The organism is Ruminiclostridium papyrosolvens C7, assembly GCF_000421965.1.
GTDB lineage: Bacteria > Bacillota > Clostridia > Acetivibrionales > DSM-1351 > Ruminiclostridium > Ruminiclostridium papyrosolvens_A.
Genome location: NZ_ATAY01000063.1, coordinates 173014 through 230684, shown reverse-complemented (window position 1 = coordinate 230684; position 57671 = coordinate 173014). Strand labels below are relative to the sequence as shown.

The window sequence follows — 57671 nt, the reverse complement described above, 5'->3', positions numbered from 1 at the left end:
GACGTTATTGGGTTTCAACAGATACAGGGAGTATTGTTTATGAAGAAAATATATACACATATGAGTTAACTCGAATTCTTTAATGATACTGTAAAAACATTGAGTATTAAGTTTATTTAGGTAAATTCGTAAATAGTAATCAAATAATTTTATTGGAGGTAATAAGATGTTTAATGAAAGTATGAGTGTGTATCAAACACAAGTAGCGTGTCACAAAAATAGACTAATAAAGAGATTAATTCCCGTTGTCCTCTCAGTTCTTGTTTTGGCAATGTCTGTTTTACCTATATTTGCAGCATCTCCGTCTAAAACTGTAAGCGCTTCTGCAACACTTGCATATAATATCAAAGGTCTTAAACACAACTTGGCAGTTCAAAAGTTCTATATTGCTTCAACGTATCTTTACGTAACTCAAAGATCTGGGGGAACAGTCTATCTATCAAGATGCCTTATGAATGGAAGTGATGCTACATATGTTGATGAAATGACACTCAACAATTGCGGTCATGGGCAAACCTTAGATATGTATACATACAATAATATAAATTATCTTTATGTCAGTTCAAAAGCTGACTCATCAACAACATATTACTGGTCGCTTCAGGTAGCAAGACTTCAATATGAGGCCGGTGCAACATATGATTATACGGATCTTCATCGGTTAACATACATGAATTACGCTAATAAGACTGGTTCGAGTTTAGGTACAACATACCGTGTTGATGGCGGTGGCAATAGTACCTACACTGTCTTCCGAGTACAAACTACAGCAGGAACAGTTACCTACTCAATTTATAACACGGTAGCATTGAACCAGCTACTTGACAGCAACGAACAGGTTCAAATGAATAGTGCAGCGGCGGTAAGTGCCTGCGTTACCAGCTTTACACAATCAGGCGACTCTATTGTCAGACCAAACTCATCCTTCCAAGGTATTGATATGATTGATAATACAAAAATATATGTAGTAGGAGGTGGGGAAGGTCAAACTCCACAAATTGCTTTGATGTCAAACACAGGAGCATATAACACCCTTGTAAAAATTACAAACGTAGGCACCCATGAAATAGAGGGTGTACAAACCAAAGACAGCAACGTTTATTTTAATATAGTTTCAGACCCAACTAATAAAACAGATACACAAAAAATTTATTATGTTTCTGATAGTATTTTTTAAATATTTTCTAAATATAACTTTAGAAACTGTAACGTAGAATATTTTAATTATTATACCAACTCTATAGCTTTGCAATTTCCCTTATTTCGGAAATGCAAGGCTTTTTATTTTGAATTTAAAAACGTAAACAGTAAAGCATCGTAGAGCCAGTTTCAAGGTTGGGGGGATAATCATTTTGAATTGTTGCTGACCATCCTAGGCTTGACCCCGCGATTAATAATCTATGATTCTGTTATATTTTTCAGGTATTTTGCAAAATGCTATATGATTTTATGAATAAAAGCTTTTCGAGAATCCAATTAACTATAAATTGACATATATACCATAATATGGTATTGTGATATAGTAAAGTCTTTACGCAACGATGGTATTTTATTTGTAGGACAATATCCCGAGAAGCCATTAATTTAGAGAAAGTATATAGTGGTTTTTTAGTATTTTAATAAAGCAAGCTCAGTTTTATGCTAAACAAGATACATATAGGTGCTGTATATCAATTATAAAACACTTGGAGGATAAAATTATGAAAAGATCAATTAATTTATTAATGGTTTTGGCAATAGTATTTTCAATTTTTACTATGCCTACATATGCGAAAGATATTAAAGCTGACGATGGTACTGTTACTGTTCAATGGATGGATCAGTTTGAAGTTACAGCATCGTCCCTAAATGTCAGAAGTGGACCAGGCACCAGTTATTCAAAGGTAGGCTCCTTGTTTAACGGAGATACTGGATACTTATATGACACAAGTGAAGTAAGTGCAAATGGGTATACATGGGTTCCTATATCAAAAAGTGACGGTTCTTTTTGGGGCTGGATTGCATTGGAGTACATACAAATAATAGGTTAACACCTACTCACAAAATGTATTAAATATACAGCGCTTATTTGTATATATTTAAATGTAGCACAGTCATTCAGAGAGGTCTGCTTCTTCGGTATAGAGTAACCTTTTTTTCGTCTTTTTTCAAGGATTCTTGAGTCTTATGTAAAAGGGTTCTATGTTGTATTTCTGTCGGATTGATCTTACCCCTCCAGCTGATACAAGAACTCCATTATGTTCTTAATTCATTATTTGCTCTGAATTGCCCATATTCAGGTTTTTCATATGCAATTTCAGAAGCAACTTGTTTTTTATACAAAATTTTATTTTTGTACTGTCTTTTAACCCTTCAAGACTATTTTACATGTTAGTTTTTTAACATCATAGAAATGCTGTCTACTTACTTAATGAAACTTACACGATTCACACACGTTCTGAGGATATTCAGCCAATTCAATCAGGCTCATCTCGTATTTAAATATACGGTCTTGTATTGTCTAAATCGAAATCTCCTTCTTACAACATAATTAAGTGCAATATTACATATCAATTTAACAAAATTCGTACAAAACAACGGAAGGACATAGATTTATTTTCTCCATTGGCGAGAGATACAGCGAAAATAAAGAGAATAATATATACACAAATTGGAAAGGTATAAGTAAATATATTTGTTGTAATATTGATTGAAAAGGAATACAATAATATAATTATAACCAGGTAATAATTATATTATCTTCTTTCAGGAGGGCATATGGCCAAAAAGGGAATCTCCATAACTAGCGAAAAGGACAAAAGAATTGTAAAGGGGCTTGGGTATTATGAAATCAGTCCCGTGGAAAACATTAAGGAACTACTTAAAACAAGTATAGATACATTTGGAGATAAAACTGCATTTATATATAAATCAGGGGCAGATACCATCACAAAATCATATAACAGCTTTGGTGAGGAAGTAGCGGCCGTAGGAACTGCACTGCACAAACTTGGCTTAAAGGACAAAAGGATAGCAGTGATTGGTGAAAACAGATATGAATGGGCAGTGAGCTTTTTTTCTATTGTATGCGGCACAGGAATAGCGGTTCCTCTTGATAAACACCTTCCTGAAGTTGAAATTGAAAAACTAATTATCAGAGGCGAAGTAGATGCAATATTCTACAGCAGCCACTTTGATACTCAGATGCGTAGTCTGGCAGAACGAATGAAAGGCATTAAATATTTTATATGTATGGATGAAATAGGTGAGGGTTACCCTTCTTCCTTTACTACTATAGACCGACTTGTTGCACAGGGTGAAAGCCATTTAAAAAATGGTGACAGAAGCTTTACAGATGCATCGGTAGATTCAGAAAAGCTGTCTGTTCTGCTTTTTACATCAGGTACAACCAGTATGTCAAAGGGGGTAATGCTTAACCATCGTAATATTTGTACAGACGTAAGTGCCATATCTTCCGCAATAAAAGTTTTGCCCAATGACGTGCATCTCTCAGTACTACCGTTGCATCATACTTTTGAATTATCAATAGGAATGCTTTTTATGATAAAAAATGGTATATGTATTGCATACAGTGAGGGCATAAAGCACATTGCCAAAAATTTAAAGGAATTTAATGTAACTATTCTTGTGGTAGTCCCTGCAATACTGGAAGCAATGTATAAAAAAATGACCGAGGGCATAAAAAAGTCGGGCAAGTCCAATCAGGTTGCAGTGCTCGCCAAGGTTTCAAAAGCACTTAACTGCGTTAATATAGATTTAAGGAGAAAGTTTTTCAAAAGAATTCTGGAACAATTAGGGCCTGGTCTGAGGCTGGCCGTGTCAGGTGCCGCACCAATAGGCAAGGAGATAATTGAAGGTTTTGATATGATTGGATTAAAGGTTATACAAGGCTATGGTTTGACTGAAACTTCGCCGGTTGTTGCAGCAAACAATGACTTTTATAATAAGGCGGGAACCGTAGGACAGCCATTGTATGGTATAGAGGCGGCAATATATAATCCTGATGAAAACGGCATGGGTGAAATTATCACAAGAGGCCGGAATGTAATGATGGGCTACTACGATGACGAAGCAGGAACGAAAGAAGCTATTGATGAAGAAGGCTGGTTTCATACAGGAGACTTGGGACATATTGATAATGAAGGGTTTATAACAATTACAGGTAGGGCCAAATCTATGATTGTCCTCACTAATGGTAAAAAAGCCTTTCCGGAAGAGTATGAAACACTTCTGAATAATATTGAAGGTATAAAAGAATCCTTTGTATGGGGTAATGAAGCCCCAGATGGAGATATACAGGTATGTGCAAAGCTGGTGCTTAATGAAGCTGTTTTAAAAGACAAATATGGAAGACTACCATCTGAAAGTGAATTAGCAGACATTATTCAGCAGGAGATAAAAAGGATAAACAAGGACATACCTCAGTATAAAATTATAAGATATTTTATTATGAGCTACGATGAATTAATTAAAACAACTACTCTTAAAATTAAAAGGCCCGTCGAGCACAAGAAAGTAATGGAGGTGCTTGATGAAGCAGGATTAAATATGAGGAAGGCGAATGGAAAGCTGTTTTAGAAATACAAGCCTATTAAAGAGCAAAAGCCGTAGCGTACAAGGTTTTTGCTTTTTTTTTGCGGGTGTAGTATAATCACGTGAGGATAATTATGGGTATTCAAACTAATTGTACTTTTCGTTAAAGCATATCAGGGGGATAAATGCAAAGGTTACTAGGTAAAAACAAGGAATTTTATTTGAAGCTTCTTACACTGGCACTACCAATAACTATTCAGAACTTAATTTCTTCATCTCTTGGCGTCGTTGATTCTGTAATGGTCGGTTCTTTGGGGAATCAGGCATTGGCAGCTGTTGGTGTTGCCAACCAGTATGGTTTGATAGTATTTTTACTTTATAATGCTATCCACAGCGGATGCAGTATTTATGTTGCACAGTTCTGGGGTAAAAAGGACCATGAAAATATAGGCAGAGTGGTAAATATGGATATTGCAATAGCTGCAGGTGTTACTCTTTTGTTGGCAGCCATAGGGCTATTGCTGCCCGAACAGATTATATCCATTTTCAATACAGACCCTGTGGTTATTAGTCAGGGTGCCGGTTTTTTAAGAATACTCAGTGTGAGTTTTGTATTTGCATCAATAAGTTTTGGATTCAGTGTGGCTCTCAGAAGTATTGGAAAATCGGCCATGCCCATGATAATAAGTGCGTCGGCGCTGGGGTTAAATACGCTTCTTAATTATGTACTGATATACGGAAGGTTTGGTATGCCGGCAATGGGCGTGAGAGGTGCCGCAACAGGTACATTAATAGCAAGAGTAGTTGAATTGATTATATTTTTAATTGTTGTGTCTAAATACTTTCCGCTCCTTAGATTTAGAATCAGTGAGCTTAGAAAGGTTACAAAAGATTTGCTTAGCAGAGTAACCAGGACTATGATACCTGTAATTCTTAATGAAATGTGCTGGGGTCTGGGTGTTGCGGTATATTCAATTGCGTATGGCAGAATAAGTACTGAGGCATTTGATGCAGTGCAGATTACAAACAACGTAGTAAACCTGTTTATGGTTGCTGCTTTTGGTATGGCCAGTGCTGCAGCGGTTATGACGGGACATGTTATAGGTGCAGGAGAGGAAAAGAAGGGCAGGCAATATGCCTGGAGCTTTGTCCGGCTTTGCATAATCGGCGGATTCATTCTGGGCGGACTTTTATATCTGTTCTCTCCGTTTATTGTAAGTTTGTTCAAGGTAAGCAGTGATGTTATTGAAACGTCTATAATTCTTATGGCAATGAACTCTATTATTTTGCCCATAAGATTTACAAATATAGTTGCCATTGTGGGAGTTTTACGTGGAGGGGGAGATGCAGGATTTGCTTTTGTTGCAGAAGGCTTAACTATGTGGCTTATTGGTGTTCCCCTTTCTTTTATCGGGGCTTTGGTTTTGAGACTCGATGTGCAGTGGGTTGTCCTCATGGTAATGGCTGAAGAAATTGTTAAAATGATTTGCGGTGTTGCCAGATTAAGGTCCAATAAGTGGATAAAAAATGTTGTCAGAGAAATTTAATTTTGTTCAGATGAATTATTGGGCATTATAATAATAAAATTGTGAAATATCGGAGGTTTTATGAATATTAAGAATGCTTCACACGAAATTACGGCTGTAAAGCCTAATCAATACCCTGTTACGGGCTTTCCGGAGATTGCTTTTGCAGGAAGGTCAAATGTAGGCAAGTCTTCAATAATTAACACTTTGGTTAACAGAAAAAGTCTTGCAAGAGTGGGTTCAACTCCGGGTAAGACCAGACAGATAAATTTCTTTAGTGTCAATGAGAATTTTTATCTTGTGGACTTGCCTGGTTACGGCTTTGCTAGTGTATCAAAAGAGATGAAGGCATCCTGGTCGAATATTATCGAAACATATCTGTATTCAAGGAAGGAAAATTTCCTAAAAATGGTTGTATTACTTGTAGATATCAGACATTCTCCAAGTAAGGACGATATTGTGATGTATCAATGGCTTAAAGGTTTTGGACTCAATACACTTATAATTGCCAACAAAGCTGATAAAATATCCAGAGGACAGATAAATCCTCGCATAAATGATATACGCAAGGTGTTGCAGCTGGATGGAGCCGAAAAGGTTATACCATTTTCAACGTCAAACCGTTTAGGTCTTGAAAAGGTCTGGGCGGAGTTTGACAATGTATTGAATGTAACGGGTGAAGAACAGAAGGTTTAAGGTAGGGATTTTGATATGGAAAAGTATACTTATACAGATGAAAATGAAAAGCTTAGAAAAAAATTAAGATTGATGAAAATTATTGCAACGTCTCTATTAGTGTTTATGACCATTGTGTTTATTATTTTCAGAAGATTAGAGGGACGAGGACTTCTGTATTCGTCTATAGCGGCCTTTGCAGAAGCCTCAATGGTAGGTGCCCTTGCGGACTGGTTTGCCGTAGTGGCACTTTTCAAGCACCCCTTAGGACTTAGGATTATTCCTCATACAGCTATTATTGCAAACAACAAATCCAGAATAGCAAAGGCCTTGTCAAACTTCGTTGTCTCCAATTTTTTTACACCTGAGATTATTAAGGCAAAGCTGGACAAGGTAAGTATTTCAAAAACTGTTTCAGGCTATGTTGAAAAAAACAGAGACATGATTGTAAAAGCAATAGTTGTGAGACTTCCTTCTTTGGCTGATTCCTTTATAAATGATGAAAAAGTGAGTAATTTTTTAAAAGCACAGCTCCATACCAAAGTTGAGGATATAAGTCTTTATCCTCTGCTTGGAAAAAGCTTAACCCCGCTTGTTGAGTCGGGATACCATAAGCCACTTGTAAAGGGGCTTCTTAACGCTACATATAAATTTATCAGTGAGAACAAGGACAAGACAATCCTTGTTCTTGGGGGAATAAATAAAACTCTTGCGCTGCCTTTTATTGGGGATTTGGTTTACCGAAAGATACTTGAATTCTTAATCAGGCAGACTGAAGAGATAGATACAAATGACGAGGCTGAAATAAACAAACTTTTGATGTCTGTTATTCCTAAGCTTATTGATGATATGAAAAATTCTCAGGAGCTTATTGAAAAAGGGGAGACACTCAAGGGTCAGATATTGAATTCTGATGTTTATAATAAAGCTGTAAATATGCTGACAGAAGTAATAGTTGATTACAAAAATTCATATTTTGAAAATGAAGCTAAACTCACGGAAAAAGTCAGCTTGATGATTGATATGGTTATCAATGGAATAAATAAGAATGATACACTGCGTGAAACAATTGATAATTCCGTAATCGGCGGTATTGAAAGTATAGTTTCCCAATACGGTGATAGAGTGGGTTCTCTTATATACGATACTATGGAAGGCTGGGAGACAAAAGACATGGTGGATAAGCTGGAGGTTCAGGTTGGAGCCGACCTGCAGTATATAAGGATTAACGGAACTGTTATAGGTGGCTTGGCAGGTCTTGTTATACATCTTCTATCCCAGCTGTTTTAATATTTTTTAAAAGAGGTTATTTTATGGATAGGTTTAAAATTACCCGGCTTGTTGCGATACTTGGTATTGCAGCAAATATTTTTCTTCTTTGCATAAAGCTTGCAGCTGGCTTCCTAAGCCGGAGCCAGGCTATGATTGCTGACGGCTTTAACAGTGCCGGGGACGTTTTTGCCTCGGTTATGACACTTGTGGGAAACAGTATTGCCAGCAAGCCTGAAGATAGTGACCATCCCTATGGACATGGCAAGGCAGAATACATTTTTTCCATGATTATAAGCATTTCACTTATGTTTGTTTCCTTTACGATCTTTAAAAGTTCTCTGTCCTCAATAATAGACAGGTCTTCGTTTACTGTATCCTGGTTTCTGATAGCAGCTGCAATAATTACTATAGCAGTTAAGCTTGTATTATTTATTTATACCAGACGAGTAGGAAAGTTAATGGATAATCTTCTTGTTATTGCAAATTCGGAAGATCACAGAAACGATGTTTTTGTTACCTCCGGAACTATCTTCGGTATTATTATGGGATACGTGGGCTTTGGATGGGTAGACGGTGCTGTGGGTATACTTATTTCTTTGTGGATTTTCTATACCGGAATTAAAATTTTTATCTCGGCATTTAAGGTTCTCATGGATACCAACATGGACCCTACCTTCAAGGAAAACACACTTAATATGATTCAAAGCATCAGTGGAGTTGACCACATCGATTCTATCAATGCAAAACCAGTCGGAGAGGGCTTTATATTAATTATAAAAGTGTCTGTAGACGGAGAAATGTCTGTAAACGAGAGCCACAAAATTGCCGGTACAATTAAAGCAAAAGTGAAGGATATAAAAGGAATAAAGGATGCGGTGGTTCATATTAATCCATGTTGAAAACAGCCAAGGGAGTTTACAACTTTAACCTTGGCTGTTTTGTAAATACCCTGTCATTCTTAATCACTTATTACAATGTCGGAGCCAGAAACATTAACAGTTTTCATGCCAAGAACATCTTTGAAAAAACTTAGCGGAACAAAAGTCTTTCCATCTACAATTTCAGGGGCTGTTCCCAATTGTAGCGGGGTAGTTTTCATAAAAATGTAGATATCTTTGCCTATTGTCAAAGAAATATCTTTACCTAGCATTACAGTTTTCGTCTTGCCTTCCCAGTTTACATTAAATCCTAAATTTTCAGCAATTGCACGTAGAGGAACCATAAAAGTACCCTTCTTATTAGTATATGCTGAAGGGGCTTCAATTGCCTTGCTGTTAACAACTATGTCCATAGAAGTAACATTACCGCTTAGTATAGCTTTTTCCTCATCTGTAGGTTCAACTGCTTTCTCAAACAATACAACTATTTTATCCGGATTTGTCTGGGCAGGAATGCTTCTGGTTGATATGCCGTAAAGCACTACAAGATTTCTGTTTGCAAGTTCACCTTCAAAAGCTTTTCCATCCTGTGATATTATTTCTGTTTCCTTAGAAATATTCAATTTTAACATATTATCAGAACTGATTAAATCTTTACCGAACCTGTCAATTTTTATGCACTGAACTTTACTACTGGCAACATTAACAACTTCTATGTTATATTGCGGAGGGTAAATCATCAACATTGGTGCATTCGCATCATAAAATCCGGTTATAACAGACCCTGTATCGATTTTTTCATTATTAACAACGTATGTACTATTTGATATTATCAGGTTTGCTTGCTGTCCGTCCTGATTTTCTACCAGAACAAACTTTGAGCCTTCAACACCTTTAAAATCAGTTATTTCCTTAACTTTACCCGTGAAAGAGCTAAAGGAAGATTGGTTCTCTGTAGAGTCAATTTGCTCAGAAATATTGACTGCCTTGAGATTTTCTGTGTAGTTTGCTAAAGATGGAACAGATGAGAGTGATAAAATGGTGACTGCTAATAATCCTGCTACTATTCTTTTGTTTTTCATAGTACTAAGCTCCCTTCAATGTGTATTACATATTTAGACGTTAAAATATCATAAATGTTCCCATAAAAAGATTGAAAAGATTTTTGTTTTAAGTTATCCTCACTGGGTACATATATAATTGTCGTTAAGATTTCAAATAAAATAAAAAATAATATAAAAGTATATTGGGAGGATTTTTGAGTATGAAGAAATTTGTTTGTTCAGTTTGCGGATATGTACATGTTGGTAATGAGGCGCCGGACGCTTGTCCTCAGTGTAAAGCACCAAAGGCAAAATTTATTGAGCAGTCAGAAACATCAGAACAGTGGGCTGATGAACATAGAATTGGTGTGGCACAGGGTGTTGATGCCGAGATACTTGAAGGCCTGAGAGCAAACTTCATGGGAGAATGTACAGAGGTTGGCATGTACCTTGCTATGGCAAGACAGGCTGAGCGTGAAGGTTATCCCGAAATCGGTGCTTTTTACAAGCTTGCTGCATGGGAAGAAGCTGAACACGCTGCAAAGTTTGCAGAATTGCTTGGTGAAGTAGTTCATGCTGATACTAAGAAAAACCTTGAGTTGAGAGCAGAAGCCGAAGCAGGAGCATGCAAGGGCAAGAAGGATCTTGCAACACGTGCAAAACAGCTTAACCTTGACGCAATTCATGATACAGTTCATGAAATGTGTAAGGACGAAGCAAGACACGGAGCAGGGTTTAAGGGCTTGCTGAACAGATATTTTAAATAAAAATTAATACAATATGATATAAAAAAATACAATTCTCAGTCATGGGGGTTGTATTTTTTTTGTGGGAATACCGTCGTATTTTCCAACAAATAGGTTTAAGAGCAGAAAGGAGTGCGGGTGCAAGAGTTGTAGTAGCCTAAGTAAAAATAAAAACTTTGATATTAATATAATTGTAAATAATCATAGAGCAAGGCAGAGGGAATATTAATCCCGGCTGATGAGGATATGGTATTTGAGGCATTTAGATATGTATAGTATATGTCTTATGGATATCTGCCCAAAAATTGGTTGACTTAAAAGAGAGAATGATATATATTACTGTTAATGTAAATAATTTACAAATAAATTAAAATATGGAGGAAAACATGACAAAGAAAAAGCTTTTATGTGTAGTAATGTCATTTGTAACAATTTTAGGTTTTTGCTTAACGGCATATGCTGCAACAAGTACCGGTTTTGCGGTTTTTTCAAGTAATACGGCATTTGTACAAAGTTCAACTTATACAAATTATTCTACAAGTTCAACCGATGCATTATATGGCCGTTATAACTCTACTAGAACTTATGCAATACCTGGATTATTGTCTACAGATTATATTAATAGTAGTAATACCACAAAACAGCATATAAAGTATGTACCACAGGGCTTATGTATTTATGATTCAGATTACATGCTGGTTACGGGCTACGATTTCACAAACACTACAGATGATACCAGTGACAATGGCACTGACACTGAAACCGGTAACTCTGTTATTTATGTAATGAAAGACAACGGAACCACATGGGTATATCAGAAGACATTGGTCATAAGCGGCTCAAAGGCTCATGTAGGTGGGATTGCATATGATAGTGCACATGGTTACATATATGTAAGTAAAGGAAGTGCCGTTGGCATTATCAAAAAAGCGGATATAGATAAGGCAATCAGTAGTACCGGCAACCCTGTCACTATCGCATACAGTTCTACATCTACAGTTAATAATGATGCATCTTATATGGCTTATAATAGCGGTGATGGGAAATTATATGTAGGAAACTTTGATAATGGAATTATGTATAGTTATACAATTAACAGTACTACCGGAGCATTAACAGTAAGCAAAAGCTATACATTCCCGACAGGCGTTTCCCAAGTTCAAGGTATAGGAATCAGGAATAACAAAATATACATCAGCTGTTCGTATGGTAGAAATAATGCTGCTAAACTGTACATTTATAATTTCGCATCTGGTTCGTTCGGATCACAAGTCAGTGATTTAAGATTGCCGCCAATGTCGGAAGGGATTGCGATAGGAAGCACATATTCGTATGTATTGTTTGAGTCAGCTGCTTGGCCTTATTATGGCGGAGCAACACAATTGGGTGGAACTAAGTGCCCTTATCCTTGTGATCGAGTAATAGCGTTAAATGGTCTAGTGTAGAATAATGTAAACGCTTAATTGCGAAATGAATTTAAAAGACAGATAAGGCCTACTTAACGGTAGGCTTTTTCCTTTACTAAAACATAGGCCAACTTTTTTTTCTTATTTACTATAGAATAAATTACAGTTACTAAGTTGTGCTAAAATATGAACAAAGTAAAATTAACGATACTATGGGGAATAATAACAAGTACACTCTTTGTAAACTAACTATGTAGCCGGGGATGGTTATGATAATACTAATTCATCGTTCATTATCTGCATCCACATGGTGCGCATTGGACATCAGTACAATGGCAAATTGTGTTAGTTCAAGGGGCATGGTATGGATAGACTAAGTGAATAAAAAGCAATTATCAGTAAAGCCGAACAATTATCTTTCTGAAAGGCTAAATTAAATGAAAAGAAAAATTTTAGTTTTATTTATATTACTGTGTTTCATAATTTCCAGTACAGGTTGTTTCAATAAGAAGAGCCAGGCAAAGGTATCAAGCTATCATACCAAGGATACTAAGCTAATGCCATCTATTAATGGATCATATTTAATTTGGCAAGACAATATTAGGGCAAAAATAGTGGTCTATAATTGTAAAAGTAATAAAATGTATAGTTTAGCCCAAAAAGTTGGTAATGACGATACTGTCAGTTGTATAGGAATATATAATAACGTACTCTTTTGGTATGAAAATTATAAGAAAAATACTATATATAAATATGCAGTTTTGAAATAGCTTGGCTTTTAATCTATAGATGATTGGAATTATTCTCGCTACAACATTCCTTATTTATTATATAACTCATATAAAAGGGTCTAGAGTTGTATTTGCACTTAAAAATCACTATTTATCCTACTTTTATTATATCATAAAAATTTGAGAATTATCAGTCTTATATTTATCGTTTATTGTGTGTATCATAGGAGCAGATTTAAGCATTATCCAAGGAGGAGATAAAATGATTCCTGAAGCAAAACAGAGCGTTGTTAAAGATGCATTACAGTCTACATTTGGTGTAAGTGAATACGAAGATATCAGAATGTTAACCGCAGGTCTCTCATCTGCCCTTGTTTTTCGCATTGTTGTACAGAAGACCCCATACTTGCTGCGTATTATTACCCGTACTGATGCCGCAAGTGACCCTACACGCCAGTTTGATTGCATGCAGATGGCTGCCAAGGCAGAGATTGCTCCGCGCATATGGTACACGAATATAGAAGACAGAATTTCAATTACAGATTATGTCGAAGCTCAACCATTACCCATTGAGGAAGCAAAAACTAAACTGCCTAAGCTACTTAGACAGCTACATTCACTACCTCCTTTTCCAAAGGTGATGAATTTCCAAGATACTGCCGATATTTTCATTCGAAAATTTCAGGAAGCCAAAATTCTTCCGGAGAATATGACGGAAGAACTCATTAAGCAATACAGTCGCATCGTAGCTGTTTATCCTCGCAACGATGAGGATTTAGTTTCTTGCCATAACGATCTTAAACCAGAAAATATTCTGTTTGACGGAGAGCGGGTTTGGCTTGTGGATTGGGAAGCAGCTTTTTTAAATGACCGCTATGCGGATCTTGCAGTTGTTGCGAATTTTCTAGTAAAAGACGAAGAAGATGAAGCTGATTATCTAGGAAGCTATTTTGGAGAACCAGCGGATGAATACAGGCGTGCCCGATTCTTATTAGCGCGACAAATAACCCACATGTCCTATTTTACTGTTTTCATGCTGTTCGGTGCTAAAGGTAAACCAATTGATGTTAGTATTGAAAAACTGGATTTAGATTTTCGAAGCTTCCATGACCGTATATGGGCAGGTGAAATCAGTTTAATTAGCGATGATGTAAAAATTCAGTATGCTTTGGTTCATATGGAACAAATGTTACGCAATATGCGAACAAAGAGATTTGAGGATGCACTGAATATTGTATCGAGGCACCAAATGAACGATTTGTAGAATTGAAATTATCAATTACTTTTTATTATAAAATAGAAAGATTTAATGAGAAAGTAAAAGGATTTCGCAGGGAAAAAGGAAAGGCAATATATAGAAATAAATTAACAGTAATTACAAATATTTACAATATAAAAATAATAATGTAAAATATTTATATGGACAAGACTTATGTCGTTATTCTTGATACTTCTTCGCAATTAGTTACATCTCCAAAAACCTAAATTACAAGGGAAAATTAAAAAATCCAAAATTGACAAGTAGGTTATGTCAAAGAAGCTCAATTTATAGGGGGAGGGGTATATTTTGAAAAAGAAAACCTTTTTTATTGTTTTGGCAATATGCTTGATGTTTACTATCAATGTTGCTTACGCTGAAGTCTTGCAAGGACCGGTTTGGGAAAACACAGAAGTAACAAATCTTGGGACGTTAGGTGATGGTTCCACAATGGTCTTTGGTATGAACGATTTAGGTCAGGTTGTGGGTGCGGCGACAATAGATTCGGCAAATATGAAGCTTCATCCATTTTTATGGGAGAATGGGCAATTGAAAGATATGTCTGGTGTCACAGGTGAATTTAGTATGTTTTTTGATATTAATAATAATGGTCAGATTGTGGGTACTGACGGGAATTCACAGGTGTTTTTATTAAAAGATGGTCAAATGACAAATTTGGGGAATCTTGGTACTTTAGCTGCAGCTCCTGATGCTATAAATGATAATGGTCAAATAGTTGGCGAGGCTAAGGTATCAGTAGGAGCGGGAAAAACTGAGTATCACGCATTTTTGTGGGATAATGGCCAGATTGTAGACTTGGGTACGCTAGGTGGGAATTATTCTCATGCAACAGATATAAATAACAGAGGGCAGATTGTAGGTTACTCGTATATGCATGACGGGCAAAGACATGCGTTTTTGTGGGAAAATGGTCAGATGAGTGACTTAGGGACACTCGGCGGCTCGTCTTCTATAGCAAATGCGATAAATGACAAAGGACAGATTATTGGGAATGCTACAATGCCGAATGGTAAGTCCATCGCATTTTTACGGGATAATGGTGAAACGACAGTGCTAGACGTACCGGGAAGCAGTTCGACAAGAGTATCGGACATTAATAATTTAGGCCAGATTATTGGAACGTCAAACTATAATGGTAATCGTGTTATTTTATGGGAAAACGGTCAAATGAGGGATTTGGGAAGTGAGTCAGGGGGATTTGATATTTTAGGAGAAATAAATGATCAAGGCCAAATAACTTACGATATTATGAAAATAAGAGCCGGAAATACAATAGAAAATTCTTTTTTAATTAAACTATTACCGGTTGAATATTAATTATAATTAAAACGTAATTGTACCGTCAGTAAAAAGGAGCCGTTGCAAAACAAAATTGTTTTGTAGCGGCTTATTGCCATTTGTTTAAGATACAAGTTTATAAGATTTTAGTCAAATCCGATAAGTAAATTATCGGTGTTTTTGTAGAATAATCAACTTTTGACTTCATTTAGCTATTATTTTATTGTAATAAAGTGCATTGTTTGCTATTATTTATATAGTTGCAAAAAACATTAAATTAGGTGGCATACGTAAAGCTTGTGCCGTAATATCTCCCAAAACTTCCAATAAACTATGAGTTTCGTTAAGGAGTGATGCTGTGAAAATTAGATGGCATCTATCTGGAACGCAATGGGGCGGTGAATATGAAATTGTGTCTATTCTTGTGGCAATTGCTGTAAATCAGGAGGGATACAGAGGTTATTGGAGCCAGAGGGAGTAATATATAAGGAGGACAAAACATTGGGAAGGATTTATAATTTTTCTGCAGGACCGGCGATGTTGCCGGTAGAGGTACTAAAGGAAGCAGCAGACGAGATGCTGGATTATAGAGGTACCGGGATGTCTGTCATGGAGATGAGCCACAGATCCAAGGCCTACGAAGTAATCATAAAGGAAGCTGAGAAGGATTTACGGGAATTAATGAATATTCCTGATAATTATAAAGTGCTTTTCTTACAGGGCGGCGCGTCACTGCAGTTTGCCATGATTCCGATGAATTTGATGAAGAATAAAGTAGCTGACCATATAATAACCGGTCAATGGGCAAAGAAAGCGTATCAGGAAGCTAAAATCTATGGAACAGCAAATGTAATTGCTTCTTCTGAGGATAAGACATTTTCCTATATTCCGGATTGCTCCGACCTTCCGATTTCTGAAAACGCAGATTACGTATACATTTGTGAAAACAACACTATATACGGAACAAAGTTTAAAAAATTACCGAATACTAAGGGTAAAATATTAGTATCCGACGTTTCTTCCTGTTTCTTGTCAGAACCTGTTGATGTAACAAAATATGGCGTAATCTATGGCGGCGTTCAGAAGAACATCGGACCTGCAGGTGTTGTAATTGTTATCATCCGTGAAGATCTCATCACCGAAGATACGCTTCCCGGCACTCCTACCATGATGAAATATAAAATTCATGATAAAGAGGGTTCTATGTATAATACCCCTCCTGCTTATGGTATTTATATTTGTGGTAAGGTATTTAAATGGATTAAGAATCAAGGCGGCTTAGAGGCTATGAAGGCTCATAATGAGAAAAAAGCAGCGATACTATATGATTTCTTAGACCAGAGCAAGATGTTCCATGGAACTGTTGTTAAAGAAGACCGTTCCTTAATGAATGTTCCTTTTGTTACTGGGAATGAAGAGCTTGATGCAAAGTTCATTAAAGAATCCAAGGCTGCAGGTTTTGAAAATCTAAAGGGCCACAGGACCGTAGGCGGTATGAGAGCTTCTATCTATAATGCTATGCCCATCGAAGGTGTTGAGGCGTTAGTTGAGTTTATGAAGAAGTTTGAAGCTGAGAACCTGTAATAAGACGTCGAAAGGGGTATAGTCATGAAATATAGTTGTCTTAATCCGATAGCAAATATTGGTTTAGATATTTTTAGCGAGGAACATAAAAAGGTTGAAAATGTCAATGAAGCAGATGCGATTTTAGTTAGAAGTGCAGCGATGCATGAAATTGAATTTAGCAGTAATCTAAAGGCGATTGCAAGAGCAGGTGCGGGTGTCAATAATATTCCCCTAGAAAAATGTGCCGAGCATGGGATTGTCGTATTTAATACACCAGGAGCAAATGCAAACGGTGTAAAGGAATTAGTAATTGCAGGACTTATGTTAGCTTCTCGTGATATCATCGGAGGAGTTAACTGGGTGCAGACTATAAAAGAAGAGCCTGCTATTTCTAAGGCTGTAGAAAAAGGAAAAGGTAAGTTTGCGGGGAAGGAAATAAAGGGCAAGAAGTTAGGCGTTATCGGTCTTGGAGCAATTGGTGTTCTAGTAGCAAATGCAGCTAACCGCCTAGGAATGAAAGTTTATGGATATGACCCGTTCATTTCCGTAGACAGTGCATGGAATTTATCCCGCGATATTGTACACGTTAAAACCAGAGACGAAATTTATAAAGAGTGCGATTGTATCACTCTTCATACTCCTTTGATAGAGAATTCGGATCCTAATGTTAATACCAAGGAAATGATTAACGAAGATACGATTTGCAAGATGAAGGATGGTGTTATCATCCTTAATTTTGCAAGGGATCTGTTAGTAAGTGATAACGATATTGAAGTAGCTCTGAAAAATGGTAAGGTTGCTAAGTATGTGACGGATTTCCCTAATGATAAGACTGCTAAGATGGATGGAGTTATAGCAATTCCCCACCTCGGAGCATCCACTGAAGAATCAGAAGATAACTGTGCAGTAATGGCTGTAAAACAATTGATTGATTTTATTGAGAATGGTAATATTAAAAATTCTGTAAACTATCCAAACTGTGATGCAGGTATCTGCATGACAGACGGACGTATTGCTATCTGCCACAGAAATATTCCGAATATGCTGGCTCAGTTCGCCGGAGCGGTTTCTTCCATGAATCTGAATATTTTAGACATGGTTAGTAAATCAAGAGGTGAATATGCATATACCGTACTTGATATTGAAAATGAGACCAATGACGAGGTTGCAGCAAAGATTGCAGCTATTAAAGGTGTATTGAAAGTAAGAATTGTAAAATAATTAAGGTTTATTATAAACCAATAGACCGGGATATAAGTACAATGTTTAAACTGATATTGTACTTATATCCCGGTTTTTATTAGTTTGTTTATGCCGAATAAAGATGAATCAAGCAAAAAAATATTGACACACGTCTCAGTAATGATATAATAAAAAACGGAAGTTTTAGTAAATAAGTGTAGATTTGCGACTAAAGTCCAAAACAAGTCATTGAAAAAATCACATCTTAGAGAACATTCGGTAATATTTTATATATTTTCATATTTGTTCAACAATGCTATAGCTATTAGCATCTAAAAGTTGTATCAGTTTTCATCACCCTGTAAGCTATGGAGTACACATAAAAGATTACACCTATTTATCTTATGTACTTGTCAAAATGGAACAGTCCAAATTTGTATAAAAACAATTCAAAAATAAACATTCCAAACAAAATTTTATGTTAATTTAAAAAGGAGAATAGTAAGCATGTTGAAAAAACTTTTATGTGCGATAACAGTTTCAGCAATTTTATTATCAGCACTTTTGCCGGTAACAGCTGAAAATGCAAGTACATCAGGTAGTACAACAACAGCAATGCGGATGCAGCCACTTTTTGACAAATACAACGGTCTGACACAATTAAATATTGATATTGAGCGGGCTAAATACCCGGATATTAAAAATCACTGGGGGAGCAATTATATAGCAAAAATATCGGCACTTGAAATAATAGCAGGATATACTGATGGCAGGTTTGGCCCCAACGATAAGCTTCTGGGAGGACAATATATCTTAATGCTTATGAGGGCAATAGGATATAGCCCTGAGGTACCACAGGGAGTGCCTTATTACAAGCCGTTTACGGATTTAGCCCTAAAAGAAGGTATTTTGACAAAAGGCGAGATATCAGATTATACAAAGCCTATTACACGTGAATTGGCAGCAAGTTTGGCAAGAAGGACTATAGGAAAGTACGAAAATGTTCCCCATGATTACTTTGTAAAGGGAAGTGACCCGTATCCGTCCAAGGGAAACAAAGGCTTTTTTGATAACGTATATACAGGTTACCAGAAGCTTAAAATGACAGATTATCCTACTATCACAAGTAAATATCTTCAGGATGTAATCGACTGCTATCGTATTGGGCTTTTGACAGGCAGTAACAACAAATTCAATCCCAAGGGTACTCTTACAAGGGCCGAAGCCTCCGTCATAATAATAAAGTTGTTGGATAAGAAGGCAAGGGTTGAAAGTATCCCGTCGGCAAGCGAAAGCTTTAAATGGAAAAACAGTAATACCAACAATGGTGAATATGATAATGAGGCAGCAGGCTTCTATGAAAACAAGGAATATACCTTGTATAAAGGGTTGTTCCCAATGATGGAGATATGGGAAACAGCACAAACAATGTACAAGAACCGTAGCCTTATAACAGGTGGGAAAATAGATTTTACTTACAGTGAAAAAAATAAAAGTTTTGCAATTAATTACTTTAATAGTCAGGATCACTTCAATCAATACATGAATGATATTTATGGACTGATTTTACCTTTAAACGGAATTGGTATAGCTACTCAAAGGAGCCAAATAAAAAAAGGGCAGAAAGAAAGCTTGTATGACAACGGTAATGGATGGCTATATGAAATATCAAGCTATGAGGTTGATAAGTACAACAAGGACTTGAAAAATTACAGTTATGAATTATTAAAACTCTGGTTTGGGAAGGACTACGAACAGGCGAAGAATATCCATGACCAGTATTTAGGGTATGCATTGAATGATATTGATTGGAAACATCAAATTTATTTGCTCAATGGTAGACAAATCTCTGTTGTTGGTGGAAATGGTGACAGTGGTAATGTTTTTTCATTTCAGGTTTGGGCAAAGGGGTTTATAACAAAGGATACAATGCTTAATTTAAATTAATGAGAAGGTGTTTAATTGAATAAATATATAAAAGTAACTTCATTTATTCTTTGCCTTATAATATTTATAACTGGCTTTTCGGATATAATTGTACAGGCTGCAGATAACTATGCTCTACTAAAATACGAAAATGGTGGCATAGAGTTTTTCAACCAGTCCACATACGATAACTATAAAAGGAATAACCTGCTACCGACCCAAATCAATGGAAGTGTCGTCCCGTTGTCAATAAAAAAGGATACTAACACTTACTATTTGAACTACAGGCTGTTTACACAGAAGAATCTTATAGTATACGGTAGCTACAGGAGTATGGCAGGGAACTATTTCAAATGTGGATATCAGATACATAATGATTTGGATATTAAAGACCCGGAAATTAAATATGATGGAGGTTACTTCTTAAAGCCTGAAGGAATTTCTTGCAAAGGTAAGGAGCAGAACCCTAAAACCCATATAGAAAAATGCCAGACTACCCGTGGAGAGTGGAAGTACCTTGGCTTTGATATAAATGGGGAAGTATTCAGTAATATGTGGATGATTAACGTAGCAACTGTAACTACCTTCAGGGAGAGGAACTGGATTAAAGAGCCTTGGAGTGATACAAATGAAGTAAAAAAAAGGCTTACAGCTAATACAAGTACTTATAATGAAGCAGCATACAATTCTTCAAATCGTTATAAACAGCAAACAGTTCAAAGGCTAAAGGATTGGATGTACAAAACCTTTAATTCCGTAGATAAGTTTTCAGGCATACCTGACGGTAATGGCCATTATGATGCAAATGTTTACCAATATCTTTATATCCAATCAGCACCGACAATTCAGAAAGCCGGCAGTGGAAAGATGTGGCACGTAAGACCTGACGGCTCTATCTGGTATCAGACGTTTTCCGTACCAAATCTGGGACAAATAAAAACATTATCTGATAGTGGTAAAAGAGACCTGCCCTTACAGTGCTTCGTAACTACAGTATCACCTATGCCCGACATTCCTAAAGGCAACGAGGTGGACAAACAGAAGGTTAAACTGGAATTTCAGGTTAAAGGTGAACTAAAGGATTATGTTATCCTCAAAGAAAAGGAGCCGGCACCGGAAGGCTGGATTCCATATTATAAGGATTCGGTGTCCAGAACCGTATATTATACAAGACAGGATATAGAAAGCTGGGATTTAAATATCGATAAGATTTCCGGAATAGAACTTACCGCTACTGAAAAGGAATCAAGAAAGGTGGTACCCAAAAGTACAGCAGATAATACAGTTACTGCAACCTTTAGTATTGAAACCACCATAGAAGAAATCAAAAAGCTTCCCAAGCAAGGGGGCAATTACATAGTATGGGTAGAAGCAACAGCAAAAGTAAACTATCTGGATGGACATAATAATTCCAAAAGCGGAAGTAATCAATTTTTAACAGGCACAATTCCAACCCCTCCCGAGCCTGATATCGAACCTCTGGTTATAGACATTCCAACACTAAAAATAAATAATCACATCAGAGAAACCGCATTTGACGGAGTTCAATTCAACGATGTTTCTGATAGCACAGATATGTCGATAGTTAAAAGTACTCAACTATACGTTAATGGGGAACAGGTTGACTATAACGAATTTTTTTCAGGGTCATACAGATTTCCGGCCACAACCAGTAAAAACGGGTACTTTGCAGAGGTCATCTGTAAATACAACCTTGATAAAAGCAAGATTGTACTGACGGGGATACCGGAAGATAAAAAGCAAGAGATACTTGGTGCTGCCGTGGTTGAATATGTTTCAACAGATTATGTATACGTATATCCTACAAAACCTGTTTCACAGTTCAAACTTTCATCAAGCTCTTGGAAACAGAACAGAATTATAAATGTTGAGAACAATTCAACTGATGGTAATATACAACTTGTTATTGATAAATATCCAATAGTAGAATACAGATGGTCTTACGGCGGCGACACTTCACAACTGTATAAAGGTACCGATACCGACTTAAAAAAGCAATTGCAGTACAAAGAGCCGGGTTCATATTCCTTAATTTTGGAGTGCAAAAACACTCTGGGTATATTGTCTGACCCATATACCATAGAATACCGTGTGCTAGAGGATATTACCCCAAATATAGAATTGAACCTGTCTGACAGTGTAGTAACAAGAAATGATGAAATAAGTGCATGGCACTATGTTGTTAGCAGTACTGACGGTGACAAAATAAAGGTTGCAAAAATAGAATTGTGGTATGACAGTGACAATAACGGGGATGTTGAAACGATGATTCAGTCATGGAACGGCCTCGGAGATAACGGCATGTGTGAATTGACGGACTTCCCTGCTTACACTCCCACAGAACTTGGTTACTATAAATTCTTTATATATGCCCAAGATGAGTTTGTTGATGTAAAAGGACAGGATACCCTAACTCAATTTGTTACCGATTCTGATAAAAAGTCTGCAAGTCTGGACTGTGATTTTTGGGTAGACAACTACCAACCCATTTCAGATATATACGTTGATGCCCCCATTGAAAGACCTAATGTGGATTTATATATCATGCGTGATAAGGGTTTGGCACAGAACAAATATGAATATATCTCAAACAATAGGGTTTCAATAGAGAATTCATTACTGGGCAGAAACATGATTCCTAATGTCAATATATGGGACCTGAAAACTTACGAATATTCTACCTCTGCAAGTACATCAAGCAATACCGGAACAAGTTACCCTGATGAAGAGATCCAATATACCGGTGCGGGATATTCAGGCAAGTTGAAGAGAACCAGCGTTACGGACAACGGAGGTTATCACGACTTTGGCCATTATGAAACAAAAACCGAGACTAAAACCGCCAGTGCAGGTGGCCAATTAACCAGCGGACATGGGTACAGCGGAAGTTACCCTCCCTCATCCGTATCCTACTCTGATAGTCAGGGATATAGGGGTATATTATCAGGATATGGCTATGTATATACCTCAACAGCATGTTCCGACAAAGCAGGAGACTTTGACTGGACAAGAAGCTATGCAGGTTACTCAGGTACAGTTTCCAGAACCATATCCTACTGGGTTCCCAATATGCAGTGGATTTCAAACTATACCGGCTACTACAACGGTACTATTTACAAATATGTACGTCAGCCTTACACCGATACGTGGAGGGCAAACAGCAGTAAATATATTCTTTATGTAAGTGATGGTAATATTTCAGAACTTTCCGATTTTAATGCAGCCACATCAAAGACCGATGCAAAGATAATTCTGGCAGGAACACCCGAAATACAAAAGCAATACCCGGATTGTACGAAATTTATAGATGTAACAGACAAGACAGTTCAGGAAATTTTGAATGAAGCTCTGGAATACATTTCAGAGAAAACACCGGCTATTGAGCAGATATATGTACTTCGTAATCAACAGTTTACTCTTAATGTCGGCGAAGATGACCTTGAAAATGATGAAATAGTTTTAAGAGAGATGCAATATGTACATGATAAAGACTATTTTGATAACCCCACCGGTCAGGAACCTGGAACACAAACTGATTTCAACTCTGATTCAGGATGGAAAGCCGAAATAAAAAATTCATTTAACAATGTAGGAAAGTACCAGATATACAGAAGGGTAAAAGACAAGCCGGCCGGAGCATATGGAGATTATTACTCATATTACAGCGGAGCCACAGAGGTTGACATATTTGTACACAGAAAGCCAATTGCCAAGGCAACACTGGATTGGGATTTCGATGGGGTTACAAACACCTATAAGACAACCTGGGAGGATCTTAGCTATGATCTGGATCATAATATTACCAGAGCCAAGTCTGACAAAGGCATATCAGACCGGAAAATCATGTGGAAAAAGGAAGGAGGGGAATGGAACTACACAATCCCCGACGAACTGAGCCCCGGTACATATAGAATCAGATATTATGTAAAAGACATAGAAAACACTTGGTCAGATGTTTTTACAATGGATATAAACGGAACAACCTATAAGGACGTCCCGGAGGTTACATTTACTTTAACAGATACCCCACCAATGCAGTTTGAAGCTGAACTCCGAGGAATGAAAACTACCTTCAGAGATCCAACCTCTCCAGTCACTCTACCTGCCAGTGAAGACTTGGAGGTCTTTAATCTATGGACAAGATATCCGTCAAATCCGTATTTGACAATGGCCCTGTACAATTTAAGCGGAACTCAGGTGTCAGGTACTAAAACTGTCAGATACAGTACGGCCACTGGCAGTAAAAGCGGAAATGACATCAGCTGGAACATTGTACCTTATAATGTACCCGATACCCTTATAGACGGTAATTACATATTTAAGATAACGGCAAATGCAGAACAGAACAAGACAATATCCTTCCCTGTCACGGTACAAACCCCTATAAACCTGAAAGGATATATAAACGGCAGAGAAACCGCAGCACAGATTAATACCGGGGATACAACTCTGTTTAAATTTACAACTTCTCAATATGTATCCAAAACCCGATTAATCTTTGAAGGACATACATACACTTCGGATTCCGGAAATATCAAGCTAGTCTCCAATGCGGGATTGGTAAAAATCTGGGAATTAAAACTTGATATTTCGGATGGAGCATATCCGGACGGTAAGCTCGGAAGTGCTGAGTTTAAAGCATGGCTTCCATCCGGAATGAGTGAAACAGTTAATGTAGAGTATAAATTCGTAGGAATAAGGGCATACAGCTTTGCAATCACAATGATGCAGGACCCCGGGTGGAGAACCTATTATTTTGATACAAGCAAGGGTGTGGATGACAATCGGGACGGAAAAATCGACAGGTATCCACGAAGAAGCAACACAGATATCCCTGCGATAAATATGCCAATAAACTATTTCTCAAAGATAGGACACAGCAGGACGTATATCAAAGCCGGTTACAGGGTAAAAGGAAAGACTGATATTCAGGGTGAACCGGATTATGCGGCATTCAGAATACACTATATTATCAAAGGGAAAACATACACTGATACCGTTATATTAACAAGAACCTCAGGAAACACATATACATTTGAATGGATTATCCCATTGGAGACGGATGATAAAACCTTTATAAGCTTTGACCTGGTAACAAAGAAGGGTACTTCTACTTATGGTAGTGAGAAATGGATTGACACTTGGGACAGCCGCAATCCATCAAGGCAGGTTTTTTATGTCAGGGGTAAAGCTACAGAGGATTTAATTTATGTCCAAAGTCAATAAATAATATAACAGCCTGAAAATGGGCTGTTTTTTATTTTTACAATTAGGAGTAAGTTGAAGCTAATTTGAAATTAATATAGTATATTAATATGAGTCGAGAAGAAAGGTAAAAATAAATGTTTAATATATTAGTAGTTGAAGATGATCAGTCTCTGAGCAAGTTGTTTTGTACTGTTTTAGCCAAACAAGGTTATTCTTATTATGTGGCAAATGATGGCCTTGAAGCTTGGGACATTATTGAAAAACAATATATTGACCTGGTTATATCAGATATTATGATGCCAAATATGGATGGATACGAATTGGTGAAAAGTTTAAGAGATAGTGGATATAATATGCCGGTACTTATGATTACGGCTAAAGATACATTTGAAGACATGAAGACTGGGTTTCGCGTAGGCACTGATGATTACATGATAAAGCCTGTAAATGTAAACGAAATGATTCTGCGTGTTAATGCTCTGCTTAGAAGAGCACAGATTGTAAATGAAAGAAAACTAATTTTTGGAGATATGGAATTAACTTATGACGAATTAACTGTATTTATTAATGGGGAATATATGCTTATACCTCAAAAGGAATTTTATATCCTTTATAAGTTGCTCTCCAACCCTAACAAGGCTTTTACAAAGCAGCAACTCATGGACGAAATCTGGGGAATGGATACTGAAAGCGATCCACATACACTGGATGTCCATATTAGCAGATTAAGAGAACGTTTTAAAGACAATACTCAATTTGAAATTAAAACCATTCGCGGTTTGGGATATAAGGCGGTAAAGCCATGATATTCAATAACAAGGAAAATTTCACCATATCCCGTATATTTGCACTTATTATGGCTATAATTATGACTGCATCCATGGCACTTACATTTGTAATTATATATATACTATTGAAGTTCAGTTTTGATCCGATTACAGGAGCACTTACATCTTCTTCATTTATTGCACTTGTGTGTATCGCTGTTGGAACTATCATTTCTTCATATGTTTCCAGTAAGATGCTTCGTCCCATACTAAAAATCAATGATGCAGCTAAAAAAGTGGCTATGGGAGATTTTTCTGTAAGACTGGAAGAAAAAAGTATAGCCAAAGAAGTGAAACAAATAGCTGAAAATTTCAATATAATGGTTAAAGAACTGTCAAATACCGAAACTTTAAGGAACGATTTTGTAAATAACGTTTCACATGAATTTAAAACCCCCCTTTCTGCAATTGAGGGTTATGCAACTTTATTGCAGGATGAAACCTTACCAAGGGAGGAAGAACAAAAATATATTAAATATATATTAGACAACACAGCAAGGTTAGCAAAACTTACCCAAAACATTCTTTCATTATCACGGCTTGATAATCAGGAAATTGTTTTACAAAAGGAGCATTTTCTACTGGATGAACAGATAAGACGTATTCTTTTAAGCTATGAGAGTAAATGGGAGGAAAAGAACCTTACAATTGATTTAAATTTAGAAAGGGTTATGTTTTATGGAAATCCGTCTCTTCTTGCACAGGTTTGGAGTAATATCATCGAAAATGCTATTAAATTTTCAAATTATAATGGAGTACTGACTATTGATTGTCTGACAACTAATAATATAGTATCCATTACTGTAAAAGATAACGGTATTGGAATGGATGACGAAGTAAGAAGACATGCTTTTGATAAATTTTATCAAGGAGAACGTTCACACCATGTAAATGGGAATGGACTCGGTCTTGCTCTGGTAAAGCGAATTGTAGAATTATGTGGAGGTACTGTTTCAATAGAAAGTAAAAAAGGCATCGGAACAGTTGTAATGATTTCATTTCAAATGTTTTAATTTTTTTAATAAATATAGAAAGTTGATAATTAGTTGAATTTATATTGATAATATTAAATATAGAGCAATGCACTTATATCATAGTTACCAAATTACTCAAAGGGGAATTCTAAATGGAAGAATTTTATAAGGTTCGTAAAATTAATGATCTAAAGGATTTATTGACACAAAGCTGCACTTTATATAGCGATAAGCCAGCTTTTTTAATTAAAAACAAAGGTGATGTATATAGCCAAATAAGCTATAAACAATTTGGTAACGATGTAGAGTATTTTGGTACTGCATTATTGAAACTTGGTCTTTGCGGCTCTTCTATTGCAGTTTTGGGAGAGAACCGGTATGAATGGTGTGTTTCATATTTATCAACAGTCAACGGAGTGGGAACTATTGTACCTTTAGATAAGGAACTACCTGCAAATGAAATTACTAATCTTCTTGAAAGATCTGAAGCTACCGCTATAATCTTTTCTGGAAAATACAGAGAACAAATAAAAATGCTAAAATCAACTATTACAACTGTTAAGATTTATATAGATATGGACGCTCAAACTAATGAGGATGGAATACTTTCATTTCACGATTTAATAAAATCAGGAAAACAACTTGTTGAAGCTGGTGACAAAAGCTTTGCTTCCGTAAAAATTGATTCGGATGCTGCAAGGATTTTGATTTTTACTTCAGGTACCACAGATATAGCAAAAGGGGTTATGCTTTCACATCAAAATATTTGTGCAGATATAATGGGAGTATGCTCTACTGTTCAAGTTAACAGTGATGACAAAACTTTATCTATATTGCCATTGCATCACACATATGAATGTTCGCTAGGGTTTTTAGCATTTATATATAACGGGGCTGCTATATCCTTCAATGACGGACTCAGAAATATAACAAAAAACTTTAAAAATATTAAACCTACTGTAATGATTACAGTACCTTTGCTGATAGAAAATATATATAAAAAAATACAAGATAAACTTCGAAAAAGCAGGACAGTTAAAATCAAATTTAATTTTGCTTTATTTTTAACAACCATTTTATCAATTTTTAAGATAGACCTAAGCAGAAAATTATTTAAAGAAATACATGATAGCTTTGGTGGAGAAATGAGGCTAATTATTGTTGGGGCAGCCCCGATAAAACCGGAAGTTTCAAGATTTTTCAGAAGAATTGGGATTAAGGTTCTGCAAGGTTATGGATTAACAGAATGCTCACCTCTGGTAGCCGGTAACAGAGATAAAAGCTTTAGAGATAAATCTTGTGGAAAAGCTATTCCTGGTGTTGAAATTAAAATTCTAAAACCAGATAATAATGGAATTGGGGAGATTTTAGTCAAAGGGAAAAATGTAATGCTGGGTTATTTCCGAAACGAAAAAGCTACTCAAAAATGTTTGGATAATGGTTGGTTTTACACAGGAGATCTTGGGTATATGGACCGTAAAGGCTTCTTATATATAACGGGTAGGCTTAAAAATGTTATTGTAACCAAAAACGGTAAAAAGATTTTTCCTGAAGAAGTTGAAAACTATATAAATTCAGACCCATTTGTACGAGAATCTTATGTTTGGGGCAAGTATGACGAAAATTCCGGTGATACTGTTGTATGTGCTCAGATTCTACCCAATGTAGAAGCAATCTCCGACAAGTTAAATGCTATGAATATGTCTAAAGATGAGCTGACGAAAATTTTTAAGAACATTGTTAAAACAGTAAATGGCAAAATGCCGCTCTACAAACATATAAAGGAGTTCTCCCTAAGAGAAAATGAATTTCTTAGAACAACTACACATAAAATCAAGAGGTATGTGGAAGAACAGAAAGAAGGTCTTGCTCAAGTAGAATAATAAAACAACCCCCTTACTTATGCCAGTTAAAGCTATTTGGCTGGCATAGGTAATTACATATTATCCTTATAATTCAAATACTTACCAATAACGGGGTATTACTTTTTACAGATTAATAAACAATGATTACTCATTCCTAAGATACTTTTCTCTCTGCAACTGGCTAAACTATAATTAAGCCAAGTAGAATATTCTACATCGTTCATATTATCTATAAAATTACTTAATAGCGGACTTATTCCATCACATGCTATATGGTCAATAATTTCCATGCCAAACTTTGAAATAAAGGTTTCCATTTCTAGGGGAGTCGTAAAAAAGTTATCTGTCCAAAAACACTCTTTTTCTCCTTCTTTAATAACTCCTGTATTCATTACTTTTTCTACAAAGCTATTCGTAAGAAATTTTTTGTATCTTGGCATAATAAAATTCAAGACAAAGTGCTTATTTATATATGCAGTTGCTAATATACCACCTTTTTTTAATACCCTTAAAGACTCTTTAATACATTTTCTTCTATCGGATTCATTTGTAAGATGATACATAGGTCCAAGATTTAGTACTATATCAAATTTTTCAGATTCATAATTACATAGATTAGTAGCATCTGCTAATTCAGTAGATAAATTAATTCTTTTATCTCTTTGGCTTAATTTTTGATTTATTATATCAACATGTTTTGGCGTTATGTCTGTAGCAAATACATTATTTCCTTTATCAGCATAATAAAAAGAATACACCCCTGTACCGGCACCTAATTCAAGAATATTATTCTGAATTTTTATATGTTGATTTAAAATAGCAGTCGTAACCTCAAATTCAATCTTTCGGGCACTATTAGTTGTAAGTCTGCTTTCCTCGTCGGACTGTTCATAAAAGCTTACAATGTTATTCATATAACATATCCTCCGGATTTACTGTTAAATATATCCAATTTTTTACTCTGGATTATTATAAATTATTCAACTTGTATTGTAAATAGCGAAGTCAGTCGTAACCACTTACCTTATGGCAATCATTTAATTCTGATTTCTGTTGATTCAACAATTCAAATAAATCTCCCTTAGAATCCTTATTTATTTTTTAAAAAGCACATAAGTACCCAAATTAATGTTATAATGAAATGATTACAAAAACAGGAAATAAAGTAATTGAATTTTGAATTATAGATTCGCTGCAACTAATATAACATTTAGTGAATACTATTGTAAGAACTAAAAAATTTGTGGAGGTGTTTTTTATTAGGAAAAACCAAGTACCAATTAATGAAGAGATAAGGGATCCTGAGGTCAGGCTAATTGATGCGGATGGTGCCATGCTGGGAGTTATGTCATCAAAGGATGCACAAAATATGGCTGTAACAAAAAATCTTGATCTTGTAAAGATTGTATCGAACTCGGAACCACCGGTTTGTAAGATTATGGATTACGGTAAATTTTTGTTTGAGCAGGGTAAAAAAGAAAAGGAAGCCAAGAAGAATCAGAAAATTGTTTCAATTAAGGAAGTAAGGTTGTCTGCTAAGATTGAGGAGCATGATTTTGATGTCAAAGTTAAAAGTGCCTATAAATTTTTACAAGACGGGGATAAAGTCAAAGTCAGCATAAAATTTCGAGGCAGGGAAATGAAATATACATCAGATGGGAAAGAAATTCTTGAAAAATTTGCCCAAGCGGTTAATGATGTTGGGGTACCTGAAAGACAGCCTAAGCTTGAGGGTAAAAACATGATAGTAATATTGAACCCCAATAAAAAGTAATGAGCTGTCAGAGATTTTGTGGTAACAAATAGAGCAGCCACAGGGTCTTAATGTAAGATTATAGTAAATTTCATAGTGTATATTTAGGAAATATTGAAATATCTGTTGCTTTACTTAGCGTAATATGTTAAGCTGACTAAGTAAACTAAATATTTATGGATTGATTTTTTGATTACCACTCTCTTTAATTTATTGGAGCGGGAAGTTATAAATTAATGATCCAAATAAATTAAGGAGGTATTTAGATATGGCTGATAAGATAATAACTTGTAAGGATTGTAATTCACAATTCACTTTCACTGAAAACGAACAGGCTTTCTACAAAGAGAAAGGGTTCGACAATGAGCCTCAAAGATGTCCAGACTGCAGAAGAGCAAGAAAGCAGCAAAACAACAACAGAGGCGGCGGAAGAAGCTACGGCAACAGATGGTAAATTAGAGGAGAGCTAACGCTCTCCTTTTTAATTTGTTTATAGACCTTAAATTCTACCCAAGCATCACTATAGATACGGTATTTGTTTTATCCTCTAATTAATGCCTTATCTTCTTATACGAATGTATATTTTGTTAACCCTAAACAGAAACAAAAAAAGCTTCAATTCCTTTTGTACATAAGCCTTGAGGGATTTTTCCAGCGGGCAATAGTCATTCAATTCACACCCAAATTAATCGTTAATAACCGTAATGCAAAGCAACATAAGATTGACAAAAAATAAACAAATAAAGTACAATTTTATTATAAATTATATTAACCTAACGAAAAATTATTAGTATAAGGAGATCTAAGCTATGGCAGGATTATTCGATTTAACAGGAAAAATTGCAGTTGTTACAGGAGCATCTTCAGGTTTGGGAGTTCAGTTTGCAATGGCTCTTGCAAAACAAGGAGCAGATATTGCTATTGTTGCAAGAAGAGTTGAAAAATTAGAAGCAGTAAAGAAACAAATTGAAGAACTTGGAGTACGTTGCTTTGCAGTAAGATGCGATGTATCAGACAGTGCTGATATTAAAAATGCAGTTAATGAGATTAAAGAATACTTTGGAACTATTGATATATTGGTAAACAATGCCGGTATTGGTTTAACAGGGCCTGCTGAAGAGCAATCAGATGAATTATGGCAGACAATGATGAGTGTTAACATAAACGGAGTTTACTATTTCGCACGTGAAGTCGGAAAGATTATGCTTGAAAAGAAATACGGAAAAATAATTAACATCGGTTCAATACATAGCACCGTTGCAATGCCGGGACTGCCTATTACTGCATACTGTACTACAAAAGGTGCAGTTGAAATGTTGACAAAATCATTGGCAAGCGAGTGGGCTAAACACGGTATCACAGTTAACGCAATCGGCCCAGCATATTTCCCAAGCGAAATGACAGATGATGTACTTGCAAATGAAGATTTCCATAATCTTATTAAAGCAAGCTGTCCAATGGGAAGAACAGGAAGAGACGGAGAATTAGACGGTGCTATTGTTTATTTTGCTTCCGATGCATCCAGCTACACTACAGGACAGTTATTATCAGTTGATGGTGGTTGGACAACAATCTAATACAATTGTAGACAAAATACAATTCTCATGAATAGGTGACTAACTTATTTGGGGATTGTATTTTTTTATTTTTAAATAAAATAAAGGCTTAAAGCTGACAATTTGTCCATAATGACAAAGATGCCCCATATTATTAAAAGAATACCGCTAAAGGCTGAAAAAGCTGGAAAGTACTTATGGTAATCTCCGAGATAGTGGGACAGGCTGCCAATGGCCAGCGCAGTTAAAAGGAACGGTATGGCAAGACCAAAAGCATAAAGCAACAATAGTAGTAAAGCTCTTCCCATAGTAAGCATATTACCGGTATATTTAAAAATAGATGCTAATATAGGGCCTACACAGGGAGTCCACACTGTTGCAAAGGCCATCCCCCAATAAAATGCCCCAAGCCTGTTGTGATGGCTGCCAATAGGAACAATTTGCTCGTCATAGTACAGAATTTTTAGTCTGAAAAGGCCTGCTGTGTGAAGACCTAATAAAATAATCAAACCGCCTCCGATTTTACGAATAATATCTGTATTATTTAAAAACAAATCCCCAAGAATGCTTACTGATGCACCTATAATAATAAATATAAAAGTAAACCCAAAAACAAATGCAACTGACCTGATAATTACATTGAGTTTTGCATTTGCAGGATTTATCTCCGGTATAGCCGAACCCGTAAGATAACAAACATAAGCAGGAATAAAAGGAATCACGCAAGGAGAAAAAAAAGTCAGTAATCCTGCTGACAATACCAAAATCAAAGTAAAGTTATTTGAAATAAAAATCACCTCTGTCCAAAAGTACAGCTACTGATTAGTTTCAACAAAAGAGTAAAAAACTTACCGAAAAGAATACAACAATTTATTCCAATAAATAATTTACCAAAACAGCAAATTAATCTATTGTTAACAGGAGAATATGGAAATAAAATGTATTTAAATAAATAGAAAGTCAGGTGGGAGCTATGATAAGTATTTATGTGGTACTTGCTGTGATTCTCCTTTTTGGAGTAAAAGTCCGGATAAGGGGATGGGACGACGGTTTTTTGTCCCTCAGTAATACAAAGATGCTACAAGGATTCTGTGCGGTACTGATTATTATACACCACATTTCTCAAATTCTATCTGATTCTAAGCAATTGTCTTTTTTTAATGAATATGGAGTTTTATTCGTAGGAATATTCTTTTTCTGTTCAGGCTATGGATTAATAAAAAGCTTCAAGACCAAAGATAATTATATGCAGGGCTTTATAGGCAGAAGACTTCCGTCTGTTTTAGTCCCGTTTTATATTACAACATTCATTTATATGGCTATAATTTTACCATTCAACCCAATGCCCTCTTTATTGCAAACAATCCTTCTTCTTACAGGTGTACAGCTTATTAATCCCCATGCATGGTACATAGTGGCAGTGGTGATTTTTTACATAGCTTTTTATTTTATATTCAAATATATAAAAAATGAAAAAACAGCATTTGCGTCTATGGCAATATTTATTGTCTGCTATATAGTATCAAGCATTATTCTGAGACATGGGCCATGGTGGTTGCAGGGAGAATGGTGGTACAACACCTGTTTTCTGTTTTATATTGGGATGCTGATAGCTAGATTTGAAAATAGACTAACAGCAATAGTAAAAAAGTATTATGCTGTAATATTTCCTTTAGCTATTGCAGCGTTTGCGGTTATGTATAAGGTTTCAAATTATACCATTGGAAAATTCTCATATTACGCACAAACTGAAACTGCTTCCGGATACCCTGAAAGCTTGATATGCTTTTTCACTCAGCTTCCGGCAGTGATCCTTTTTGTAGCGGTTGTTTTTATACTATGCATGAAGATTACATTTAGTAATATAATACTCAGATTTCTTTCAAAGATATCTTTGGAGCTGTATCTTATACACTATCTTTTTCTGTTGCTTTACAAATCGGATATATTTTTAAATATTACCAATGACCTCTTGTATGTAACACTGGTAGTTATATCTTCAGTTGCAATGGCATTCCTGTTGCATATAATCGATAAGCCTATAATTAGATTAATAACTCCAAAAGGAGGAAAGACCAGTGGAAAAGGTACATTCTGTTGATTGTATGAGAGCAATAGCGGCATTTCTTGTTGTCTGTATACATATCCCGTTTTATGGTATGGGAGGTAGTATTGCAATAGCATATGGTAAAATTGCTGTTCCCTTCTTTCTTGTGGTTTGCGGGTACTTTTGCTATAGAACAGACAGAGAAGAATTTTCAAAACGACTGAAAAAGCAAATAAGGAAAATAGCAATACTAACGGTTTTGTCCAATTTTTTGTTTTTAATATTTGATATTTTGTTGCAGTTTGTTTTCAGTAATGATTCTGTATATGAAATCAAACAGTATTTTACTTCTGAAAAATGGTTTGATTTTGTGGTCTATAACCAATCTCCTTTTGCTGATCATCTGTGGTATTTAGGTTCTCTTCTATATGCCCTTATTATCATTTTGGTGTTATGCAAATTTAATTTATTAAACTATATTATGTTTTTAGCTCCCTTGCTGTTATTGTGCTATATACTTCCTGTAAGGGCAGGAGGAAATATGATTGTCTGGCGTAATTGTATTATGGTATCGGTACCATACTTCATGTTGGGTTGTATAATCAGGAGGTACCAAGAATTTCTTACACGGCTGAATAAGTCGATTCTTCCGATTATAATAACAGTATTAATAATTACCAATTATATTGAATTTACTATATACAATTCTGTGGCGCCTCCTTTTATAAGTTCGGAATTGCTGGTAATAGCCCTAGTATTGTTTTTACTTAAACATCCATCGATTGGGAAAAATACAATTCTTGAGAAAATAGGTCGGGAATATTCACTTTTTATTTATATATTCCATATGTCAATTGTTATTTTGATATTTAGGTGGTATGAAACAGGATGTTTACCGGACTTTATCTTATATTGTGCTCCTGTTGTGGTATTCTTGTTATCCTTGGGGGCGGCATTTTTGTATAAGTCAGTTAAAAACGTAATTAGTTCTAAAAGAATCAACAGGTTGTCACATAATACTTAAAGCAAAATCAGGGAGTGTACCGAATTTAAGCTTTTTGGTACACTCTTATATTAATTTCTACTTCCGTACTGAATTCGCCGGTTGTTTTGAGTTTATTCTCAGTCTCAGCATCAGAGTGACGACTGTACGGAGTCATATTGAACAGGTTGAAAATGTCCTCTTTGTCGTTGATAGTTATTGAGTAGGACACGATTTTATGTTCCAGAAGCTTAAAGTCTTCTTCCACGGTACCCTTTTGACCTATTATGTCCGGACTATCGTAGATAAATTTTCTTAGACTATACAGGTGTCTGGGGCCGGGTGCAGCTACTAACAGCTTCCCGGAAGGTTTTAATATACGCTTGAACTCCTGCTCATCTCTGGGGGCAAATAAACATAAAATACAGTCAACGGAATTGTTTAGCATAGGTACATGGTAACTGCTTGCAACCGCGAAATGTATATCCTTGTCACGTCCCGCAGCATATTGTATTGCCGGTTTAGACACGTCAATACCATACATGTCCAAATTCTTTGTATTATAAAAAGCAGAGAAATTTTGTTTCAATCTGCTGACATAGTAGCCTTCACCGCACCCGGCATCAAAAATACTGATATTGTCAGAATGTTCAGCCTTCAGTGTTTCAACGACCATATTATTAAGGGTATCGGAAAACTCCTGATAATAACCTTTGTCAAGAAATTCTCTCCTGCTCTTAATCATTTCCTTACTGTCCCCGGGTTTGCCTGTCCCGATATGACTTGCAAGAAGAAGATTTACATAACCTTGCTTTGCTATATCAAAACTGTGTCCGTTTGGACAAAAGTACTGCTTTTGCCCCTTATTTAAAGGTTTTTTACAATTAGGACACTGAAATAAAGTTTTATTTACCAAAAATGAACACCTCCGTACAAGTATACTATCTTAAAAATAATTTGCGGTCAAATATTCGGGTCATTCTATAAACTCATTGGAAGCCTCACAAAAAAAGTTGTTTTTTCATTTACTATGCTTTCTGCATAGATTTTGCCGCAATGTTGGTCAATAATTGCTTTGGCTATAGATAAGCCCAGACCATAGCCCCCAAGCTGCCTTGAACGGGATTTATCCGTACGATAAAACCTGTCAAATATCTTTTTCAGATGTTCCGGTGCAATTCCTTCCCCGGTGTTGGTAATTGACAGAATTATGTCGGTATTCTGTTTGTTAAGTGCTATTGATATGGTACCATTCTTATTTGTATATTTTATTGCATTATCCAGGAGAATCATTACTACCTGTCGGACCTGCTCATCATTGCCATAGGTAAACAGTGCAGGCTCCAATTCATAGTTGAGTGAAAGATTGTGCTCAAATATAACAGCCTCCATTGTAAGGATAATGTTTTCTACGGCCTCACTCATGTTGAAATTGGAATAAATCATTTTATTATCGGAATTATCCATTTGTGTAAGATATAAAAGATCATTTGTCAGTTTCGCCATTCTTTCGGATTCGGATTTTATATAATTCAGCCACTTGGATTGGCTGTCGATAGTATCCTGATTGTTGGACAAAAGAACATCCACATTTGTATTAATAACAGCAAGAGGCGTTTTCAGTTCGTGAGAAGCATCTGCAACGAACTGCTTCTGCCTTTCAAAGGCTTCTTGAACAGGTTTTATAGACCTGTTTGCAAAAAACCTGCTTATAAAATAGATTATAATAAACATAATCAGCGCTACAAACAAAAAAGTATAAATCAAAGTTTTCAGAATTCCATATTGGGAGGTTGTATCCAGAAAAACCAGACGATATCCGTTCATTATAGGAGTTATGGAAAAAGTCCAGTGTTCATTTTCAAGATTAAAGTTCCCGGTTTTATTATTTTTTGAAATTGCTTTTTCCTTAGCACTTTCATATAGCTCATCATCTATGTCAAAAGAAGATGTTTTGTCAGTTATATTCCACTGAAGGTCTGTTTCTATCATAAAGGAAATTGTGCGTTCATGGGAAGGCGCAACAGCATCTCGTTTGGGGGGCTTCTGACTTCCAAAGTCAGGAGGATGTTGGCCCATATTATCATTACGCTTAAAATATGAATCTTCCATTCGGTGAATCTCCATATTAATCTCTGAACTGACATTATTGTAGGTTATAAAATATATAGCGGCAAAGGAAATAATCAGCATAACCGATATAATTACAAGATTTGAAATTAAAAATCTATTTCTAAGTTTTTTAAACATTATTCCTCGCCTCCAAAGTATAGCCAACGCCTCTGACAGTATTTATAACTACGGAAGAATTCAAAAAAGCAAGCTTTTTTCTTAAAAATGATATATAAACTTCAACATTATTATGTTCTGCATCAGAGTCAAAGCCCCAAAGCTTCTCGATAACTATTTCCTTGGAAGTAACAGAGGTTTTTCTCATAATCAAAAGCTCCAACAGCTGGCTTTCCTTCAGTATCAGTTTAATTTCTTTACTTCCGCAGGTTAATTTAAGAGTGGCAGTATTCAGCTCAATATCACCATATTTCATAGTGGTGTCAGATACGATTTCACCCATTCTTCTGGAGGCGGCTCTAATCCTTGCCAGTAATTCCTCAGTAGCAAAGGGCTTTGGAAGATAATCATCTGCGCCGCTGTCCAGACCTTTAACCTTATCGGCTATTTCGCCTTTGGCGGTCAGGAGTATTACAGGTGTTAATATATTTTCCGACCTTATGTGTTTCAATACACTAATACCATCCATGTTTGGCAGCATTATATCCAGTAAAATTAAATCATATATACCGCTTAAAGCATTATCCAAGCCGGTGGTGCCATCATAGGCAATGTCAACAGTGTAATTGTTTTTTCTTAATATTTGCGATAAAGCTTCTGCAAGGTGGATTTCGTCTTCTACGATTAAAATTCTCATATTAATTCAGCTCCCCAACCCGGAAAATTTCTTACATTAGTATTATAGCATGGGCAACCTTAAATCAATCTTAAATCAAAAAAGAGCAAAAACTTTTAAATAATTTAAGGTTTGTTTAAGTTTTGAACAATAAAATAAGAGCCATGGAAGGAAAGTAGAAAAAAGAAAGGGGATAAGGAATGGCTGTTGAGGTTTTTAACAGGTATGAAAGTAAGTTTCTTATTGATGAATCAGTTTATAAAATAATCCAAACCGAGCTTCTGCGTTATATGGAACTGGACGAATATAACAAGAAACATGAATTATATACTATCTGCAATATCTACTATGACACAAAGGATAATGTATTAATCAGAAAGTCTCTATCAAAGCCTAAATATAAGGAGAAGCTTCGGTTAAGGGCATATGGAGTCCCCAAAGAGGACTCAAAGGTTTATTTGGAAATAAAGAAAAAATTCTGCGGAGTGGTAAACAAAAGAAGGACAACCTTAAAGCTAAATGAAGCATATTCTTTTGTTGAAACGGGAATTAAGCCGGAGTACAAGGAATATATGAACAGACAGGTGTTGAATGAAATTGATTACATGCTGAAATTTTATGAGCTTGAGCCTAAGCTTTATCTTGCATATGACAGAAAAGCCTTATTCAGTAAGGAGTCCAGAGATTTAAGAATAACCTTTGATACTAATATCAGAACAAGGAGAGAAGAACTCAAATTAGAAAGTGGTGATTATGGGACACAGTTGCTTGAAAATGGAAAATGGTTAATGGAAGTTAAGGCGGAAAAGAGTGTACCATTATGGTTGTCTAAGCTACTGTCCGAAAACAACATATACAAAACAAGTTTTTCGAAATATGGAAAAGAGTATCAGAAATATTTAAATAGTAAAGAAGAAAAGAAGGGAGAGGTCGTTAAATGTTTGAATCATTTTTCAATACAACGTCAACCGGCACTACAATATCAATAACAAATTGCTTTTTAACAATACTGGTATCTTTTGTATTAGGTGGAATTATAAGTATAACCTACATGAAAACCAGCAGTAAATTCGGATATTCACAAAACTTTTCACTAACACTGATAATGACTCCCACCGTAATTGCAATTATCATACTTCTTATAGGCAGTAACATTGCAAGAGCCTTCAGTCTTGCAGGTGCATTTTCAATCATAAAATTCAGAAGTGCTCCGGGGGACCCAAAGGATATAGCCTATGTACTTTTTACAATGGCTGCCGGACTTGCCTGTGGCGCGGGATACTATGGGTATGCAGTAACATTTACTGTTATTTTATGCTTGTTGATGCTCTTGCTGAGCGTGTTTAAATTCGGAATAAGAAAAACATCACAAAAGATGCTTAAAATAACCATACCTGAAGACTTAGATTATGAGGGAGCATTTGATGATATATTTAAGGAATATACTACAGATTTTGAACTTAAAAAGGTAAAAACAACAGATATGGGAAGTCTCTATGAACTGGTATATACAGTGACTATGGAAAATGGAAAAAGCCAGAAGGAATTTCTGGACGCGCTACGGTGCAGAAATGGAAATATGAATATTACATTATCTATGTGTGCGGATACTCCACAATCGTTATATTAAGATGACAAAACAAAGGAGATGGTCTAAATGAAGAGAAAATTCAGGGGTTGTAAACTACTGAGCATATCATTAAGCCTGTTTTTATTGGCATCCTGCAGTAATTCTGCAATACAGTCTGCCAATGAAACACAGCCTGCTGCCGACAGTTCAGGTAGTATAAAAAGCAGTAAAGTAATAAAGGTTACAAATGACATGATTACTTATGACACCGATGATAATTATACCCTATGGAAAAATCAGAACCCGACTTATGTTAAGCTAAATGGAGCAACAGCAACTCTTACAGGTCCGGGAGCAGAAGTACAAGAAAACAAGGTGACAATTGCGACTGCGGGAACGTATGTTATAAGCGGCAAAATGAATGATGGTCAGATTATTGTTGATTCTAAGGATAAGGGGACTGTAAGACTGGTTCTGAACGGTGCGGAAATAAACAGCAGCAATAGTGCCCCTGTTTATATAAAAAACGCAGACAAGGCAGTGCTTTCTCTGGAAGAAGGGACTGACAATACACTAAATGACGGTAAAAATTATACTTTGGATGATACCGCAAATAAAGAACCCGATTCGGCAGTATTCAGCAAATCCAACCTTACAATTAACGGAACAGGAAAATTAACGGTAAATGCAAACTATAATGATGGTATTTCAAGTAAAGATGATTTAAAAATAATTGGGGGAAGTATTAGCATTAACTCAAAGGATGACGCAATAGTAGGTAAAGATATGGTTCTGGTAAAAGACGGAAGCATTACCGTTAAAGCCGGAGGAGACGGAATAAAGTCTACAAACGATACCGATGAGAAAAAAGGTTTCATTGTTATTCAGGGAGGAACTTTCAATCTGACAACGCAAACCGATGGAATTCAGGCAGAAACATCCATGCTCATCACAAACGGAAACATAAACATATTAAGCGGTGGCGGCAGTGCAAACGGCACTAAAAAATCAGGTGACGACAGGAAGGCTCCGGGAAGATGGGAAAACAACACAGAGACAGAAAGCACTGAAACAGAAACTCCAAGTGCCAAAGGTCTCAAGGCAGAGTCCTATATTGACATAGCGGGGGGAACGTTCAAGCTAGATACTTCTGATGATGCCATACACAGCAGCAACTCTGCCACTGTGTCCGACGGGGACATTACAATAGCATCCGGCGACGACGGAATACACGCGGATTCAAATATAGATATCAAAAACGGTAAAATCAATATCACAAAAAGCTATGAAGGAATAGAAAGTATGGTTTTAACTATTGCAGACGGAGAGATAAACATTACATCAGACGATGACGGTATAAATATTAATGGAGGAAACGACGGCTCGGCAGGAACAGGGGGACCCGGAGGGGGCGGACAGCCAGAAGAAGCCGGAGTACCAGGAGAACCCGGACAAGCAGGGGGACCCGGACAGCCCGGGCAGGGACCGGATGCTGTATCTGCAAACAGCATGTTATATATAAACGGAGGAAACATATCCGTTAATGCATCAGGGGACGGACTGGATTCCAACGGCTCAGTAGTCATGACAAACGGTAAAGTATTTGTAAGTGGTCCTACATCCAATAATAATGGTGCCATCGACTATAACGGTACATTTAAAATAAGCGGCGGATTACTTATTGCAGCAGGCAGTTCAGGAATGGCTCAGGCCCCTTCAGAGGAATCCACCCAGTACTCAATCAATATGAATTTTCCAAACCTACAGGAAGCAGGAACCATAGTTCACCTCCAAGACAGCAAGGGAAATACAGTTGCAACATATGCTCCTGAAAAGGAATACCAATCGGTGGTTATATCTTCACCTTTGTTGAAGAAAGATTCCTCTTATTCATTGTACACAGGAGGCTCATTAACAGGGGGAGTGTACAAGGCAGGGACAAAGCTCATAGACTTTAAAGCAACCGGCTCAGTTACTTGGTTGGATGAAAACGGAGTAACAACTCAAAAAAGCTTTGGCCCGGGAGGCGGAAGAGGTTTCGGACATGATGGAGGTTTCAAGGGACCGGATAAGCAACAAAATTCTTCAAGTAAGTAGAAAATACTAATAAAAAGTATTTTATGATTGATTGTTAATCAGGTATGGGAAGTCTGTATGAGCTAAAAATTAATGGGGTATAAACTATTAGTAATTTCCGGTATTTTGGAAATGCATATTGTATATAATTTACAATTTGATTGATTTTATTGTAAAATATTACATGTAGTTCCAAAAATTAAATAGGAGGTAACTAATGAATAGTTACAGCAAGTTAAGAGTTTTTCTTACTATGGTTCTGGCATTGCTTATAACAATGTCCTCATTGTACAATCCTTTCATTGCGAATGCAAATGGGAACGAGGTACTAAGCGTAGAAAATCCAAACGGTACCATTTGCATTAATGAGGGTGATTCTTATTCACTTCCTCAAACAATACCTGCCACATTGGCAGATGGAAGCAGGGCTGATGTTGCGGTAACATGGCAGTCAGTAAAAATAAACACTCATAATGAGGGAATATACCAGCTTGTTGGTAGTATTGCAGGTTATTCCGAGAAAATTAATTGGAATCTGATAGTCAACCCTGTAGTTTATACGGTTCTGCGACAAGCGTATGTGTTGCCGCAGATACTTCCTTATTTTCCGGCAGACAGTACAGGTTACGAGGTTGAAGTTGCCTGGGACTCTCAAACAGCAGACACCACAAATCCGGGTACATATAAATATGTCGGATCGGCAGAAGGACTGTCACTGCCGGTGGCTTTGACATTAAATGTAGCGGGAGAGATTGCCTCACTTAAATATTATGCATGGGGGGAAGATGCATATCAGGGGATTGACTATTCGTTGCCTGAAACAGTAGAAGTAAACATTGTAGGAGGAGGTACCGCGCGGGTTCCTGTAATATGGACACCGTCAGTTATTGACCTAAGTGTTCTGGGAAGCTTTAAATTTGTAGGCAGGATTGAGGGCTTTTCAAGGGAGATGACATTGACTGTGAATGTAAATCCTCCGATAGTTTCTTTTGTCGGAATGCCGGTTACCGTCCCTCAATACAGCTCAGTCAAGCTACCTGTAACTGTGGCTGCACAATTATCCAATGGCACATATAAACTGGGTTTTGACAATGTAACATGGGACACGGGGACGCTGAATGTAACCAAGGCAGGAGAGTATAAGGTAGAAGGCACTGTAAAGGGATTCCTGCAGAAAGCTTATGTAACTGTTACAGTAGTTCCGCAATATACCATTGAGGATATCAGAGCTTCCGTAAAGCAGGGAGAACCTTATGACCTGCCTGTTATGGTCAAGGCAAAAAGATATGACGGAACTGAGGTGGATTTACCCGTTGAATGGAACACTGACGGTGTTGATACCACCATAGGAGGTACACAGAATTTCGAAGGTACGGTTGAAGGCTATGAAGGTACAGTCAAATTAACACTTTTTGTTCAGACGGATGATTTGGTTTATATTGCTGATCCAAATTTGGAGAATGCTGTTAGGAGTGCTATTTCAAAACCCACCGGAGATATTCTCAAAAGTGATATGCTGAATATCAAATTTCTTAATGCAAAGTATCTGGACATAGCCTCACTTGAAGGAATTCAATACGCAAAAAATCTGACTATGCTATATTTGACCGATAACCAGCTGGAAGACATATCACAGCTTAGTGAGCTGACGAACCTCCAATACTTATTTCTGAACTACAACAAAATTAAAAGTCTGGTTCCTTTGGAAAAACTGTCAAAGCTTTACATGCTAAGCCTAGAGAGCAACCAGATAACAGATTTAAGTCCTTTGAAGGACCTTACAAATTTAAACAATCTGGGTGTTGATCGTAATCCACTAAAGGATATAAGCTGTATAAAGGACTTTAAGACAAATCTTTGCAGTCTGAATATGTATTCATGTAAAATTGAAGACATAAGCTCTCTTTCAGTATTAAAAAATTTGTCAACCTTGAGGCTGGGGTACAATAATATCAAGGATATAACCTCTCTGAGTAGCCTTACGAATCTGGAAGATGTAGATTTAAGCGATAATGCCGTAGAAGATTTTTCACCTTTGTCCTACTTGGCAAAGCTTACAAAACTTGATTTGAGCGGTAATTCAATAAAAGACTATTCAAGCTACACAAGGTTCAATGACAACATTAAAATTGATTTTTGGGGATTTAGCCAGACAAAGGCGGAAATAGCATCGTTTTTGAACACGGCGGATGAAATCATTGCTTCGGTTGTAACACCTGATATGACTCCTTTGGAAAAGGAGAAGGCTCTGCACGACTATATTTGTAATAATATAAGTTATACTCTGGGAGTATATACAGGTGCATACGGTGTTCTAATAGATAAGAAGGGTGCATGCGATGCCATCGCAGATACAATGAATATCCTTCTCAACAGGGTAGGGATTGAGTGTATCAAGGTAGCCCACGGGTGGGCAGGCGGAGCGCACGCTTGGAATATAGTAAAAATAGAGGATAAATATTATCATCTCGATTGTACATGGGATACTATATATACCAAACAGAATGCTGCTCTTTCCTATAAATACTTTAATGTAAACGATGCATTCCTTAAGAGTGAGGGAAGGACCTGGGATACAACTAAATATCCAATATGTGAGTAGTAGAAAATTAGTGCAAAGTCTTATATGAGATAAAATCCTGAAATTGACATATAAATTAAAGGAGGCAAGAAAAACGAAGCTTATCAAATTATGATTGATTGTTAATAAAATATTGATATAATGGTAACTGTTAACTCTATTATAACTATTATGTTAATTAAGGAGAAAGTCGCATGGAGAAAATTGTAAAACAAAAAGAGCCTTTAGTGGAACACATTTATACAGCAGACCCATCTGCACATGTATTTGAAGGTAAAATTTATATATATCCTTCTCATGACCTTGACGAGGATATAGTTTCAAACGATAACGGAGACCAGTATATGATGGAAGACTATCACATATTGTCTTTGGATGATTTAGATTCACCTTGCGTTGACAATGGTGAAGCCCTTCACATGAAAGATGTTCCATGGGTTTCCAAACAAATGTGGGCGCCGGATGCTGCTTACAAAAACAATACCTACTATTTGTACTTCCCTGCAAGAGATAAGGATGGTATATTCAGAATCGGAGTAGCTACGAGTTCATCCCCTTCAGGTCCATTTACAGCTCAAAAAGAGCCTATTCCCGGCAGTTTCAGCATAGACCCTGCTGTTTTGGTGGATGATGACAATAGAGCATATATCTATTTCGGTGGTCTTTGGGGCGGTCAACTTGAAAAGTGGCAGACTGGCAGCTTCAACCCTAATGGTGAAGGCCCTGATGCAGCAGCTCCGGCTATAGGCCCTAGAGTAGCTGAATTGAGCGATGATATGCTTACATTCAAAGAAGCTCCTGCAGAGATATCCATTGTAGATGAAGAGGGTAATTCAATCCTTGCCGGTGATGAAGACAGGAGATATTTTGAAGGCCCATGGATGCACAAATACAACGGCAATTACTACCTTTCCTACTCAACAGGTACAACTCACACCATTGTATACGCAGTTGGTAAAAATCCAAAAGGACCTTTTGTATTCAAAGGCAAAATACTTACACCTGTTGTAGGATGGACTACTCACCACTCAATAGTTCAGTACCAGGATAAGTGGTATCTGTTTTACCATGACAGCTCATTATCAGGCGGCCGTGATAATAAGAGATGCGTTAAATTTACTGAATTGAAATATAACGAGGACGGAACTATTCAAACAATAGACCCATACAAGTAAACCGTCATATAAATAAAAACGACTAAAAAAGCTCCTTCTTGGCATTAATTAATAACATGCCGGGAGGAGTTTTTTAAATTGCATTAATTTTCTCAATAATATAAAATTCTCATTAAGAGTAAAATTATTTAAAGAAAAGAGAATACAATGATTCAGATTTATAATAGAAAAACAAAAAAATATGATATTGAACAGGTGGCGGGGGGCAAACTCCTAGATACCTTGTACACAACAGGAAGAGGAAGGCTTGGATTGGAGCTCCTTGTAAAACGTAAGTTATATTCTGCCTTGACGGGATTTTTCTGCGACAGGAAAATAAGCCGTAAAACTATAAAGGGTTTTGCTGATAAATTTTCAATAGATATTAATGAATGTGAAAACAAGCTGGAGGATTTCAACAGCTTCAATGATTTCTTTGCCAGAAAAATGAAGCCCTCTGCCAGGAAATTTGATAAAGTCCGGGAAAAATTGCTGTCACCGGGTGATGGGAGACTTCAGGCATTGGAAAATATAGATAAGGAAAAACTACTTCAGATAAAAGGAATGACATACAGTTTAAGTGAACTCCTTCAGGATGAAAAACTGGCTGAAGAATACAATGGAGGCACTTACCTGATACTAAGACTTTGCCCTGTAGACTATCACAGGTTCCATTTTTTTGATAGCGGTAAGTGCATGGAAACACACAAAATAAAAGGTAAATACTACTCTGTAAATCCTGTTGCATTAAAGAAAATACCTGAACTTTTTTGCAGAAACAAAAGAGAATACAGCATATTTAAAACAGACAATTTTGGGGAAGTTCTTTTTATAGAGGTGGGAGCAACCTCAGTAGGCTCAATAATCCAGACTTATACTCCCGGAGAACATGTTTCAAGAGGTGATGAAAAAGGATTTTTTAAATTCGGAGGTTCTACTGTTCTTCTGATTTTTAAAAAAAATATGGTTAAAATAGATGAAGATATAATACAACAGACCGGAGAAGGCTTTGAAACCAGAGTTCTGGCCGGAGATATTATTGGTAATTGTATAGAAAAAAGAACAAAGTAGCTGATTTATATTGTTTCTGAAGGTGTATTGGTTTATAATGAACTCAATTGGGTTCAGTTTGTATAAAAATTTGATGTATATATACGACATTCAGATTTTACTGTTTACGGGGAGGGTTTGAAATGAGCGACATTAAAACAATAGGAGTACTTACCAGCGGCGGAGATGCACCGGGAATGAATGCTGCCATACGTGCTGTTGTAAGAACAGGTATATATCACGGGTTCAAGATGCTAGGCATCAGGAAAGGTTACAATGGTTTAATTACCGGAGATATATTTGATATGAGTGCCAGAGATGTATCTGATATTATCCATCGAGGGGGAACGATACTTCAAACTGCCAGATGTAAGGCATTTACAACTGACGAAGGCATGCAGAAGGCAATGTCAATTTCAAAAGCTTTTGGTATGGACGCGCTTGTTGTTATCGGAGGAGACGGCTCATACAGAGGAGCTAGGGATTTCAGTAAATTTGGCATGAAGGTTATGGGTTTGCCGGGAACTATTGATAATGACATAGCAAGTTCAGAATATACAATAGGTTACGATACAGCAATGAATACTGTTCAGGACGCACTTGACAAAATCAGAGATACGGCATATTCACATGAACGATGCAGCGTTCTTGAAGTAATGGGACGTCGTGCGGGACATATCGCTTTGAATGTAGGAATCGCGGGAGGTGCGGAGGTAGTTCTCCTTCCTGAAAGAGAATTTGATTTCGATAAAGATATTATAAGAAAGATAATTCAGGGAAGAAACAGCGGAAAGAAAAACTATATAATCATATTGGCTGAAGGTGTTGCTGAGAAAATAGGAGGAGCATTGGAGCTTGCCAAGAAGATAGAAGACCTTACCGGAATAGAAACCAGAGGAACAGTTTTGGGATATATCCAAAGAGGAGGAAGCCCGACTATTCAGGACAGAGTTATGGCAAGTGTTATGGGAGCAAAAGCTGTAACACTACTCAAAGATGGTGTCTATAACAGAATTATATCTGTAAAGGATTCTAAGGTTGTTGATATTGATATAGATGAAGCATTAGCCATGAAGAAGGATATTGACAAAGAGCTGTTTGAACTAAGTAATATACTTTCTATATAATAAAAAACCATAACTTATTTTAATAATAAAAGAACACAGATTTCATATGGAATATGTGTTCTTTTTATACATATAAGCGTGAAAAGAGGAATGTCAAATGAAGAAGTTTGTGATTGCTCCTGATTCCTTTAAAGGCAGTATAAGTTCTGTTGAGGTTTGTGGCATAATAAAAACAAAAATTAAACAATTTTATCCTGACAGTGAAATAGTTGAAATACCTGTAGCTGACGGAGGGGAAGGCACTTCTGATTGTTTCATACAGTTACTTGGAGCACAAAAAGTTACTCTTGAAGCTACAGGGCCATATAATGAAAAGCTGGAAGGCTATTACGCCAGAAAAGGTAACACAGCTATACTGGAGACAGCCATGTTTGCAGGCCTTCCGTTGGCAGAAGAGAGGCTTAATCCTTCTGCGACCACAACCTTTGGTGTAGGTACAATGATACGTCATGCTGTAGAAAACGGCTGCCGTGAAATAATAATAGGACTTGGGGGGAGCTGTACAAATGATGCAGGTACCGGAATGGCATGTGCTTTAGGCGTAAGGTTTAGAAACAAGGCAGGGGAAGAGTTTATTCCCACTGGTGCTACATTAGGAGAAATAGTTCATATTGACACCACGTTGGCAGAACGGCTCCTGAAGGATTGTAAAATAACTGCTATGTGCGATATTGACAATCCCATGTACGGTAAAACCGGTGCGGCGCATGTTTATGCACCTCAAAAAGGGGCCGACGAGGAAATGGTTCTACTGCTTGACAAAAATCTTATGGATTTAGCCGGTAAAATAAAAAGCCAACTGGGGGTTGATGTTTCAGAAATTCCGGGAAGCGGTGCAGCAGGTGCAATGGGAGCAGGAATCCTGGCTTTCCTTAAAGGATGCCTCAAACCCGGAATCGAAACAGTTCTTGATTTAGTAGGTTTTGATAACATAATAAAAGATGCCGACATGGTTTTCACCGGGGAAGGAAGAATTGACCAGCAAAGCCTTAGAGGTAAGGTTGTTATAGGTGTTGCTACCCGTGCTAAAAAAGAGAATGTTCCCGTTATTGCAATAGTTGGAGATGTAGGAGATGGTGCAGAAGCAGCATATGAAATGGGAGTGTCGGCTATTGTAAGTATTAACAGGGTAGCTTTGCCCTTTGAAAAAGCAAAATCAAGAAGTAAAAAAGATCTGGCTGATACCGTGGAAATGGTTATGAGACTGCTTAAACACCGTGTTGTTCAAAAATAATATCATGGTACTTGAATTTGACAGACACGTCACAATTGATTCCTGAAGTATAGGAATTGTTCCCAAAAAGTTTCAAGGCGTAGGAGATGTTAGAATTATCCCCTGTTATAGTTGAATACAGCACCTGGCAAAAGCGTTGTGTTTTATCACAGGCGTCTTTAAACATTTCTATAAATGAAAGAGTACTTTTGTGTGCCTTATCATATGGCATGGCCCATTCCTTTTTGGCAAGATTCAAGTAATCCAAGCCGTCCTTTAGCTGTAAGGGAAAGATAAGGCTGGAGAATAGTGGAAAACCATAGATAACTTGGTCTATACCAGCTACAAATTTCTTCTTTATACCGTGGGGATCCCTAAGGATTTTTTCTACTGTATTCATATCCTTTATGGCTCTTGAAATAAGTTTGCCGGGAATAATAAAATTAAAAACTGAGTCTATAACACTTTCGTACATATCCCCGATTACGTCACGCTCCCTGACGGTTATACCTATAAGCCTATCAATTCGGATCTCATGGACTTTTTTGTTCAAAAGCCGACTACACATCAATACATCAATGGAAGTCTCAAAACGCCTGTGATAGTAGTGATAAAGGTTTGTGCGTGGATCCTCATCTGTTTTAAAGCCTGATTTGTAGAAAATATAAGGATGAGTAATACTGTCCAGACAGTTATGGCATAAAAAGCCCATAAAATAAACAGTAAGAATATCTTTGACAGTCCCCTCCTGCTTTAAAATGTAGTCAATCATTTTACTGAAAATAATATTAACTTTAGATGTATGAAATTTCTCTCCTATATTGCCATATTTGGTTTTAGGAGACCAAGGCCAGAGACCATAGTAAAAAAGTATATCGGGGCCCTGAACCCCCAGATTAAAGACGTTCTTATTTTGTTCAATCAGTTTTTTGCACTCTTTATTTTCAATCATCTTAACAGCTTCTGAGCCACAAAGATAGTGAGTAACCAGATTAGGCATGTTACCTCCGTATATCCCTAAATCGGGATTCATATGTAAATTATGTACAATATTCATTTAAGATATGTAAATTATACGATTTAACCTTTCGAAAGTATATAAAAAAATTTATATTACCTATTGACTTTTAGGTCGCTTGGTTCTATAGTTAGTTATATAAGTAATTAACTAATGGACTGATTAGGTGGTGAAGGCATGAAGCTAGATTTTAATAATGACAAACCTATATATCTTCAACTTTCTGAGGAATTGGAGGATGCCATTATAGCAGGGGCATACCAAGAGGAGACACAAATTCCATCGACAACAGAGATTTCGGTAAACTACAAAATAAACCCGGCCACTGCGTTAAAAGGAATAAATATTTTAGTTGATAATGGAATTGTTTATAAGAAGAGGGGGCTTGGCATGTTTGTTGCAAATGGGGCAAAAGAAAAAATACTTGAACAACGGAAGGTGGATTTTTTTGAAAGCTATATAAAATCTCTTGTGACAGAGGCAAAGAAACTTTCAATTTCAAAAGAGGATATATTAAAAATGTTGGAAAGAGGGTTTGAAATATGAGTCAAATGGAAATCAAAAATATAACTAAAAAATTCGCAGACGTGACAGCCCTGGAAAATATCAGCCTCAAACTGGAAGAAAATAAGATTTACGGACTTCTTGGCCGTAACGGAGCAGGAAAGACAACCTTGTTGAATCTGATTACAAACAGGATTTTTCCTACTGAAGGGGAGATTCTGGTAAACGGTGAAAATGTTATAGAGAATGACAATGCATTATCAAAGATATATTTTATGGCTGAAAATAATTACTATCCTGAGAATATGACGGTAAAAAAGGCATTTAACTGGACTAAAGAATTTTACACCGATTTTGACAGTGAATATGCTGCTGAGTTGTGTGAGAAGTTTTCCCTAAAATTGAATCAAAAGATAAAAACTTTGTCTACAGGTTATACATCTATATTCAAAATGATTTTGGCGCTATCCTGTAATGTACCTTTTGTTCTGCTGGATGAGCCTGTTCTGGGACTTGATGCAAACCACCGTGACCTGTTTTATAAGGAATTGCTAAAAAATTACAGTGAAAAGCCAAAAACTATTATCATTTCAACACACTTGATTGAAGAAGCGGCAGACATAATTGAAGACGTTATAATAATAAAATCAGGCAAATTGATTTTGAACGAATCAGTTGAGAGCGTTCTGTCGCAGGGTTATGCCATAACAGGAAGTATATCTGCGGTTGACGGTTTTACTGCCGGCAAAAATATACTTGGAGCGGATACAATAGGGGGAATCAAATGTGCATATGTACTTGGACATTTGGATAAGGCAGGTATTCCCGATGGACTGGAAGTTACAAAACCTGATTTACAGAAACTATTTATTCACATGACTAATAGATAATGGAGGGGATTATTAATGAGATTAAAAACAGCTTCTAAATATATATTTTCAGAGATAAAGAACTCTGTCTTGATTTTCTATTTAATTATAGTACTACTAACAATCTTTTTTTCTTCTGCCACATCTGAGGGTAACAGCTCATTTAATGGAATTGAAATGATGTCGGCAATATTTTTGTTTGTTGTAGGATTAAACTCTTTTAGAAAAAATTATTTATTTTTAATGTCCAATGGTGTACCAAGGAGAACACAGTTCAAGAGCTTTTTCCTGGCGGCAATTCCTGTAACGGTAGGTATGGCGGTTATTGATTTGGCTTTAGGAGCTATATTTAACAGAATAACGAATTATAATACTTTGTATGGTCTGCTTTATCAGGACAAAACACAAAGTACCGGAAATATAATTATTTCTTTATTATGGAGCATAACGCTGTACCTGTGTGCAATAACTCTTGGATATTTTATAACACTGGCATATTACAGAATGAACAAAATACAAAAGATATGTGTATCAATTGGAGTTCCGGTCTTTTTTACAATGGTACTGCCGTATATAATTTATAACTTTTGTTCAACTACTACTGTTAATTGGGTATACAATGGAATAAGTACCATGTTCGGAGTAACGGGAAGCTACGGATCTATAAGCGCAGTTGCTGTATTCCTTGTTTGTACAATTTTACTTTCAGTATTATCATATTTGTTGATAAGAAAAGCTCCCGTAAAAGAAAATTAGTAAGATGGTTGTAAAAGAAAAAAATCGGGCAGTAATGGCAAAATCGCCTTTACTGCCCAACTTTTTTTACTGATTGTTGTTATTACTAAACCAGTTCAATGTGTTAATATAGTTTGAATTTACTCCATATGAAATAATCATGTCATTGTTGTCACTAATTTCTATCCAGAGTTTATCTTCAGTAGAGGACGCAAGCTGTTCATAGTTAAAACCGCTAATATCCTTCCGGATTTCAGTAATAAAGCTTTTAAGTTTTTCCTTATCAGAAATGACAATAGGTTGTTTATTATTTGCATTATCGTGTACTTGTATATACTTAATATCATCTGCTTCCTGATGCAGTACCGGGAACCTTCCGTTTTTGTATTCCTTACTTTCATATATGGGACCTAGTGCAGAAGCATACAGGTTAGTATCCAGATTATAATACCTGACGATTTTTTTACCGTTTTTAAGGGTGTAGGCAATGTAGGTGGGAAAACCTTCCTTACTCCTGTTTCCCAGAATCATCTTATGAAGCTCAGTGATGTTTTTGATATTTGCAGTTTCTTTATAAATGGTAGTATTGTCATGTGAAGGACTTAGATATTTTTCATTGTCTTGGTTTTCCCACCAGTAGAGGTTGTATCCCATGTAAACGTTTGCAACCTCATCAGCAGCAGGCACTTTGTTTACATATCCGAAAATATCAAACTTGACACCTAACAGCATAATTATTAATACCAGTGCGTATCCCAGATAACCCTTGTAGGTATTAAGTACTTTAAAGGTTTTATTTGTTACCATTTGAACTACTACATAGCCGATTAATGCACATAGGAAATATCCGAATATTGCAAAGGGGACGGAGGCTCTGCTTATAGCTAAGAAATAAGCTCCGCCGACTAGTGTTGCACATACTGTAACACCGTATATAAACACGGGACGTATGGGCTTAAAGGTTATGATATCACCGGCGGTTTCAGGTCGTCTTAGTTTGAATGCAACAAGACCTCCCGCCAGAAGCAGCACTGATAAAACTATATAACCAACCACCATCCGAGGTGTAAGTTCTATGCTGTTGCTAAAGAGCATAGTCATAGGCAATTTGCGATAAAAACCTGTATTCGAATAAGTTGCAAAACCATATAGCAACGAAGATAGATTTGCTCTTATAGTCTCAAAGAAAAATAAAGGAAGTAAATTTAAAATATAAACAAATACTATCTGGGCAACGGAGCTTCCTGTAAACATGCCAACAAAAATTGTCATGGACATAAACAAAATTCCATATAAAAGGGATAGCCCAAACCATTTGAAAATAAGTCCCATTGTATAAAAATCAGATAAAAAGCTAAAGGAGTTCAGCAAGCCCATAACAAAAACATTTATCAATAAAGGCACAACATACAATATCAGTGTTGAAACAAAGCTGCTAAAATACAGTTCTGCTCTAGTAACGGGAAGACTGTGGTACAAAGAAGCTTGACGACCTTTTTGAATATACCTGTAGGCTAAAACTGCGATAATAACAGGAATAACAGCTGGAAACAACAGGCTTACTCCGCTATGGAAGTTCAGTTCACGAGCTATAAACTCTTTAATAAACTTAATATTGGAATTGTCAGTATTTAGATTAAATTTCTGCATGTAATGTGCCAGAGGCATAGTCAGGATAAGTCCTATTGAAAAAATTACACTGACCCACCAATAGCGTTTCAGATCGCTTAAAATTAAGCCTTTCTTAAATAAGGATGTTTTCGATTTCATAACCTTTACCCCCTAATTCATAAATGAAAATTTCCTCAAGGGAAAGCGGCAGAATATCCATTACAACAGGGTTTGTTGACTTGACATGGGATATTATCGCATCCTTGTTACCCCTGACAATTAATTGCAGCACGCTTCCGTTTTGGGTACGGTGTAATACCTCTCCATCCTTGAATAAATTATCCGGTGTATTGCCCGAATATGCAAGCTGAAGCTTGTGAATATCTGATTTCATATTATCAAGTTCACGCTCAACCATCATTTTACCCTGATATAGGATACCAACATGATCACAAATGTCTTCCAGCTCACGCAGGTTATGGGAAGATACCAGAACCGTTGTTCCGTATTCAGCAACATCCTGAAGTATCAGATTCCATACTTTTTTTCTCATAACCGGGTCAAGTCCGTCAACAGGTTCATCCAGTATCATCACTTTTGGCTTTGCTGAAATTCCAAGCCAGAAAGCTACCTGTTTCTGCATACCTTTTGAAAGCTTTACGACTCTACGCTTTATGTCAATTGGAAATACCTGCTTTAGAGTATTAAACCTCTCCCAGCTCCACCCGGGATACATACTGGCATAGAAAGAAGCCATTTCCTTTATACTGTACTGAGAAAAGAAAAAAAGATCGTCGGATATATAAACTATTTTGGATTTTGTTTCGGGATTATCAAAGACGGATTTACCATCTATGGCTATAGAGCCTGACTCGTTTTTATAAATACCGGTCAAATGCTTTATCAGTGTAGTCTTACCTGAACCGTTAGGTCCCAAAAGCCCATATACTGAACCCTCTTTTATGTGAATATCAAGAGAGTCAAGCGCTTTAAAGTCCCCGTAGGATTTGCTCAAAGATTTAACATGAATCATTGGGATGCCTCCTTTTTACTATATGTGTTCTGAATTACTTCGATTACTACCTGCTGGGGTGTATGAAGAAAAATCAATTCTTCCACCGTTTTCTGAATACTGAGCAAAAGCTCTTTTCGTCTGGGGTCTACAGAGCTTTTATCCAATGGGGCTATAAAATTACCCTTGCCTTTAACCGAGTAAATTATTCCCTCAGCTTCGAGGTCTTTATATGCTTTCTGAATAGTATTGGGGTTTATGGTAAGAGTTTGAGCAAGCTCTCTTACAGACGGAATTCTGTCGTCAGTTTCAACTGCCCCGGTTATAACCAGCTCCTTTATTTTATCTTTTATTTGTTCATAAATGGGTCTGGGGTCTTTAAAATCCAATTGTATCATAAGCACCTCCTTGTAAAACTGTATTAACGATAATAGTACACTTAGTACAGTATTATATTATTACCAGTTGAATAAAATGTCAACAATTTTTAGAATAGACATATTCCTCGGATATAAACAGATATATTATAATAGTATTAACAGGAGGGGATAAAATGTTTAAACCCGTAATCGGGATTCCAATGGGAGACCCCGCAGGAATAGGTCCCGAGATAATAGTAAAAGCTCTGGCTAATGATGAAATATACAAAGTATGTAATCCTTTGGTAATAGGTGATGCCGGAGTTATTGAAAAGGCAGCCCGGATATGCGGCATAAAAACCAATGTTAACACAGTAACAGGTATGGACATGATAAATTCAGACAAAAGGACTATAAACGTAGTGGATTTAAAAATAATAAATCCTGATTCTCTGGAGTACGGTAAGGTTCAGGCAGAAAATGGCCGGGCTTCCTTCGAGTACATAAAAAAGAGTGTGGAGCTTGCTACGGAAGGAAAACTTTCTGCAATAGCAACAACCCCTATAAACAAGCCTACACTAAAAGCGGCTGGAATAGAGTTTATCGGTCATACGGAAATACTTGCCGGATTGACAGACACCAAAGACCCCCTTACTATGTTCGAAGTCAGAGGAATGAGAGTATTTTTCCTTACCCGACATGTATCTCTGAGGAAGGCTTGCGATATGGTAACTAAGGAAAGATTACTGGATTACGTGGAAAGATGCACCCAAGCCTTGCAAAGCCTTGGAATAACAGAGGGTATAATGGCTGTGGCCGGATTAAATCCCCATAGTGGTGACAACGGTCTTTTCGGATCAGAAGAATTGGAAAACATTACTCCTGCAATTCAGGAGGCAAAAAGACGCGGGTTTGATGTGGAAGGCCCTGTAGGCCCTGACTCGGTATTCCATCTCGCATTAATAGGCAGATATAATTCAGTATTGTCCCTCTATCACGACCAGGGACATATAGCTACAAAAACATTGGACTTTGAAAGAACTATTGCAATTACCTTAGGACTTCCGTTTCTACGTACATCCGTTGATCATGGAACTGCCTATGATATTGCAGGGAAGGGGGTTGCCAGTGAGGTGAGCATGACGGAGGCAATACTACTGGCGGCAAAATATTCAGTTCCTTACTCACGGTGGGTAAAAAGAGCAGACTAATATTTATTTAAAACGTATTATATTGTATCTAAATAAAGTATTAAAAATTTGGGAGGTTAATATGGCAGACGTTATTGATTATAAAATTTATGGGGACGATATGCAGATTGTGGAGATAGAATTGGACCCATCTGAAGGTGTTAGGGCCGAAGCCGGTGCAATGATGTATATGGAAGATGGCATTATGATGCAGACATCCACAGATGGCGGAGCTTTTAAGGGATTCAAGAGAATGCTTACGGGAGAAAGCTTCTTTATCACTACTTTTTATAACGGGGGCGCATCAAAACAGCACGTTGCATTTTCAGCACCTTACCCCGGTAAGATAATACCGTTGGATTTAACAAGGCTGGGGGGCAATTTTCTGTGTCAAAAAGACTCCTTCTTGTGTGCTGCCAGCGGAGTGGACATTGAGATAGCTTTTACCAGAAAGCTTGGTGCAGGCTTCTTTGGAGGAGAGGGCTTTATTCTTCAAAGATTGGTTGGCGATGGTATGGCTTTCGTCCATTCAGGGGGAACAATTATTCAGAAAAATCTGCTTCCCGGCGAAACTCTGAGAGTTGACACAGGATGTCTGGTGGCTTTTTCGCCAAGTGTAGACTATGATATCCAAACTGTTGGAGGCTTTAAAAATGCACTTTTCGGCGGAGAGGGACTATTCCTTGCAAAGCTGACAGGCCCCGGCATTGTATTCTTGCAAAGCCTACCTCTTGCCAGATTATCAGACAGACTTTCATCCGCAGGAGCTCGCCATCGTGACCAGCAGTCAGGTATTGCAGGCATTGGAGGCGGAATTCTGGGAGGTCTCTTTGGAGGAGATAATAAGTTTTAAGCTTTAAACATAAAATAAAAGGCATTTCAAGGATGTTCCTTCATGAACTCTTGAGATGCCTTTTATAAGTTGGTAAAAAAAAGTGAACAAATTCTTAAAAATAATATAATTTATTTATTTTTTTCGTCCTATAACAAATAATTACAAAATTAATATACCAATGTCAAAAGGATTTATATTGATTTGGAAACAGTTTACATTCTATAATAAAAAACAGATTTACTAATCATTTTCTTTTCATTTTACTCCTATTCTTTACATTTGCCTATAGATAATCAATACATATATGTTATTTGGAAAATTTCACCGTGCAAGTATCGGGCCAATGTATGGGTTATCATAGGCTTTTATTTAAAAAATTCTGTTGTGCATTATTTCAAAACTATCTTAATGTAAATTAAAATAAGGAGGAAAAGTATGCTAAAAAATAAGGCGACAAAAAGGTTTATATCATTAACTCTTTCTATTGTAATTGTCTTATGCAGTATCTTAACTTTGACAGTGTCTCCAATGGTTGTTTCTGCTGCAACGCAGGCGGTCTATTATGTATCTCCTACCGGAAGTGACAGT

49 protein-coding genes and 1 pseudogene (2 of these 50 only partly in view) are annotated in these 57671 nt (G+C 36.6%); 39 read left to right on the top strand and 11 right to left on the bottom strand.

The genetic code is table 11. The annotated features are described in order from the left end of the window. The 3 genes from L323_RS34190 to L323_RS34180 form a co-directional block, all read left to right on the top strand. Positions 1-83 carry the 3' end of a hypothetical protein gene (locus tag L323_RS34190; RefSeq protein ID WP_020816171.1) on the top strand. Its footprint begins 283 nt before the window's first position, so only the last 83 of its 366 coding nucleotides appear in the window; the start codon falls outside the window, past its left edge; its stop codon occupies positions 81-83. Between the two features lie 83 nt (positions 84-166). Continuing rightward, positions 167-1177 (top strand): helveticin J family class III bacteriocin, encoded by a 1011-nt coding sequence (locus L323_RS34185; RefSeq protein WP_020816170.1) that lies wholly within the window; start codon positions 167-169, stop codon positions 1175-1177. Between the two features lie 523 nt (positions 1178-1700). Continuing rightward, a complete protein-coding gene (locus L323_RS34180; RefSeq protein ID WP_020816169.1) occupies positions 1701-2030 on the top strand; it encodes an SH3 domain-containing protein in 330 nt (109 codons plus the stop codon). 126 nt (positions 2031-2156) lie between these two features. Here L323_RS34180 and L323_RS41740 read toward each other — a convergent pair. Next, a pseudogene (locus tag L323_RS41740) lies at positions 2157-2470 on the bottom strand (IS481 family transposase); the annotation flags it as partial. A gap of 287 nt (positions 2471-2757) precedes the next feature. On the opposite strand from L323_RS41740, the gene L323_RS34175 reads away from it, so the two are divergent. The 5 genes from L323_RS34175 to L323_RS34155 all read left to right on the top strand — a co-directional run bounded on the left by L323_RS34175 (position 2758) and on the right by L323_RS34155 (position 8905). After that, on the top strand, positions 2758-4578 hold the full coding sequence (locus L323_RS34175; protein ID WP_020816168.1) for an AMP-dependent synthetase/ligase: 1821 nt from the start codon (positions 2758-2760) through the stop codon (positions 4576-4578). 140 nt (positions 4579-4718) lie between these two features. Then, entirely contained in the window at positions 4719-6080 is a 1362-nt protein-coding gene (locus L323_RS34170; RefSeq protein WP_020816167.1) for an MATE family efflux transporter, read from the top strand. Between the two features lie 60 nt (positions 6081-6140). Next, a complete protein-coding gene (gene yihA, locus L323_RS34165) occupies positions 6141-6755 on the top strand; it encodes a ribosome biogenesis GTP-binding protein YihA/YsxC (protein WP_020816166.1) in 615 nt (204 codons plus the stop codon). A 15-nt stretch (positions 6756-6770) separates the two neighbouring features. Further along, positions 6771-8024 carry a DUF445 domain-containing protein gene (locus L323_RS34160; RefSeq protein ID WP_020816165.1) on the top strand — a complete coding sequence of 418 codons (1254 nt, stop codon included), beginning with the start codon at positions 6771-6773 and terminating at the stop codon, positions 8022-8024. Positions 8025-8047: 23 nt separating this feature from the next. Next, on the top strand, positions 8048-8905 hold the full coding sequence (locus L323_RS34155) for a cation diffusion facilitator family transporter (RefSeq protein WP_020816164.1): 858 nt from the start codon (positions 8048-8050) through the stop codon (positions 8903-8905). Positions 8906-8964: 59 nt separating this feature from the next. Here the strand turns inward: L323_RS34155 and L323_RS34150 are convergent, their stop codons facing one another. After that, positions 8965-9966 (bottom strand): copper amine oxidase N-terminal domain-containing protein, encoded by a 1002-nt coding sequence (locus L323_RS34150; RefSeq protein WP_020816163.1) that lies wholly within the window; start codon positions 9964-9966, stop codon positions 8965-8967. 182 nt (positions 9967-10148) lie between these two features. Between L323_RS34150 and L323_RS34145 the strand changes: the two genes are divergently transcribed. The 12 genes from L323_RS34145 (at position 10149) to L323_RS34090 (ending at position 28954) form a co-directional block, all read left to right on the top strand. Then, positions 10149-10694, top strand: coding sequence for an NADH peroxidase (locus tag L323_RS34145; protein ID WP_014314678.1), 546 nt, complete (start codon positions 10149-10151; stop codon positions 10692-10694). A gap of 365 nt (positions 10695-11059) precedes the next feature. After that, the gene (locus tag L323_RS34140) at positions 11060-12118 is read left to right on the top strand and encodes a hypothetical protein (protein WP_020816162.1); all 1059 of its coding nucleotides are present in this window, start codon (positions 11060-11062) and stop codon (positions 12116-12118) included. A gap of 954 nt (positions 12119-13072) precedes the next feature. Then, a complete protein-coding gene (locus tag L323_RS34130; RefSeq protein ID WP_020816160.1) occupies positions 13073-14074 on the top strand; it encodes a phosphotransferase in 1002 nt (333 codons plus the stop codon). A gap of 303 nt (positions 14075-14377) precedes the next feature. Further along, complete coding sequence (locus L323_RS34125; protein WP_020816159.1) at positions 14378-15406, top strand: HAF repeat-containing protein; 1029 nt, start codon at positions 14378-14380, stop codon at positions 15404-15406. A 319-nt stretch (positions 15407-15725) separates the two neighbouring features. Next, positions 15726-15848: a hypothetical protein gene (locus tag L323_RS41935; protein ID WP_020816158.1), complete on the top strand. Its 123-nt coding sequence runs from the start codon at positions 15726-15728 to the stop codon at positions 15846-15848. Positions 15849-15868: 20 nt separating this feature from the next. After that, complete coding sequence (gene serC / locus L323_RS34120) at positions 15869-16951, top strand: 3-phosphoserine/phosphohydroxythreonine transaminase (protein ID WP_031342195.1); 1083 nt, start codon at positions 15869-15871, stop codon at positions 16949-16951. Positions 16952-16975: 24 nt separating this feature from the next. After that, a complete protein-coding gene (locus tag L323_RS34115) occupies positions 16976-18154 on the top strand; it encodes a phosphoglycerate dehydrogenase (RefSeq protein ID WP_020816156.1) in 1179 nt (392 codons plus the stop codon). Between the two features lie 468 nt (positions 18155-18622). Continuing rightward, positions 18623-20062 carry an S-layer homology domain-containing protein gene (locus L323_RS34110; RefSeq protein WP_020816155.1) on the top strand — a complete coding sequence of 480 codons (1440 nt, stop codon included), beginning with the start codon at positions 18623-18625 and terminating at the stop codon, positions 20060-20062. A 15-nt stretch (positions 20063-20077) separates the two neighbouring features. Next, a complete protein-coding gene (locus L323_RS34105) occupies positions 20078-25288 on the top strand; it encodes an Athe_2463 domain-containing protein (RefSeq protein ID WP_020816154.1) in 5211 nt (1736 codons plus the stop codon). Positions 25289-25404: 116 nt separating this feature from the next. Continuing rightward, positions 25405-26076: a response regulator transcription factor gene (locus tag L323_RS34100; protein ID WP_020816153.1), complete on the top strand. Its 672-nt coding sequence runs from the start codon at positions 25405-25407 to the stop codon at positions 26074-26076. Beyond that, the gene (locus L323_RS34095; RefSeq protein ID WP_020816152.1) at positions 26073-27110 is read left to right on the top strand and encodes a HAMP domain-containing sensor histidine kinase; all 1038 of its coding nucleotides are present in this window, start codon (positions 26073-26075) and stop codon (positions 27108-27110) included. Before L323_RS34100 ends, L323_RS34095 begins: the two co-directional genes overlap by 4 nt. Positions 27111-27223: 113 nt before the next feature. Next, positions 27224-28954, top strand: coding sequence for an AMP-dependent synthetase/ligase (locus L323_RS34090; RefSeq protein WP_020816151.1), 1731 nt, complete (start codon positions 27224-27226; stop codon positions 28952-28954). A gap of 98 nt (positions 28955-29052) precedes the next feature. Here the strand turns inward: L323_RS34090 and L323_RS34085 are convergent, their stop codons facing one another. Then, on the bottom strand, positions 29053-29850 hold the full coding sequence (locus L323_RS34085; protein ID WP_020816150.1) for a class I SAM-dependent methyltransferase: 798 nt from the start codon (positions 29848-29850) through the stop codon (positions 29053-29055). Positions 29851-30179: 329 nt separating this feature from the next. Between L323_RS34085 and infC the strand changes: the two genes are divergently transcribed. From infC to L323_RS34070, 3 genes are all read left to right on the top strand, one after another. Then, on the top strand, positions 30180-30710 hold the full coding sequence (infC, locus tag L323_RS34080) for a translation initiation factor IF-3 (protein WP_020816149.1): 531 nt from the start codon (positions 30180-30182) through the stop codon (positions 30708-30710). Positions 30711-30957: 247 nt separating this feature from the next. Further along, positions 30958-31143 (top strand): zinc-ribbon domain-containing protein, encoded by a 186-nt coding sequence (locus tag L323_RS34075; RefSeq protein WP_014314668.1) that lies wholly within the window; start codon positions 30958-30960, stop codon positions 31141-31143. 355 nt (positions 31144-31498) lie between these two features. Further along, positions 31499-32266 carry an SDR family oxidoreductase gene (locus tag L323_RS34070; RefSeq protein WP_020816148.1) on the top strand — a complete coding sequence of 256 codons (768 nt, stop codon included), beginning with the start codon at positions 31499-31501 and terminating at the stop codon, positions 32264-32266. A 71-nt stretch (positions 32267-32337) separates the two neighbouring features. On the opposite strand, the gene L323_RS34065 is transcribed toward L323_RS34070, so the two are convergent. Next, positions 32338-33003, bottom strand: coding sequence for a cytochrome c biogenesis protein CcdA (locus L323_RS34065; protein WP_242835302.1), 666 nt, complete (start codon positions 33001-33003; stop codon positions 32338-32340). A 215-nt stretch (positions 33004-33218) separates the two neighbouring features. Between L323_RS34065 and L323_RS34060 the strand changes: the two genes are divergently transcribed. Both L323_RS34060 and L323_RS34055 read left to right on the top strand, forming a co-directional pair. Then, on the top strand, positions 33219-34346 hold the full coding sequence (locus L323_RS34060; protein ID WP_020816146.1) for an acyltransferase family protein: 1128 nt from the start codon (positions 33219-33221) through the stop codon (positions 34344-34346). Continuing rightward, positions 34324-35316: an acyltransferase family protein gene (locus tag L323_RS34055; RefSeq protein ID WP_020816145.1), complete on the top strand. Its 993-nt coding sequence runs from the start codon at positions 34324-34326 to the stop codon at positions 35314-35316. The genes L323_RS34060 and L323_RS34055 overlap by 23 nt, the downstream gene beginning before the upstream one ends. A gap of 25 nt (positions 35317-35341) precedes the next feature. Here the strand turns inward: L323_RS34055 and L323_RS34050 are convergent, their stop codons facing one another. The 3 genes from L323_RS34050 to L323_RS34040 all read right to left on the bottom strand — a co-directional run bounded on the left by L323_RS34050 (position 35342) and on the right by L323_RS34040 (position 38200). Beyond that, entirely contained in the window at positions 35342-36190 is an 849-nt protein-coding gene (locus L323_RS34050; protein WP_020816144.1) for a putative RNA methyltransferase, read from the bottom strand. Between the two features lie 65 nt (positions 36191-36255). Next, on the bottom strand, positions 36256-37524 hold the full coding sequence (locus L323_RS34045) for a sensor histidine kinase (RefSeq protein ID WP_020816143.1): 1269 nt from the start codon (positions 37522-37524) through the stop codon (positions 36256-36258). Continuing rightward, positions 37517-38200 carry a response regulator transcription factor gene (locus tag L323_RS34040; RefSeq protein WP_020816142.1) on the bottom strand — a complete coding sequence of 228 codons (684 nt, stop codon included), beginning with the start codon at positions 38198-38200 and terminating at the stop codon, positions 37517-37519. The genes L323_RS34045 and L323_RS34040 overlap by 8 nt, the downstream gene beginning before the upstream one ends. Before the next feature lie 179 nt (positions 38201-38379). On the opposite strand from L323_RS34040, the gene L323_RS34035 reads away from it, so the two are divergent. The 8 genes from L323_RS34035 (at position 38380) to L323_RS34000 (ending at position 48971) form a co-directional block, all read left to right on the top strand. Next, a complete protein-coding gene (locus tag L323_RS34035; protein WP_020816141.1) occupies positions 38380-39168 on the top strand; it encodes a polyphosphate polymerase domain-containing protein in 789 nt (262 codons plus the stop codon). Next, a complete protein-coding gene (locus L323_RS34030; RefSeq protein WP_020816140.1) occupies positions 39117-39809 on the top strand; it encodes a DUF4956 domain-containing protein in 693 nt (230 codons plus the stop codon). The genes L323_RS34035 and L323_RS34030 overlap by 52 nt, the downstream gene beginning before the upstream one ends. Positions 39810-39836: 27 nt before the next feature. Continuing rightward, complete coding sequence (locus tag L323_RS34025; RefSeq protein WP_020816139.1) at positions 39837-41846, top strand: carbohydrate-binding domain-containing protein; 2010 nt, start codon at positions 39837-39839, stop codon at positions 41844-41846. 196 nt (positions 41847-42042) lie between these two features. After that, a complete protein-coding gene (locus tag L323_RS34020) occupies positions 42043-44427 on the top strand; it encodes an Ig-like domain-containing protein (RefSeq protein WP_020816138.1) in 2385 nt (794 codons plus the stop codon). Positions 44428-44600: 173 nt separating this feature from the next. Further along, positions 44601-45581, top strand: coding sequence for a glycoside hydrolase family 43 protein (locus L323_RS34015; RefSeq protein ID WP_020816137.1), 981 nt, complete (start codon positions 44601-44603; stop codon positions 45579-45581). Between the two features lie 147 nt (positions 45582-45728). After that, complete coding sequence (locus tag L323_RS34010; protein WP_020816136.1) at positions 45729-46631, top strand: phosphatidylserine decarboxylase; 903 nt, start codon at positions 45729-45731, stop codon at positions 46629-46631. A gap of 122 nt (positions 46632-46753) precedes the next feature. Beyond that, the gene (gene pfkA, locus L323_RS34005; RefSeq protein ID WP_020816135.1) at positions 46754-47737 is read left to right on the top strand and encodes a 6-phosphofructokinase; all 984 of its coding nucleotides are present in this window, start codon (positions 46754-46756) and stop codon (positions 47735-47737) included. 97 nt (positions 47738-47834) lie between these two features. Continuing rightward, the gene (locus L323_RS34000; protein WP_020816134.1) at positions 47835-48971 is read left to right on the top strand and encodes a glycerate kinase family protein; all 1137 of its coding nucleotides are present in this window, start codon (positions 47835-47837) and stop codon (positions 48969-48971) included. On the opposite strand, the gene L323_RS33995 is transcribed toward L323_RS34000, so the two are convergent. Further along, on the bottom strand, positions 48946-49950 hold the full coding sequence (locus L323_RS33995) for a zinc dependent phospholipase C family protein (protein ID WP_020816133.1): 1005 nt from the start codon (positions 49948-49950) through the stop codon (positions 48946-48948). The two genes, L323_RS34000 and L323_RS33995, sit on opposite strands and share 26 nt — an antisense overlap. A gap of 195 nt (positions 49951-50145) precedes the next feature. Here L323_RS33995 and L323_RS33990 point away from each other — a divergent pair, with 195 nt between their 5' ends. The 3 genes from L323_RS33990 to L323_RS33980 are packed head-to-tail and all read left to right on the top strand — an operon-like array spanning position 50146 to position 52097. Beyond that, entirely contained in the window at positions 50146-50514 is a 369-nt protein-coding gene (locus L323_RS33990) for a GntR family transcriptional regulator (RefSeq protein WP_004622276.1), read from the top strand. Beyond that, complete coding sequence (locus L323_RS33985) at positions 50511-51362, top strand: ABC transporter ATP-binding protein (protein ID WP_020816132.1); 852 nt, start codon at positions 50511-50513, stop codon at positions 51360-51362. The genes L323_RS33990 and L323_RS33985 overlap by 4 nt, the downstream gene beginning before the upstream one ends. A gap of 15 nt (positions 51363-51377) precedes the next feature. Further along, positions 51378-52097 (top strand): hypothetical protein, encoded by a 720-nt coding sequence (locus tag L323_RS33980; protein WP_020816131.1) that lies wholly within the window; start codon positions 51378-51380, stop codon positions 52095-52097. A gap of 66 nt (positions 52098-52163) precedes the next feature. On the opposite strand, the gene L323_RS33975 is transcribed toward L323_RS33980, so the two are convergent. From L323_RS33975 to L323_RS33965, 3 genes are read right to left on the bottom strand one after another with little or no spacing between them, the layout of a single operon-like run. Then, positions 52164-53846 (bottom strand): DUF6449 domain-containing protein, encoded by a 1683-nt coding sequence (locus L323_RS33975; protein WP_020816130.1) that lies wholly within the window; start codon positions 53844-53846, stop codon positions 52164-52166. After that, positions 53821-54720: an ABC transporter ATP-binding protein gene (locus tag L323_RS33970; protein WP_020816129.1), complete on the bottom strand. Its 900-nt coding sequence runs from the start codon at positions 54718-54720 to the stop codon at positions 53821-53823. The genes L323_RS33975 and L323_RS33970 overlap by 26 nt, the downstream gene beginning before the upstream one ends. After that, a complete protein-coding gene (locus tag L323_RS33965) occupies positions 54717-55097 on the bottom strand; it encodes a GntR family transcriptional regulator (RefSeq protein WP_020816128.1) in 381 nt (126 codons plus the stop codon). Before L323_RS33965 ends, L323_RS33970 begins: the two co-directional genes overlap by 4 nt. Before the next feature lie 155 nt (positions 55098-55252). Here L323_RS33965 and pdxA point away from each other — a divergent pair, with 155 nt between their 5' ends. The 3 genes from pdxA to L323_RS33950 form a co-directional block, all read left to right on the top strand. Continuing rightward, positions 55253-56269 (top strand): 4-hydroxythreonine-4-phosphate dehydrogenase PdxA, encoded by a 1017-nt coding sequence (gene pdxA / locus L323_RS33960; RefSeq protein WP_020816127.1) that lies wholly within the window; start codon positions 55253-55255, stop codon positions 56267-56269. A 61-nt stretch (positions 56270-56330) separates the two neighbouring features. Beyond that, a complete protein-coding gene (locus tag L323_RS33955) occupies positions 56331-57101 on the top strand; it encodes a TIGR00266 family protein (protein ID WP_020816126.1) in 771 nt (256 codons plus the stop codon). Between the two features lie 417 nt (positions 57102-57518). Next, on the top strand, positions 57519-57671 hold the 5' end (the start) of the coding sequence (locus L323_RS33950; RefSeq protein ID WP_020816125.1) for a carbohydrate-binding protein. The gene runs 2703 nt beyond the window's last position; 153 of the gene's 2856 nt are visible here — the first part of the coding sequence; its start codon is at positions 57519-57521; its stop codon lies beyond the right edge, outside the window.

Coding starts and splice junctions, on each gene's coding strand:
- L323_RS34150 (WP_020816163.1), bottom strand. CDS start 9,966: ATGAAAAACAAAAGAATAGTAGCAGGATTATTAGCAGTCACCATTTTA.
- L323_RS34085 (WP_020816150.1), bottom strand. CDS start 29,850: ATGAATAACATTGTAAGCTTTTATGAACAGTCCGACGAGGAAAGCAGA.
- L323_RS33995 (WP_020816133.1), bottom strand. CDS start 49,950: ATGCCTAATCTGGTTACTCACTATCTTTGTGGCTCAGAAGCTGTTAAG.
- L323_RS34035 (WP_020816141.1), top strand. CDS start 38,380: ATGGCTGTTGAGGTTTTTAACAGGTATGAAAGTAAGTTTCTTATTGAT.
- L323_RS33980 (WP_020816131.1), top strand. CDS start 51,378: ATGAGATTAAAAACAGCTTCTAAATATATATTTTCAGAGATAAAGAAC.
- L323_RS34015 (WP_020816137.1), top strand. CDS start 44,601: ATGGAGAAAATTGTAAAACAAAAAGAGCCTTTAGTGGAACACATTTAT.
- L323_RS34095 (WP_020816152.1), top strand. CDS start 26,073: ATGATATTCAATAACAAGGAAAATTTCACCATATCCCGTATATTTGCA.
- L323_RS34000 (WP_020816134.1), top strand. CDS start 47,835: ATGAAGAAGTTTGTGATTGCTCCTGATTCCTTTAAAGGCAGTATAAGT.
- L323_RS33975 (WP_020816130.1), bottom strand. CDS start 53,846: ATGAAATCGAAAACATCCTTATTTAAGAAAGGCTTAATTTTAAGCGAT.
- L323_RS33955 (WP_020816126.1), top strand. CDS start 56,331: ATGGCAGACGTTATTGATTATAAAATTTATGGGGACGATATGCAGATT.
- L323_RS34185 (WP_020816170.1), top strand. CDS start 167: ATGTTTAATGAAAGTATGAGTGTGTATCAAACACAAGTAGCGTGTCAC.
- L323_RS34070 (WP_020816148.1), top strand. CDS start 31,499: ATGGCAGGATTATTCGATTTAACAGGAAAAATTGCAGTTGTTACAGGA.
- L323_RS34045 (WP_020816143.1), bottom strand. CDS start 37,524: ATGTTTAAAAAACTTAGAAATAGATTTTTAATTTCAAATCTTGTAATT.
- L323_RS34115 (WP_020816156.1), top strand. CDS start 16,976: ATGAAATATAGTTGTCTTAATCCGATAGCAAATATTGGTTTAGATATT.
- yihA (WP_020816166.1), top strand. CDS start 6,141: ATGAATATTAAGAATGCTTCACACGAAATTACGGCTGTAAAGCCTAAT.
- L323_RS34090 (WP_020816151.1), top strand. CDS start 27,224: ATGGAAGAATTTTATAAGGTTCGTAAAATTAATGATCTAAAGGATTTA.
- L323_RS34100 (WP_020816153.1), top strand. CDS start 25,405: ATGTTTAATATATTAGTAGTTGAAGATGATCAGTCTCTGAGCAAGTTG.
- L323_RS34110 (WP_020816155.1), top strand. CDS start 18,623: ATGTTGAAAAAACTTTTATGTGCGATAACAGTTTCAGCAATTTTATTA.
- pdxA (WP_020816127.1), top strand. CDS start 55,253: ATGTTTAAACCCGTAATCGGGATTCCAATGGGAGACCCCGCAGGAATA.
- L323_RS34155 (WP_020816164.1), top strand. CDS start 8,048: ATGGATAGGTTTAAAATTACCCGGCTTGTTGCGATACTTGGTATTGCA.
- L323_RS34010 (WP_020816136.1), top strand. CDS start 45,729: ATGATTCAGATTTATAATAGAAAAACAAAAAAATATGATATTGAACAG.
- L323_RS34170 (WP_020816167.1), top strand. CDS start 4,719: ATGCAAAGGTTACTAGGTAAAAACAAGGAATTTTATTTGAAGCTTCTT.
- L323_RS34140 (WP_020816162.1), top strand. CDS start 11,060: ATGACAAAGAAAAAGCTTTTATGTGTAGTAATGTCATTTGTAACAATT.
- L323_RS33990 (WP_004622276.1), top strand. CDS start 50,146: ATGAAGCTAGATTTTAATAATGACAAACCTATATATCTTCAACTTTCT.
- L323_RS34040 (WP_020816142.1), bottom strand. CDS start 38,200: ATGAGAATTTTAATCGTAGAAGACGAAATCCACCTTGCAGAAGCTTTA.
- L323_RS34020 (WP_020816138.1), top strand. CDS start 42,043: ATGAATAGTTACAGCAAGTTAAGAGTTTTTCTTACTATGGTTCTGGCA.
- L323_RS33985 (WP_020816132.1), top strand. CDS start 50,511: ATGAGTCAAATGGAAATCAAAAATATAACTAAAAAATTCGCAGACGTG.
- pfkA (WP_020816135.1), top strand. CDS start 46,754: ATGAGCGACATTAAAACAATAGGAGTACTTACCAGCGGCGGAGATGCA.
- L323_RS34175 (WP_020816168.1), top strand. CDS start 2,758: ATGGCCAAAAAGGGAATCTCCATAACTAGCGAAAAGGACAAAAGAATT.
- L323_RS34025 (WP_020816139.1), top strand. CDS start 39,837: ATGAAGAGAAAATTCAGGGGTTGTAAACTACTGAGCATATCATTAAGC.
- L323_RS34160 (WP_020816165.1), top strand. CDS start 6,771: ATGGAAAAGTATACTTATACAGATGAAAATGAAAAGCTTAGAAAAAAA.
- L323_RS34075 (WP_014314668.1), top strand. CDS start 30,958: ATGGCTGATAAGATAATAACTTGTAAGGATTGTAATTCACAATTCACT.
- L323_RS33970 (WP_020816129.1), bottom strand. CDS start 54,720: ATGATTCATGTTAAATCTTTGAGCAAATCCTACGGGGACTTTAAAGCG.
- L323_RS34180 (WP_020816169.1), top strand. CDS start 1,701: ATGAAAAGATCAATTAATTTATTAATGGTTTTGGCAATAGTATTTTCA.
- L323_RS34145 (WP_014314678.1), top strand. CDS start 10,149: ATGAAGAAATTTGTTTGTTCAGTTTGCGGATATGTACATGTTGGTAAT.
- L323_RS33965 (WP_020816128.1), bottom strand. CDS start 55,097: ATGATACAATTGGATTTTAAAGACCCCAGACCCATTTATGAACAAATA.
- L323_RS34030 (WP_020816140.1), top strand. CDS start 39,117: ATGTTTGAATCATTTTTCAATACAACGTCAACCGGCACTACAATATCA.
- L323_RS34130 (WP_020816160.1), top strand. CDS start 13,073: ATGATTCCTGAAGCAAAACAGAGCGTTGTTAAAGATGCATTACAGTCT.
- L323_RS34060 (WP_020816146.1), top strand. CDS start 33,219: ATGATAAGTATTTATGTGGTACTTGCTGTGATTCTCCTTTTTGGAGTA.